The organism is Caballeronia glathei (assembly GCF_000698595.1).
GTDB lineage: Bacteria > Pseudomonadota > Gammaproteobacteria > Burkholderiales > Burkholderiaceae > Caballeronia > Caballeronia glathei.
In genome coordinates, this window is record NZ_JFHC01000036.1 from 1 (window position 1) to 57671 (window position 57671).

Annotated in this window: 51 protein-coding genes and 1 pseudogene (1 of these 52 running past the window's edge); 25 read left to right on the top strand and 27 right to left on the bottom strand. The window is 66.2% G+C overall.

Annotation, left to right across the window (positions count from 1 at the left end; translation table 11 throughout):
- The 7 genes from BG61_RS21610 to BG61_RS21640 all read right to left on the bottom strand — a co-directional run.
- The coding region (locus tag BG61_RS21610; protein ID WP_479389495.1) for a P-type ATPase actuator domain-containing protein at nt 1–489 on the bottom strand (489 nt) is incomplete at its 3' end.
- 48 nt (nt 490–537) lie between these two features.
- Nucleotides 538–2343, bottom strand: a complete 1806-nt coding sequence (kdpA, locus tag BG61_RS21615) for a potassium-transporting ATPase subunit KdpA (RefSeq protein ID WP_035939919.1) — start codon at nt 2341–2343, stop codon at nt 538–540.
- Nucleotides 2340–2432 carry a K(+)-transporting ATPase subunit F gene (kdpF, locus tag BG61_RS21620; RefSeq protein ID WP_035939917.1) on the bottom strand — a complete coding sequence of 31 codons (93 nt, stop codon included), beginning with the start codon at nt 2430–2432 and terminating at the stop codon, nt 2340–2342. Before kdpF ends, kdpA begins: the two co-directional genes overlap by 4 nt.
- Entirely contained in the window at nt 2429–2617 is a 189-nt protein-coding gene (locus BG61_RS45010; RefSeq protein ID WP_035939915.1) for a hypothetical protein, read from the bottom strand. The genes kdpF and BG61_RS45010 overlap by 4 nt, the downstream gene beginning before the upstream one ends.
- A 209-nt stretch (nt 2618–2826) precedes the next feature.
- On the bottom strand, nt 2827–3801 hold the full coding sequence (locus BG61_RS21630; protein ID WP_035939913.1) for a quinone oxidoreductase family protein: 975 nt from the start codon (nt 3799–3801) through the stop codon (nt 2827–2829).
- A gap of 98 nt (nt 3802–3899) precedes the next feature.
- The gene (locus BG61_RS21635) at nt 3900–4295 is read right to left on the bottom strand and encodes a methylglyoxal synthase (RefSeq protein WP_035939912.1); all 396 of its coding nucleotides are present in this window, start codon (nt 4293–4295) and stop codon (nt 3900–3902) included.
- Between the two features lie 47 nt (nt 4296–4342).
- Nucleotides 4343–5122, bottom strand: coding sequence for an SDR family oxidoreductase (locus BG61_RS21640; protein ID WP_035939910.1), 780 nt, complete (start codon nt 5120–5122; stop codon nt 4343–4345).
- 306 nt (nt 5123–5428) lie between these two features.
- Between BG61_RS21640 and upp the strand changes: the two genes are divergently transcribed.
- The 9 genes from upp to rng all read left to right on the top strand — a co-directional run bounded on the left by upp (nt 5429) and on the right by rng (nt 13829).
- On the top strand, nt 5429–6082 hold the full coding sequence (gene upp / locus BG61_RS21645) for a uracil phosphoribosyltransferase (protein ID WP_035939909.1): 654 nt from the start codon (nt 5429–5431) through the stop codon (nt 6080–6082).
- A 501-nt stretch (nt 6083–6583) separates the two neighbouring features.
- Entirely contained in the window at nt 6584–7312 is a 729-nt protein-coding gene (locus BG61_RS21655) for a YebC/PmpR family DNA-binding transcriptional regulator (RefSeq protein WP_035939906.1), read from the top strand.
- Nucleotides 7313–7616: 304 nt separating this feature from the next.
- A complete protein-coding gene (gene purD / locus BG61_RS21660) occupies nt 7617–8906 on the top strand; it encodes a phosphoribosylamine--glycine ligase (RefSeq protein WP_035939904.1) in 1290 nt (429 codons plus the stop codon).
- 115 nt (nt 8907–9021) lie between these two features.
- Nucleotides 9022–9957 (top strand): oxygen-dependent coproporphyrinogen oxidase, encoded by a 936-nt coding sequence (gene hemF, locus BG61_RS21665; protein ID WP_035939902.1) that lies wholly within the window; start codon nt 9022–9024, stop codon nt 9955–9957.
- 34 nt (nt 9958–9991) lie between these two features.
- Nucleotides 9992–10684 carry a nicotinate-nucleotide adenylyltransferase gene (locus BG61_RS21670; protein ID WP_051672703.1) on the top strand — a complete coding sequence of 231 codons (693 nt, stop codon included), beginning with the start codon at nt 9992–9994 and terminating at the stop codon, nt 10682–10684.
- Between the two features lie 2 nt (nt 10685–10686).
- The gene (rsfS, locus tag BG61_RS21675) at nt 10687–11133 is read left to right on the top strand and encodes a ribosome silencing factor (RefSeq protein ID WP_035939901.1); all 447 of its coding nucleotides are present in this window, start codon (nt 10687–10689) and stop codon (nt 11131–11133) included.
- A 54-nt stretch (nt 11134–11187) separates the two neighbouring features.
- Complete coding sequence (gene rlmH / locus BG61_RS21680; protein WP_035939899.1) at nt 11188–11658, top strand: 23S rRNA (pseudouridine(1915)-N(3))-methyltransferase RlmH; 471 nt, start codon at nt 11188–11190, stop codon at nt 11656–11658.
- Between the two features lie 54 nt (nt 11659–11712).
- Nucleotides 11713–12351 carry a Maf family protein gene (locus BG61_RS21685; RefSeq protein ID WP_035939898.1) on the top strand — a complete coding sequence of 213 codons (639 nt, stop codon included), beginning with the start codon at nt 11713–11715 and terminating at the stop codon, nt 12349–12351.
- Between the two features lie 8 nt (nt 12352–12359).
- On the top strand, nt 12360–13829 hold the full coding sequence (gene rng, locus BG61_RS21690; protein WP_035939896.1) for a ribonuclease G: 1470 nt from the start codon (nt 12360–12362) through the stop codon (nt 13827–13829).
- 37 nt (nt 13830–13866) lie between these two features.
- Here the strand turns inward: rng and msbA are convergent, their stop codons facing one another.
- Nucleotides 13867–15585, bottom strand: coding sequence for a lipid A export permease/ATP-binding protein MsbA (msbA, locus tag BG61_RS21695; protein WP_174479735.1), 1719 nt, complete (start codon nt 15583–15585; stop codon nt 13867–13869).
- Nucleotides 15586–15760: 175 nt separating this feature from the next.
- Nucleotides 15761–17023, bottom strand: a complete 1263-nt coding sequence (locus BG61_RS21700; protein ID WP_232256438.1) for an O-antigen ligase family protein — start codon at nt 17021–17023, stop codon at nt 15761–15763.
- A 171-nt stretch (nt 17024–17194) separates the two neighbouring features.
- Here BG61_RS21700 and BG61_RS21705 point away from each other — a divergent pair, with 171 nt between their 5' ends.
- Both BG61_RS21705 and BG61_RS21710 read left to right on the top strand, forming a co-directional pair.
- Nucleotides 17195–18190, top strand: coding sequence for a glycosyltransferase family 2 protein (locus BG61_RS21705; RefSeq protein ID WP_035939893.1), 996 nt, complete (start codon nt 17195–17197; stop codon nt 18188–18190).
- A gap of 88 nt (nt 18191–18278) precedes the next feature.
- Complete coding sequence (locus BG61_RS21710) at nt 18279–19040, top strand: glycosyltransferase family 2 protein (RefSeq protein WP_035939892.1); 762 nt, start codon at nt 18279–18281, stop codon at nt 19038–19040.
- A 31-nt stretch (nt 19041–19071) separates the two neighbouring features.
- On the opposite strand, the gene BG61_RS21715 is transcribed toward BG61_RS21710, so the two are convergent.
- Nucleotides 19072–20142, bottom strand: coding sequence for a glycosyltransferase family 4 protein (locus BG61_RS21715; RefSeq protein WP_035939890.1), 1071 nt, complete (start codon nt 20140–20142; stop codon nt 19072–19074).
- Entirely contained in the window at nt 20142–23696 is a 3555-nt protein-coding gene (gene dnaE, locus BG61_RS21720; protein WP_174479736.1) for a DNA polymerase III subunit alpha, read from the bottom strand. The genes BG61_RS21715 and dnaE overlap by 1 nt, the downstream gene beginning before the upstream one ends.
- Nucleotides 23697–23935: 239 nt before the next feature.
- On the opposite strand from dnaE, the gene BG61_RS21725 reads away from it, so the two are divergent.
- Both BG61_RS21725 and gluQRS read left to right on the top strand, forming a co-directional pair.
- Nucleotides 23936–24811, top strand: a complete 876-nt coding sequence (locus tag BG61_RS21725; RefSeq protein WP_035939887.1) for a sulfurtransferase — start codon at nt 23936–23938, stop codon at nt 24809–24811.
- Between the two features lie 19 nt (nt 24812–24830).
- Entirely contained in the window at nt 24831–25751 is a 921-nt protein-coding gene (gene gluQRS, locus BG61_RS21730) for a tRNA glutamyl-Q(34) synthetase GluQRS (protein ID WP_035939885.1), read from the top strand.
- Nucleotides 25752–25817: 66 nt separating this feature from the next.
- On the opposite strand, the gene BG61_RS21735 is transcribed toward gluQRS, so the two are convergent.
- The 6 genes from BG61_RS21735 to purT all read right to left on the bottom strand — a co-directional run bounded on the left by BG61_RS21735 (nt 25818) and on the right by purT (nt 33114).
- Nucleotides 25818–27347, bottom strand: a complete 1530-nt coding sequence (locus BG61_RS21735) for a DEAD/DEAH box helicase (RefSeq protein ID WP_035939931.1) — start codon at nt 27345–27347, stop codon at nt 25818–25820.
- A gap of 453 nt (nt 27348–27800) precedes the next feature.
- Nucleotides 27801–29246 (bottom strand): aldehyde dehydrogenase family protein, encoded by a 1446-nt coding sequence (locus BG61_RS21740; RefSeq protein ID WP_035939884.1) that lies wholly within the window; start codon nt 29244–29246, stop codon nt 27801–27803.
- Nucleotides 29247–29292: 46 nt separating this feature from the next.
- Complete coding sequence (locus BG61_RS21745) at nt 29293–30945, bottom strand: acetolactate synthase large subunit (RefSeq protein ID WP_035939881.1); 1653 nt, start codon at nt 30943–30945, stop codon at nt 29293–29295.
- Between the two features lie 203 nt (nt 30946–31148).
- Entirely contained in the window at nt 31149–31505 is a 357-nt protein-coding gene (locus BG61_RS21750; protein ID WP_035939879.1) for an MliC family protein, read from the bottom strand.
- A gap of 88 nt (nt 31506–31593) precedes the next feature.
- Nucleotides 31594–31785: a DUF6726 family protein gene (locus BG61_RS21755; protein ID WP_035939878.1), complete on the bottom strand. Its 192-nt coding sequence runs from the start codon at nt 31783–31785 to the stop codon at nt 31594–31596.
- 30 nt (nt 31786–31815) lie between these two features.
- Nucleotides 31816–33114 carry a formate-dependent phosphoribosylglycinamide formyltransferase gene (gene purT / locus BG61_RS21760; RefSeq protein WP_267908598.1) on the bottom strand — a complete coding sequence of 433 codons (1299 nt, stop codon included), beginning with the start codon at nt 33112–33114 and terminating at the stop codon, nt 31816–31818.
- Nucleotides 33115–33338: 224 nt separating this feature from the next.
- On the opposite strand from purT, the gene BG61_RS21765 reads away from it, so the two are divergent.
- Nucleotides 33339–33950, top strand: a complete 612-nt coding sequence (locus BG61_RS21765) for an META domain-containing protein (protein ID WP_081868147.1) — start codon at nt 33339–33341, stop codon at nt 33948–33950.
- Nucleotides 33951–34081: 131 nt separating this feature from the next.
- On the top strand, nt 34082–37945 hold the full coding sequence (locus BG61_RS21770; RefSeq protein WP_035939876.1) for a DNA translocase FtsK: 3864 nt from the start codon (nt 34082–34084) through the stop codon (nt 37943–37945).
- Between the two features lie 13 nt (nt 37946–37958).
- Here the strand turns inward: BG61_RS21770 and BG61_RS21775 are convergent, their stop codons facing one another.
- From BG61_RS21775 to BG61_RS21780, 3 genes and pseudogenes are all read right to left on the bottom strand, one after another.
- The gene (locus BG61_RS21775; protein WP_035939874.1) at nt 37959–39023 is read right to left on the bottom strand and encodes a transporter; all 1065 of its coding nucleotides are present in this window, start codon (nt 39021–39023) and stop codon (nt 37959–37961) included.
- Between the two features lie 165 nt (nt 39024–39188).
- A pseudogene (locus BG61_RS45015) lies at nt 39189–39362 on the bottom strand (antimicrobial peptide resistance and lipid A acylation PagP); the annotation flags it as partial.
- Between the two features lie 15 nt (nt 39363–39377).
- Entirely contained in the window at nt 39378–40652 is a 1275-nt protein-coding gene (locus tag BG61_RS21780; protein WP_035939872.1) for a lactonase family protein, read from the bottom strand.
- 176 nt (nt 40653–40828) lie between these two features.
- On the opposite strand from BG61_RS21780, the gene BG61_RS40220 reads away from it, so the two are divergent.
- Nucleotides 40829–40981, top strand: coding sequence for a DUF3096 domain-containing protein (locus BG61_RS40220; RefSeq protein ID WP_075584203.1), 153 nt, complete (start codon nt 40829–40831; stop codon nt 40979–40981).
- A gap of 172 nt (nt 40982–41153) precedes the next feature.
- Here BG61_RS40220 and BG61_RS21785 read toward each other — a convergent pair whose 3' ends face one another.
- Nucleotides 41154–41402, bottom strand: a complete 249-nt coding sequence (locus BG61_RS21785) for a hypothetical protein (RefSeq protein ID WP_035939871.1) — start codon at nt 41400–41402, stop codon at nt 41154–41156.
- A 496-nt stretch (nt 41403–41898) separates the two neighbouring features.
- Between BG61_RS21785 and BG61_RS21790 the strand changes: the two genes are divergently transcribed.
- Both BG61_RS21790 and BG61_RS21795 read left to right on the top strand, forming a co-directional pair.
- Nucleotides 41899–43764, top strand: coding sequence for a glycoside hydrolase family 15 protein (locus BG61_RS21790; protein WP_035939869.1), 1866 nt, complete (start codon nt 41899–41901; stop codon nt 43762–43764).
- A 342-nt stretch (nt 43765–44106) separates the two neighbouring features.
- Nucleotides 44107–45378, top strand: coding sequence for a polyhydroxyalkanoate depolymerase (locus tag BG61_RS21795; protein WP_035939868.1), 1272 nt, complete (start codon nt 44107–44109; stop codon nt 45376–45378).
- Between the two features lie 65 nt (nt 45379–45443).
- On the opposite strand, the gene BG61_RS21800 is transcribed toward BG61_RS21795, so the two are convergent.
- Entirely contained in the window at nt 45444–46076 is a 633-nt protein-coding gene (locus BG61_RS21800; protein ID WP_035939866.1) for a TetR/AcrR family transcriptional regulator, read from the bottom strand.
- 326 nt (nt 46077–46402) lie between these two features.
- Here BG61_RS21800 and rsxB point away from each other — a divergent pair, with 326 nt between their 5' ends.
- From rsxB to BG61_RS21815, 3 genes are read left to right on the top strand one after another with little or no spacing between them, the layout of a single operon-like run.
- A complete protein-coding gene (gene rsxB, locus BG61_RS21805) occupies nt 46403–47299 on the top strand; it encodes an electron transport complex subunit RsxB (RefSeq protein ID WP_035939927.1) in 897 nt (298 codons plus the stop codon).
- A gap of 13 nt (nt 47300–47312) precedes the next feature.
- Nucleotides 47313–47957 (top strand): endonuclease III, encoded by a 645-nt coding sequence (gene nth / locus BG61_RS21810; RefSeq protein WP_035939864.1) that lies wholly within the window; start codon nt 47313–47315, stop codon nt 47955–47957.
- 56 nt (nt 47958–48013) lie between these two features.
- On the top strand, nt 48014–48445 hold the full coding sequence (locus BG61_RS21815; RefSeq protein ID WP_035939861.1) for a DUF1841 family protein: 432 nt from the start codon (nt 48014–48016) through the stop codon (nt 48443–48445).
- A gap of 117 nt (nt 48446–48562) precedes the next feature.
- On the opposite strand, the gene BG61_RS21820 is transcribed toward BG61_RS21815, so the two are convergent.
- Nucleotides 48563–48940, bottom strand: coding sequence for a c-type cytochrome (locus tag BG61_RS21820; RefSeq protein ID WP_035939859.1), 378 nt, complete (start codon nt 48938–48940; stop codon nt 48563–48565).
- A 98-nt stretch (nt 48941–49038) separates the two neighbouring features.
- Entirely contained in the window at nt 49039–49404 is a 366-nt protein-coding gene (locus BG61_RS21825; RefSeq protein ID WP_035939858.1) for a c-type cytochrome, read from the bottom strand.
- A 391-nt stretch (nt 49405–49795) separates the two neighbouring features.
- On the opposite strand from BG61_RS21825, the gene BG61_RS21830 reads away from it, so the two are divergent.
- The 4 genes from BG61_RS21830 (at nt 49796) to tal (ending at nt 54516) form a co-directional block, all read left to right on the top strand.
- Nucleotides 49796–50638 (top strand): AAA family ATPase, encoded by an 843-nt coding sequence (locus tag BG61_RS21830; protein ID WP_035939857.1) that lies wholly within the window; start codon nt 49796–49798, stop codon nt 50636–50638.
- A gap of 127 nt (nt 50639–50765) precedes the next feature.
- Nucleotides 50766–51941: a vWA domain-containing protein gene (locus BG61_RS21835; RefSeq protein WP_035939856.1), complete on the top strand. Its 1176-nt coding sequence runs from the start codon at nt 50766–50768 to the stop codon at nt 51939–51941.
- A gap of 155 nt (nt 51942–52096) precedes the next feature.
- Nucleotides 52097–53305, top strand: coding sequence for a benzoate/H(+) symporter BenE family transporter (locus BG61_RS21840; RefSeq protein WP_035941945.1), 1209 nt, complete (start codon nt 52097–52099; stop codon nt 53303–53305).
- A gap of 257 nt (nt 53306–53562) precedes the next feature.
- A complete protein-coding gene (tal, locus tag BG61_RS21845; protein WP_035939967.1) occupies nt 53563–54516 on the top strand; it encodes a transaldolase in 954 nt (317 codons plus the stop codon).
- A gap of 139 nt (nt 54517–54655) precedes the next feature.
- Here the strand turns inward: tal and BG61_RS21850 are convergent, their stop codons facing one another.
- From BG61_RS21850 to BG61_RS21860, 3 genes are all read right to left on the bottom strand, one after another.
- A complete protein-coding gene (locus BG61_RS21850; protein ID WP_035939965.1) occupies nt 54656–55777 on the bottom strand; it encodes an FUSC family protein in 1122 nt (373 codons plus the stop codon).
- Between the two features lie 151 nt (nt 55778–55928).
- On the bottom strand, nt 55929–57479 hold the full coding sequence (gene mctP, locus BG61_RS21855; RefSeq protein ID WP_035939980.1) for a monocarboxylate uptake permease MctP: 1551 nt from the start codon (nt 57477–57479) through the stop codon (nt 55929–55931).
- Nucleotides 57479–57671, bottom strand: the 3' portion of a protein-coding gene (locus BG61_RS21860; protein WP_035939962.1) for a DUF3311 domain-containing protein. 56 nt of this gene lie beyond the right edge of the window; only the last 193 of its 249 coding nucleotides appear in the window; its start codon lies beyond the right edge, outside the window; its stop codon occupies nt 57479–57481. Before BG61_RS21860 ends, mctP begins: the two co-directional genes overlap by 1 nt.

Sequence of the window (57671 nt, forward strand, 5' to 3'; positions counted from 1 at the left end):
TTCGCCGGTGATCGCGGATTCGTCGACCGATGCGACGCCGTCGATCACCTCGCCGTCGGCGGGAATGGTGTCGCCGGTCTCGACCAGCACCACTTCGCCGCGGCGCAGGTCCGATGCGGACGTGATGCGGATCGGCGACTTCGGATGCGGCTCGTTGAGCTTCTTCGCCATCACGTCGCGCTTGGCCTGCCGCAGCGACGCGGCCTGCGCCTTCGAGCGCCCTTCCGCGAGCGCTTCGGCGAAGTTGGCGAACAGCACCGTGAACCACAGCCACAGCGCAACCGCGAGAATGAATCCCGCGGGCGCCTCGGCCTGGCCCGCGAGCGCCGCGATCCACAACACCGTGGTGAGGAGGCTGCCGATATACACGCAGAACATCACCGGGTTGCGGAACTGGTTGCGCGGCGTGAGCTTCCTGAAGGAATCGATGATCGCCGGGCGCACGAGCGCCGGATCGAACATCGAACGAGCTGCGGTATGTTCAGACATGGTATTTCCGAATTCTTCTCGAATGTTTCATGGTTGTCCGCACACCGTTCAATGCGCGGCGACCATCATCAGGTGCTCGACCACCGGTCCGAGCGCGAGCGCCGGCACGTAGGTCAGGGCGCCCACGAGCAGCACGGTGCCGAGCAGCAGCACGACGAAAAGCGGTCCGTGCGTCGGCAGCGTGCCGCCCGTCACGGCAAGGCGCTTCTTCGCCGCGAGCGAACCCGCGATGGCGAGCACCGGCACGATCGTCGCGAAGCGGCCGAACCACATCGCGATGCCGAGCAGCGAGTTGTAGAACGGCGTGTTCACCGAGAGTCCCCCGAACGCGCTGCCGTTGTTGTTCGCGGCCGAGCTGAACGCGTAGAGGATTTCGGAGAAGCCGTGCGGACCCGGATTGGCGATGCCCGCGAGGCCCGCCTCGGCAAGCACGCCGATCGACGCCCCCACGAGCACGAGCAGCGGCGTCAGCAGCACCACGATCGACACCATCTTCATTTCGTACGACTCGATCTTCTTGCCCACGTATTCCGGCGTGCGGCCGATCATCAGGCCGGCCACGAACACCGCGAGCATCGCGAACACCAGCATCCCGTACAGGCCCGAGCCGACGCCGCCGAAGATCACCTCGCCCAGCTGGATGAGCAGCATCGGGATGAGGCCGCCGAGCGGGGTGAGCGAGTCGTGCGCGTTGTCGACGGCGCCGCACGAAGCCGCGGTGGTCGCGACCGTGAAGATCCCCGACTGCGCGATGCCGAAGCGCGTCTCCTTGCCTTCCATGTTGCCGCCCGGCTGCAGCGCGTTCGCGCTCTGGTCCAGATGCAGCGAGGCGAACACCGGCGTGCCGGGCTGCTCGGCGCTGATTTCGCCGATGGTCGCCGCCGTGAACGCGATCGTCATCACGGCGAGCACGGCGATGCCCTGCCGCCTGTCGCCGATCATCCTGCCGAACACGAGACAGAGCGCGGCCGGAATGATCAGGATCGAGAAGACCTGCACGAAGTTGGAGAACGGCGTCGGGTTCTCGAACGGATGCGCCGAGTTGCCGTTGAAAAAGCCGCCGCCGTTGGTGCCGAGCATCTTGATCGCTTCCTGCGACGCGACCGGGCCCATTGCGATCGTCTGCTTCGTGACGGGCGTGTCGACCATCACCGGATCGCCCTTCGCGTCCTTCACCGGATTGCCCGATGCATCGACCTTCGGCGCCGAGTACGTCGTCGCCTGCAGCGTCGGCACGTCCTGGTACGCTTCGAAGTTCTGGATCACGCCCTGGCTCATGAAGACGCCCGCGACCACGATCGACATCGGAATGAGCACGTACATCGTCACGCGCGTGATGTCGACCCAGAAGTTGCCGATCGTCTTTGCGCTGTGACGCGCGAAGCCGCGCACGAGCGCGATCACGACGACGATGCCCGTCGCCGCCGACAGGAAGTTCTGCACCGTCAGGCCGAGCATCTGCGTGAGATAGCTCATCGTCTGCTCGCCCGAATAGTTCTGCCAGTTCGTGTTCGAGACGAAGCTCACGGCGGTGTTGAACGCGGAGTCGGGCGTGAGCGCGCCGAACTGCTGCGGATTGCCGGGCAGCCATTGCTGGATGCGCAGCATCACGTACAGGAACGCGAGGCCGAAAACGTTGAATGCGACCACTGCGATCGCATAGCCTTTCCAGCTCATCTCCTTCGCGGGATCGACACCCGCGAGCCGGTACAGCACACGCTCGACAGGGCCGAAGATACGCACGACGCGCGACGAGCCGTCCATCACGCGCGTGATGAAACCGGCGACGGGCACCGCCGCGGCCAGCAGCACGACGAGAAACACCGCCGTCTGCAAGGTGGTGTTCGCATTCATGCGATGTCCTCCGCGCGCAGCAACGCATAAACCAGATACCCGAAAAGCAGCACGGTCGCGGCACCCGATAACCACAGCATCCAGGTCATGAGCGATCCCCTTGCATCGTCTTCACACTCGCGGCGCTCCCCGCTGGCTGAGCCGCCATCCCTTGCGGAACCTGAACGCCGTGACTCGACACCTGCTTGATACGCGCAAGGCGGTCGCATCCGGCGATCAGCGCAAAGGTCAGCACGGCAAAGATCGCCAGTCCGCCGACATACAGCACGTCCATTTTTTTTCATCCTCATTGATTGCACTTCGGATAGGTGCAACGATAGGCGGCTTGGCGTAAAGGGCAGGTCAAAGGTGGACGGCCGGGTATAAAAATCGCGTAAACACGGCGACAGGCGACGACGGGCGGCAGCCTCCCGAAGCCGCGGCCTGTAAACGCAAAGAGGCGGCGCGATGCGCCGCCTCTTTGCGTTCAGCGGGGTCAGACTATTACGGCAGCAGGATGGTCGAGCCCGTCGTGCGGCGCCCTTCCAGATCGGCGTGTGCGAGCGCGGCATCGGCAAGCGCATAGCGCTGCCGCACGTTCGTCTTCACCTTGCCCGATGCGATCACCTCGAACAGCTCGGCGGCCATCGCGTCCAGATCGGAGCGTTTCGCGATATAGCTGAAAAGCGTCGGCCGGGTGAAATAGAGCGACCCGCGTCCGGCAAGCTCGGACGAATCGAGCGGCGGCAGCGGCCCCGACGAGTTGCCGAAGCTCACGAAAAGCCCGAGCGGCGAAAGGCAATCGAGCGACGCGGTATATGTGTCCTTGCCGATCGAATCGTAGACGACCGGCACGCCCGCGCCGTTCGTGATCTCGCGCACGCGCTTGGTGAAGTTCTCGCGCGTATAGATGATCGGATAGTCGCAGCCGTGCGCCTTCGCGAGCTCCGCCTTCTCGTCCGAGCCTACCGTGCCGATCACCGTCGCGCCGAGCGCCTTCGCCCACTGGCACGCGAGCATGCCGACCCCGCCCGCCGCGGCGTGGATGAGCACCGTGTCGCCCGCCTTCACGCGATAGGTCCGGCGCAGCAGGTATTGCGCGGTCAGCCCCTGCAGCATGATCGACGCCGCGTCCTCATAGCCGATCGGACCGGGAAGCGCGACGACGTAATCCGCCGACATCACGCGCTCCTGCGCGTACGCGCCCGGCGGCCGTGACGCGTACGCCACGCGGTCGCCCGGCTTGAACTGCGTGACGCCCTCGCCGACCGCCGTCACCTCGCCTGCCGCCTCCATGCCGAGGCCGCCGGGCAGCGGCATCGGATAGAGGCCGTTGCGAAAGTACACGTCGATGAAGTTCAGCCCCACCGCATGGTGCTTCACGCGAATCTCGCCGCGGCCCGGCTCGCCGGGCTCCACGTCGACCCATTTCATCACTTCCGGGCCGCCTGTCTTGTCGAATCGAATCGCCTTGGTCATGCTCGTCTGCTCCTTCGTTTGTTCCGCTCGTTTGTTCCGCTAGTCTGTTCTGCCCGCTTCCTGCGCGCGGTCGCGGGCGCGCTGGTCCGGCGCGGCGTTCACGCCGCCGCCGCGCGCGCGAGGCGCAGCCGAAGCTCGTCGAGAATCATCCGCGCCGTCGCGATATTGGTCGCGCACGGGACGTTGTGCACGTCGCAGGCCCGCACGAGCGCGTTGATGTCCGGCTCGTGCGGCTGCGGCGTCATCGGGTCGCGCAGGAAGATCACGACGTCCACGCGCCCCTCCGCCAGCTCCGCGCCGATCTGCAGGTCGCCGCCGTGCGGGCCCGAGAGCTTCCTCTCGACATCGAGCCCGTGTGCCGACGCGATGCGCGAGCCCGTCGTGCCCGTCGCGAGCAACTCGCACTGCGCGAGCGTATCGACGTACTCGCCCGCGAGCGCGACGATGTCGTCCTTTTTCATGTCATGCGCGATCAGTGCGACGCGTGTGCTCATGAGATGTGGCTCCTGTCGTTGTCGTTATGCGTGTTCAAGTGTGGGGCTCAGAAGGTTCCCGGATAAGCGCCGCCGTCGATGAGCCAGTTCTGCCCGGTGATGTAGCCCGCATGCACGCTGCACAGGAACGCGCAGGCGCGGCCGAACTCGTCCGGCGTGCCGAAGCGCCCCGCGGGCAGGCTCTTCGCGCGCTGCGCACGCGCTTCCGCAAGCGGGATGTTCTGCGCCTTCGCCTGCGCCTCGATCGTCACCGCGATGCGGTCCGTGTCGAAGGTGCCCGGCAGCAGGTTGTTGATCGTGACGCCCGTTGCCGCGACCCTGCGCGCCACGCCCGCGACGAATCCCGTCAAGCCCGAGCGCGCGCCGTTCGAAAGACCGAGCACGTCGATCGGCGCCTTCACCGACGAACTCGTGATGTTCACGATGCGCCCGAAGCCGCGCCCGATCATGCCGTCGATGGTGTGGCGGATCAGTTCGATCGGCGTGAGCATGTTGGCGTCGAGCGCCTTCACCCAGTCGTCGCGGGTGAATTCGCGGAAGTCGCCCGGCGGCGGGCCGCCCGCGTTGTTCACGAGAATGTCCGGCGCAGGGCAGGCGGCGAGCGCTGCGGCATGGCCCTCGGCCGTGGCGATGTCACAGGCCACGGCCTTCACGTCGACGCCGTACTTCGCGCGGATGTCGGCGGCGGCCGCCTCGAGCGTCTCCTGCGTGCGCGCGACGATCACGAGATTGACGCCCTCGGCGGCGAGCGCTTCGGCGCAGCCGCGCCCGAGTCCCTTGCTGGCGGCGCAGACGAGAGCCGTGCGCCCCGCGATTCCCATATCCATCGTTGCTCCTTACAGTTGCGTGCAGGGGTTGTGTACCGGATTGCATGTCGATACGTGCGGTCACCGACACCTTCCGCGCAATTCTAGAAGAATCGGGGCGCGGACGTTGGAGGCGCCGAACCGGGCAGCGATCGAATCCCGGTCATTGCAGAAGACATTTCGGTAAACTGGCGGCGTTGCACAGCCCGGCGCGCGAGGCCGCCCGTGTTCCCGCGTCACGCAAGCAGAACAGCGACGCGACGCGAGCGCCGCCCCGCCGGCCGGCGGCCGAATCACCCTCAAAGCCTGGCGCCCCGGGCGACTCCCATGAAACAGGACAGCCGTTTTCCGAATCTCTTCATCCTCAACCACCCGCTGATCCAGCACAAGCTGACCCATATGCGGGACAAGGACACCTCCACGCGCACTTTCCGCGAACTCCTGCGCGAGATCACGCTGCTCATGGGTTATGAAATCACCCGCAACCTGCCGCTCACGACCAAGCGCGTCGAGACGCCGCTCGTCGAAATCGACGCGCCGGTGATCGCCGGCAAGAAACTCGCCATCGTGCCGGTGCTGCGGGCGGGCATCGGGATGTCGGACGGGCTGCTCGACCTCGTTCCGTCGGCGCGGGTGGGCCATATCGGCGTGTATCGCGCAGAGGACCACCGGCCGGTGGAATATCTCGTGCGCCTGCCGCCGGACCTGGAGGAGCGCGTCTTCATCCTGTGCGATCCGATGGTCGCGACGGGCTATTCGGCGGTGCACGCCGTCGACGTGATGAAGCGGCGCAACGTGCATGGCGAGAACATCATCTTCGTCGCGCTCGTCGCGGCACCCGAAGGCGTGAAGGTGTTCGCCGACGCCCATCCGGACGTGAAGCTGTACGTGGCGTCGCTCGATTCGCATCTGAACGAGCATGCTTATATCGTGCCGGGCCTGGGCGACGCGGGCGATCGCCTGTTCGGCACGAAGAACTGACGCAGGCAGGGGCGCCCGTGCGGGCCCGGGCTTTGCCCCGCTCGCTGTAAGCAGATCGCAAAGCGGCGGCGAGGCGAGGCGCGCGTTGTCTGCGGCGGTCGGGGAACGGGCATACAACGAAAAAACAACGACCAGCGCCCGCCGTTGCGAACCCGCCGCGAACCGGCGTGGCCGCACACGACGGCCTGCGCGCTCGCCCGGCGCACCACCGCGCCACCTTTTGACGCGTGCCGCCATGATAAAATTTGAGTCTGCTCATTCGAGCGGCACATCCACTTGCGAAATCCTCGCGTATTTCGACGCTGCCGAGGCTACCGAGGTTTCGGACGCCTGCCGCGGGGCCATCGGGCCGCCGGCGCTCCGGCGCCGCTTTCGCGGCCCGGCGGACGCCACCCGGCTCGCGCGCGCCGGCATTCGCGCAGCACGCAAGTTCGCCGCCCGCGGGGCGGACACACTGACACATAGGCGCGCGACCCTTGTCGCGGGCGACGGAGAAAGGTAATGGCGGGTCATTCGAAATGGGCCAACATCAAGCATAAGAAAGCAGCGGCCGATGCGAAGCGCGGCAAGGTCTGGACGCGCCTCATCAAGGAAATCCAGGTCGCGGCCCGCATGGGCGGAGGCGACGCCGACACGAATCCGCGCCTGCGGCTCGCCGTCGACAAGGCGTACGACGCCAACATGCCGAAGGACAACATCAGCCGCGCGATCCAGCGCGGCACGGGTGGCGTGGACGGCGCGAACTACGAGGAAATCCGCTACGAGGGCTACGGCATCGGCGGCGCTGCGATCATCGTCGACACGATGACGGACAACCGCACTCGCACCGTCGCGGAAGTGCGCCACGCGTTCTCGAAGTTCGGCGGCAACATGGGCACGGACGGCTCGGTGTCGTTCATGTTCGATCACGTCGGGCAGTTCCTGTTCGCGCCCGGTACGCCGGAAGACAAGCTGATGGAAGCCGCACTCGAGGCGGGCGCGGAAGACGTCGTGACGAACGACGACGGCAGCGTCGAGGTGATCTGCGCGGCGAACGACTTCCAGAAGGTGAAGGACGCGCTGGAAGCCGCAGGCTTCAAGGCGGAGCTCGCCGAGGTGACGATGAAGCCGCAGACGGAAGTGGAATTCAGCGGCGACGACGCAGTGAAGATGCAGAAACTGCTCGACGCGCTGGAAAATCTCGACGACGTGCAGGAAGTCTATACGAACGCGGCGATCAACGACGCGTGAGGCTCATCAGGCGCGGCACGGCGCGTTGGAGGCCGGACATCACGTCGGCCCGGCGCGCGAATGGTACGGGATTCGCTTGCAGCATTGACCATTGACCGCCCCCGGGCTGCGTCGTATGAATGACTTCCGGAAGGTGCGTGACGCCGCAGACGCACCGCGCGGCGCACCTTCCAATTTGTCTGTACCACGTGTCTGTACAGCGGTCTCGGCACCGCCCGCAGCGCACCAGCGCCGCAAGAACTTCGCGGCAGGCATGCACCCGCTGCCCGCTGCCACTGTTTCTTTAAAGTATTCGGGGATTCAAATGAAGTTACTCGTCGTCGGTTCCGGCGGTCGCGAACATGCTCTCGCGTGGAAGCTCGCGCAGTCGCCGCGCGTCCAGATCGTCTACGTGGCGCCCGGCAACGGCGGCACCGCGCAGGACGAACGTCTGCAGAACATCGACATCACGGACCCCGCCGCACTCGCCGACTTCGTCGAGCGGGAGCACGTCGCGCTGACCGTCGTGGGGCCGGAAGCGCCGCTTGCCGCCGGTATCGTCAACCTGTTCCGCTCGCGCGGGCTCAGGATCTTTGGTCCGACGAAAGAGGCGGCGCAGCTGGAAAGCTCGAAGGACTTCGCGAAGGCGTTCATGAAACGCCACCAGATCCCGACCGCCGAGTACGAAACCTTCACCGACGCCGCCGCCGCCCACGCCTACCTCGACGCGAAAGGCGCGCCGATCGTCGTGAAGGCCGACGGGCTCGCGGCCGGCAAAGGCGTGGTCGTCGCGACGACGCTCGAGGAAGCGCACGCGGCGGTCGATTCGATGCTCGCCGACAACAAACTCGGCGACGCCGGCGCGCGTGTCGTGATCGAGGAATTCCTGGAAGGCGAGGAAGCCAGCTTTATCGTGATGGTGGACGGCAAGCACGTGCTCGCGCTCGCCTCGAGCCAGGACCACAAGCGCCTCTGCGACGGCGACCGCGGCCCGAACACGGGCGGCATGGGCGCCTACTCGCCCGCGCCGATCGTCACGCCCCAGCTGCACGCCCGCGTGATGCGCGAAATCATCCTGCCGACGGTGCGCGGCATGGAAAGCGAAGGCATCCGGTATACGGGTTTTCTCTATGCCGGCCTGATGATCGACGCGAACGGCAACCCGAAGACGCTCGAATTCAACTGCCGCATGGGCGACCCGGAGACGCAGCCGATCATGGCGCGCCTGAAGGGCGATTTCTCGAAAGTGGTCGAACTCGCGATCGCCGGGACGCTCGACGGCGCCGAGCTCGAATGGGACCGCCGCACGGCGCTCGGCGTCGTGCTGGCCGCGCACAACTATCCGGACACGCCGCGAAAAGGCGACCGGATCAACGGCATTCCGCCGGAAACCGACACCGCCGTGACCTTCCACGCCGCCACGACGCTCGCGGACGGCAAGCTGACCACCTCGGGCGGCCGGGTGCTGTGTGTCGTGGGATTGTCGGATTCCGTGCGCGGTGCGCAATCCGTGGTCTACGATACAGTCAATCAGATCTCCTTCGACGGCATGCAGTACCGTCGCGACATCGGCCATCGGGCGGTCAACCGCAAGCCGGCCGATCGCCACGGCTAGACCGGATACGACGGATCAGGCACGAACCGCGCTGCCGGACCTTCGCGTCCGGCAGCGCGTTTTTAAAAGGGACGCATGAATGCGCTCCCATCTTCATGGCCCAGCGCAGCAACCGATGACCGAATCGAGCCACGACGCGAATTACGACATAAACGCTGTCCGGACCTACCTGACGGGCCTGCAGGCGCAGATCGCCGAGACGCTCGGCGCCTTCGACGGCACCGCCTTCGCCACCGACGTCTGGCAGCGCGGACCGGGCGAGCGCCTGCGCGGCGGCGGCTGCACGCGGATTCTGGAAGGCGGCGGGTTTTTCGAGCGCGGCGGGATCGGTTTTTCCGACGTCGCCGGCGACGCGCTCCCGCCGTCCGCGAGCGCGAGCCGCCCGCAACTGGCGGGGCGCGGCTTCGAGGCGCTCGGCGTCTCGCTCGTGATGCATCCGGTGAATCCGCACTGCCCGACCGTGCACATGAACGTGCGTCTTCTGATCGCCACGAAGGAAGGCGAGGCGCCGCTCTTCTGGTTCGGCGGCGGCATGGATCTCACGCCCTATTACGGCTATGAGGACGACGCCCGGCATTTCCACCGCGTCTGCCGCGATGCGCTGGATCCGTTCGGCGCCGAGCTCTATCCGCGCTTCAAGATGTGGTGCGACGAGTATTTCCATCTGAAGCACCGCAACGAGCAGCGCGGCATCGGCGGAATCTTCTTCGACGATTTCTCCGAACCCGGCTTCGAGCGTTCGTTCGCGATGATGAAAAGCGTCGGCGACGGCTTTTTGAAGGCGTATCTGCCGATCATCGAGCGCCGCCGCGACACGCCGTACACGCAGGCCGAGCGCGATTTCCAGGGGTACCGGCGCGGCCGCTACGTGGAATTCAACCTCGTGTTCGACCGCGGCACGCACTTCGGGCTGCAAAGCGGCGGACGCACGGAATCGATCCTGATGTCGATGCCGCCCGTCGCCAACTGGCGCTATAACTGGAATCCCGCTCCCGGCACGCCGGAAGCGCGGCTCTACACCGATTTCCTGGTGCCGCGTGACTGGGTCTGAAGCGCATGCCAATCATCGGAAAAAGGATCGCTCCCTGAATTCGAACCTGCTTTGCGCGCGACGCGTCGGCCTGCTCGGCGGCACGTTCGATCCGATTCACGACGGACACCTCGCGCTCGCGCGGCGCTTCGCCGAGCTGCTGCAACTGACCGAGCTCGTGCTGCTGCCCGCCGGCCAGCCGTGGCAGAAGAGCGATGTGTCGGCGGCGCATCACCGGCTCGCGATGACCCGCGCCGCGGCTGCGTCGCTCGAACTCGAAGGCGTCACGGTAAGCGTCGCCACCGAGGAAATCGAGCACGACGGCCCGACCTACACGGTCGATACCCTCGCGCGCTGGCGCGAGCGCGAAGGCGCGGATGCGTCGCTCGCGCTCCTGATCGGCGCCGACCAGCTCGTGCGGCTCGACTCGTGGCGCGACTGGAAGCGCCTCTTCGACTACGCCCATCTCTGCGTGGAAACGCGGCCGGGCTTCGACGTCCTGACGGTGCCGGCCGCCGTCGCCGCGGAAATCGCCGCGCGCACCGCGCCGCCCTCCGTGCTGCAAACGACCCCCAACGGCAGCCTCCTCATCGACGAATTGCTTTTCGTCGACGTGTCGGCCACCGGCATCCGCGAGCAGATCCGCGCGACGCTGCTGGCCCAGGCGGCCGGCCGGACCGGCGCGAGGAGCCAGGTCCCGCCCGCCGTATGGGACTATATTGTTCAACATCACCTGTACCAACGGTAACTATGGAAATTCAAAAACTTCAGCGCGCGATCATCGATGGTCTCGAAGACGTCAAGGCGCAGGACATCAAGGTGTTCAACACGACCCACCTGACTGCCCTCTTCGACCGCGTGATCGTCGCGAGCGGCACCTCCAACCGCCAGACCAAGGCGCTTGCGAACAGCGTGCGCGAGAAGGTCAAGGAACAGGGCGGCGACATCGTGAGCACCGAGGGCGAGGAAATCGGCGAATGGGTGCTCGTGGATTGCGGCGACGCTGTCGTGCATATCCTCCAGCCCGCGCTGCGCCAGTACTACAACCTCGAAGAGGTCTGGGGCGACAAGCCCGTGCGCGTCAAGCTCCAGAACCAGAGCCCGTTCGGCGGCGCCCGCGCGAGCGAGCCGGCCCACGACGAGGACGAGGACCACGCGCGCGCCGCGAAGCCCGCGCGCAAGACGACGCGCCGCTGAGCGGTCCGCTTTGTCGCGTTTTGCCACGTATCGCCACGGTTCGCCGCTCGCGTCATGAAACTGCACATCCTTGCGGTCGGCCACAAGATGCCGGACTGGATCTCGACCGGCTTCGACCAGTACGCGAAACGCATGCCGCCGGAGCTGCGCATCGAGTTGCGCGAGATCAAGCCCGAGCAGCGCTCTTCCGGGCGCAACGCCGAGAGCGTGATGGCCGCGGAGCAGCAGCGGATCGAGGCGGCGCTGCCGAAGCACGCGCGCATGATCGCGCTCGATGAACGCGGCCGCGACTGGACCACGATGCAGCTTGCCGGCGCCCTGCCCGGCTGGCAGCAGGACGGGCGCGACGTCGCCTTCGTAATCGGCGGCGCCGATGGCCTCGCGCCCCAGTTGAAGGCGCGCGCCGAAGTGCTGCTGCGCGTGTCGAGCCTCACACTGCCGCACGGCATGGTCCGCGTGCTGCTTGCCGAACAGCTTTACCGCGCGTGGAGCATCACGCAGAATCATCCCTATCATCGCGCGTGAGGCCGGCCGTATCGAAAGCGGACACTCGACGCGCGCACTTCGAGACCGCTTCCGATGCCGACACGCACTTCGTCCACTTCTCCCCTTCACCCCTTCGTCTATCTTGCATCGCAGAGCCCGCGGCGGCGCGAGCTGCTGCAACAGCTCGGCGTGCGTTTCGAGCTGCTGCTGCCGCGTCCCGACGAAGACGCCGAAGCGCTCGAAGCCGAACTTCCCGGCGAAGCGCCGGACGCCTACGTGGTGCGCGTCTGCGCGCTGAAAGCGAAGGCCGCGCACGAACGGCGCGTGGCGGGCCACCATCCGGCCGCGCCGATCCTCGTCGCCGACACCACGGTCACCGTCGATGACGCCATCATGGGCAAACCCGCCGACGAAGCCGAAGCGGTCGCGATGCTCGAACGCCTTTGCGCGCGCGAGCATGAAGTGCTGACGGCGCTTGCCGTCGTCGATGCCGAAGGCGTCCTGCTGCCCACGGCGCTGTCCCGCTCGCGCGTGCGCTTCGCGGCCGTCGACCGTGCTGCATTGCAGCGTTACGCCGCCACCGGAGAGCCGCTCGGCAAGGCCGGCGCGTACGGCATTCAGGGACGCGCGGCTGCGTTCATCGAGCGGATCGAGGGGTCCTATTCGGGTATCATGGGTCTGCCCCTTTTCGAAACCGCAGCACTCTTGCGCGTGGCGCACGTCGACTTCTAAAACAGGCCATGAACGAAGAAATCCTGATCAACGTCACACCGCAGGAAACCCGCGTCGCGCTCGTTCAGCAAGTCGCCGTGCAGGAGCTTCACGTCGAGCGCACGCTCTCGCGCGGGCGGGTCGGCAACGTCTATCTGGGCAAGGTCGTGCGCGTGCTGCCAGGCATGCAGTCCGCGTTCATCGATATCGGGCTCGAGCGCGCCGCGTTCCTTCATGTCGCGGATATCTGGCATCCGCGCATCGCGGGCGAATCGCATTCGTCGGCGCCGCATACGCCGATCGAGAAGATCGTGTTCGAAGGGCAGGCGCTGATGGTGCAGGTGGTCAAGGACCCGATCGGCACCAAGGGCGCGCGGCTTTCCACGCAGGTGAGTATCGCCGGCCGCACGCTCGTGTATCTGCCGCAGGAACCACATATCGGGATTTCACAGAAGATCGAGAGCGAAGCCGAGCGCGAAGCGGTGCGCGCGCGACTGACCGCCGTGCTGCCCGCCGACGAGAAAGGCGGCTACATCGTGCGCACGATCGCCGAGGATGCCACGAGCGAGGAGCTCGCCGCCGATGTCGCGTATCTGCGCAAGACCTGGGCGACGATCGTGGCGCAAGCGCAGCGCGTGCCGCCCACCACGCTGCTCTATCAGGACCTGAATCTCGCGCAGCGCGTGCTGCGCGATTTCGTCAACGACGAAACCACGCGCATTCAGGTCGATTCGCGCGAGACGTACCAGATGCTCGCCGATTTCGCCGCCGAGTTCACGCCCGCGGTGGCCTCGCGGCTGCATCACTACACCGGCGAGCGGCCGCTTTTCGATCTGTACAACATCGAGGCGGAGATCCAGCGAGCGCTGTCGCGGCGCGTCGATCTGAAGTCGGGCGGCTACCTGATGATCGACCAGACCGAGGCAATGACGACGATCGACGTCAATACGGGCGGCTACGTGGGCGCCCGCAATTTCGACGACACCATCTTCAAGACCAATCTCGAAGCCGCGCATACCATCGCGCGGCAATTGCGGCTGCGCAATCTCGGCGGGATCATCATCATCGATTTCATCGACATGGAGAACGTCGAGCATCGCGATCAGGTGCTCGGCGAACTGAAGAAGGCGCTTTCACGCGACCGCACGCGGGTTACAGTCAACAGCTTCTCGCAACTCGGGCTCGTGGAAATGACGAGAAAGCGCACGCGCGAGTCGCTCGCGCACGTGCTGTGCGAACCGTGTCCGACGTGCGAGGGCAAGGGCCAGGTGAAAACGCCGCGCACCGTATGCTACGACGTGCTGCGCGAGATCATGCGCGAGTCGCGCCAGTTCAATCCGCGCGAGTTTCGCGTGGTGGCGTCGCAGCAGGTGATCGATCTCTTTCTCGAGGAAGAGTCGCAGCATCTCGCGATGCTGATGGATTTCATCGGCAAGCCAGTGTCGCTGCAGGTGGAGTCGAATCTGAGCCAGGAGCAGTACGACATCGTGCTGATGTAGGGCGAATGCCGCGCGCAAAACGCGCGGCGACGTTCCCTCAGGCCGCCTGCTGCTGATACTGAATGCGGTGCAGATGCGCGTACAGTCCGTCCTTCTGCAGCAGTTCCGCATGGCTGCCCTGCTCGGCGATCTTGCCGCCTTCCAGCACGAGAATGCGGTCCGCGCGTTCGATGGTCGAGAGCCTGTGCGCGATCACGAGCGTCGTGCGCCCCTTCATCAGCGTCTCCAGTGCCGACTGAACATGGCGCTCCGATTCGGAATCGAGCGCCGAGGTCGCTTCGTCGAGAATCAGGATCGGTGCGTTCTTGTAGATTGCCCGCGCGATCGCGAGACGCTGCCGCTGGCCGCCGGAGAGCCGCATGCCGTTGCCGCCTATCAGCGTATCCGCGCCATCAGGCATCGCGGCGATCACATCCTTCAGATTCGCCGCTTCCAGGGCGGCCATCACGCGCTCGCGGTCGGGCGTCTGTCCATAGGCGACATTGGCCGCGATCGTGTCGTTGAACAGCACGACATCCTGGCTCACCATGGCAAGCTGGTTGCGCAGGTCGTGCAGGTTGAACTCGGTAAGCGGCACGCCGTCGACGAGCACCTGCCCGCCCGTCGGATCGAAGAAGCGCGGCAGCAGGTTCACGAGGGTCGTCTTGCCGCTGCCCGAAGGCCCCGCGAGCGCGACCATCTCGCCCGGCGCCACCTTGAACGACACGCGATCGAGCGTCGGCTGCCCGGTCGCGCTGTAGCTGAACGACACGTCGCGAAACTCGACGTTGCCTTGTGCCCGATCGAGCCTGCGCCCGCCGCCCTCGGGTTCGGCGGGTTCGTCGATCAGGCCGAAGATCAGCTCGGCGGCCGTCATGCCGCGCTGCATCGGCTGGTTGATGTCGATCAGGTGCTTGAGCGGCGAAATCACGAGCAGCATCGACGTGACGAACGCGACGAACCCGCCCACCGTGGTCTGGTCGCTCGCCGACTGCACGACCGCGATCGTGATCACGATGGCGAGCGCGATCGACGCGAGAAACTGCGTGAGCGGCTGCGCGAGACCGCCCGAGACCTGCATGCGCATCGAATAGCCGCGCAGGCGGTTGCTCATCTCGTTGAAGCGGCCCATTTCGTAGGGCTCGCCGTTGTGCACCTTCACGACCTTGTAGCCGCCCACCGTCTCCTCGACGATGTACGACAGCTCGTTCGTGAGCATCTGGTGCTCGCGGTTCAGGCGCCGCAGACGCCGGTTGATCTTGGAGACGAGCCAGCCGATTCCGGGCAGGATCACGGCGACGATCAGCGTGAGGCGCCAGTTGAGGATGAAGAGATAGCCGAGCAGGAACACGACCGTCAGCGAATCGCGCACGAGCGTGACGACCACGGTGGAAAGCACCGAAAGGATCTGGTTGACCTCGAAGACGATCGCGTTGATCACCGTGCTCGCGGTCTCGCGCTGGAAAAACCCTGCGCTCGTATGGATCATGCGGTCGAACATCTTGAGACGCAGCTGCAGCAGGATCCTGTTCGACACATACGAGAGCAGATAGCCCGACGCATACTGCGCGGCGCCGCGCACGACCGAGAGCCCGATCACCGCGAGCGGCACGACCCACACGGCCTTGTCGCTGCCCTTCGTGCCGAAGCCGTGGTCGAGCAGCGGCTTGAGCAGCATCGGAATGCCGGCCTCGCTCGCGGCGACGAAACCCATGGCGATCAGGCCAAGGATCACGATGCCCATCAGCGGGCGGATGTAGGGCCAGAGGCGCTTCATCACGGCCGAGGGCGACGTGGTCTGCCCTGCTCCGATCGTCTTGCTCAAACCCGCTTTCTGATTCAAAAACGCACCTCGCTTCGCAATACAACAGTCGGGGACGCCGCGATCGTTCTCGCAGGCGCAAATCGGTTCGCACGCGCTCGCATGCCGGCCGCGGAGCGCGTCAAGCGCGTCAGGCGGCGGGAGGGGCGCTTCTGCCGTCCCGCGGCGCGCGGGCGTCCTGTGCAATGACGGCGAGCAGCACCGCCCAGAACAGCGCGATCAGCGAGGTGCTCATCACGACCGTGAATACGTCGATACTCAGGCCGAAGATGATAACCGAGCCGGATACCGCGATACCGCAATAGGCCGCAGTCGATACATCCCGGTTCGGCGACTTGCGATACCGCAGGAAGTAGGCGAGCGGCCCCGCGTACAGCAAACCGAGACAGACGACGCCGGCGGCGCCGAGTTCGGCGATCGTCGAGAAGAATTCGCTGTGCGCCCGCTGATTGACGACGAGCGGCGAAATCTCGCCGGCGTTCGCCAGTTGCTGCAGCGACGACTTGAGCTTGCCCTTGCCCACACCCAGCAGCGGATGCTCCTCGAACAGCTCGATCGACGCCTTCCAGAGCTGCAGACGCGCGCCGATCGAACTGTCGGCGGCGGCGCCATGCGAGAGCCGCGCGAAATCCGAGCGCGTCGCCATCATGCGCTCGCGCCCGTTGGGCGTGGCGAGCAGCGCGCCCATCGCGACCACGGCGACCGCGGCCGCGGCGAGCCAGTGCCGCCGGTGCCGGATCCAGCCGAAATTCAGCGAGCACAGCACGAGAAAGAGCGGAATCGCGAGCCACCCGCCGCGCGTGCCCGACAGATACGACGCATACGCCCCCGCGACCAGCCCGAGCACCTTGACGGCGATCGCGAGCCCCCTGTAGGCGGTGTCCCAGCGGATCGACATCACCGCCAGAAAGCCGAGCAAAAGCGCCGTGTTGCCGTAGGGAATCGGATTCGTATAGTCGTTGCCGATGCGCGCGGCCGCCGCCGCCGCGGTCGTGCTCACGTGAAGGCTCGTGTCGAGCGCCCAGAGCCCCGCGCCGATCGCGCCGATCGCGCAGCCCCAGCCGAGCGACTTCAGATACCGGATCGGCACGTGTGCGAGCAGGAGAAAGATCGGCAGGCTGAGCGCGAAACGCGACATGCCGTCGAATTCGCGGGGCAGGTAGTAGCCGTCGATGGCCTGCTGCGCCGGCAGCAGCACCACGAAACTCAGCATGCCGATCGCGTACAGCGGAAACGCCCGGACGAGCAGGCGCGGGTCCAGGCGGTATCGCTTCGTGAATGCAAGGATCAGTGCAAGAGCCAGTAATACGAAGAAACAGTAGCCGGTCCCTCCGCGCACGACCAGGGTGGTCGCCGGTGCCAGAAAAACCAGGCTGGCAATGAGAAAACGCAAGTTTTTATCCAAAATCGTCAACGTAAAGGGGAGAGCCCGGCCGGGTCCGTTCGCTTGTCCCAAAAACCCGCGCTATTATAGCCGCTGCCGCCCGGCGCACTCCGACCTCCGGCCCCGCGAGACGAGGGTTTCGAGCATGCGCCCGCCCGACCGACACCTCCCGGACAGGAAATGCCAGCACCGCATCACCGAGAGCAGGACCCTCCCCTCGCGAGCCTGATGCTTATCACGTTCAACCAGCAGCACAGCGTCGCCGCGGCCATCCGGGGCGCGCTGTCGCAGACCTGGTCGCCGCTCGAAATCATCATCTCCGACGACGCTTCGTCAGACGATACGTTCGCAGTCGCCGAGCAGTGCGTGCGCGACTACAACGGCCCGCACACCGTGCGGCTTTACCGCAACGAGACGAACCTCGGGATCAGCGCGCACCTGAGCGCGCTCGCCGCCCAGGCGTCGGGCGAACTGCTTTTTGTCGCCGCCGGCGACGACGTCTCGCTGCCCGAGCGCTGCGAGCACGTGATGAAGACGTGGATCGAAAGCGGCAAGCGCTACGACCTGATCGCGACCGACCTGCTCGATCTCGACGCCGAAGACAACGTGCACGGCGTGCTGCCGGTCACCGACCTCGCCGTGTATCACGGCTTCGACGACTGGTCGGCCAACCGGCCGCACGTGGTCGGCGCGGCGCACGCGTGGGCGGCAAGGCTTTTCACCCGGTTCGGCCCGATGGAACCGGGCATCTACGGCGAAGACCAGATCATGGTGTTTCGCGCGATCATGAGCGGCGGCGCCTTCACGCTGCGCGAGCCGCTCGTGCAGTACCGGCGCGGCGGGCTGTCGAGAAAGCGCCGCTGGCGCACGCCCGCCGACTACATCGCGCGCATCAAGCTCGCCAATATCAACGGCACGGGCGAAACCCGCCAGTTGCAGCGCGACGCCGACAAAGTCGGCGTGGGCGAGCCGATGCGCGCCCTGCTGGCAAAGAAGAAGGCGCGCGAGGAATACGTCGCCGCCGTGTTCGGCGAGCGCCCGCTCGTGCAAAAACTCGCGCTGCTGCTGGGCTCGGGCAACGTCAGCGCGGGTTTTCGCATTCGCATGTTCGTCTACGCGACGTGCCCGTGGCTCACGCGCCCGTTCTTCTTCGTCAAATGGCATCTTCGCGCCTGACGCGGCGCCCTCGCGCGTGCCCGCCCGTGTGCGCCGCCCTTGCCCGGGGGCGCGCGATCACGCCCTGCGGGAACATCCGCCTCGCTACATGAACCACCCTACACTCGGCATCGCCATCATCACCTACAACGCGGCCGCGCGGCTCGCCCAGTGCCTCTCGGCAGTGTCCTTCGCCGACGAGATCGTCGTGGTCGACGGCGGCAGCACCGATGCGACCGCAGGCATCGCCGAGGCGCATCGCGCGCGCGTGATCGAAGCGCGCGACTGGCCGGGCTTCGGCCCGCAGAAGAACCGCGCGCTCGATGCGCTCTCGACCGACTGGATCCTCTCCATCGACGCCGACGAGATCGTCACGCCGGAGCTGGCCGCCGCGATCCGCTCGGCGATCACGGACCCGCGCGCCGACGTCTATTCGGTCGATCGCCTGTCGAGCTTTTGCGGCGTGTGGGTGAAGCACAGCGGCTGGTATCCGGACTGGATCCCGCGTCTTTTCCGGCGCGGCACGGCGCGCTTCTCCGATGACCTCGTCCACGAGCGGCTCGTGCTCGCCACGTCGAAACCGGTGGCGAAACTCGAAGGGCGACTGATGCACTATTCGTACGAGGACTTCGAGGCCGTGCTGCGCAAGCTCGACGCCTATTCGACGGCGGGCGCGCAGCAACGCCACGCGGCGGGCAAGCGCGGCAGCTTCAGCATCGCGCTGTTGCGCGGGCTGTGGGCGTTCCTGCGGACGTATTTCCTGCGGCGCGGCTTTCTGGACGGCCGCACCGGTTTCATGATCGCGGTGTTCAACGCGCAGACCGTCTATTACCGGTTCCTGAAACTCGCGCACCTGAACGAGTTCCGCTGAGCGGTCGGGCGGCGGTCGCGTGTGAGCGGCGCTACCGGCGCTGCGCGATGCCCTGTGCGAGCGCGATCAACTCGCCCACGTGCGCGGCGATGCTGGCGTCGTAAAGGATCGCATCGGTTGACACGGGCGCGCGCGCGGTGCCCGTCTGGAGCGCTTCGCCCACGACGCGGCGCAGGTCCGCCGCGTCGCCGGGCTCGAACACGTGCTTCGCGTGCGCCGCGATGGCGTCGCAGCAGCCGATGCTCGCCGGAAAGATCACCGGCGTCCCGCACATCACGGACTCCACGCCGACGAGCCCGAACGGCTCGTAGCTCGACGCGAGAATCGTGAAATCGGCGGCACGGTAGCAATCCTCGATGTTCTTCGCGTAGCCGATATAGCGCACGTGCGGCGAGGACCTGTCAGGCGCCCGGCCGGCCACCGCGACCACGACGGGCAGGTTGCTGCCCGCGAGCGCCTCTTCGATCAGCGGCAGCCCTTTTCTCACATGGCTGCTCGACGGAAAAAGCAGCACGGTTTCATCGTCGGCAAAACCGAACTGCTTGCGCAGCCGGGCGCGGACCGACGCGTCCACCGGCGTGAAACGCGCGCCGTCCACTGGGGGATAGAGCACGCGGATCTTGTCGTCGTCGATGCCGTAGAGCGTGCGCAGTTCGTCGCGCATCAGCTTCGAGTGCGCGACGATCACCCGCGCGGCGCCGTACTGCCGCTGTTCGAGCGCGATCTGGCGGCGATCCGAGCGCTTTTCGCGACGGCCGGTCGCGTTGAGAAAGCCGATATGCGTGCCGCCGCAGATCGCGATTTCCGAGCCCTCCACGCGGTTGCAGCCGATCAGCACATCGACGTTCGCCTTGCGGCGTGCCCGCTTGAGCGCCCACGAAAACCAGGCGTCGCGGAACTTGCCTGGCAGAAACGACACGGGGATGCGGTACGGCTCGACGAGCTTCGCTTCCGGCAGCGCCGGATCGATCTTGCGCGCGAAAAACGCCGGCTTGCGGCTGCCGCTGAAACCGGCGTCGGCGAGGCCGCGCACGAGATCCATCGCGTAACGCTCTAGGCCGCCGCTCAGCTTGAGCGCGTTCGCGGAGATGCCGATTCTCATCAATAGACGATTTCGATGGCGCTGCCCGCAAATTCGCCGCGCAACGCCATGATGAGGTCGTCGGTGGGCTTCACGCGCCACGCGTCGCCGAGACGCACTTCGCCTTCGGCGTGCTCGCTGCGGTACACGATGCTCACGTTCAGCCCGTTCGGGATGTGCACCGGCTGGCGCTGCGGGCGGCCGCCGTCCCGGTTGTCGCCGCGCGGCGCGCGCACGGGAGCTGGCGCGGGCGCGGGCGCCTGCTCCTGCGGACCCGCGCAATGCGCTTCGAGCACGCGCTTCAGACGCAGGGCGTCGGCATTGCCGTTCATCTCGACCTTGACGCCTTGCGCGTAGCGGCTGCGCGCGCGTTCGAGATCCATCGCCGATTCCACGGTGAAGCGGATGCCGCCCGTGAACGCGTCGTTGCGCGCCTGCCCCTGCACGACGAGCAGCTCGTCTTCCTTGAAGAGCGCCTTGTTCGCCTCGAACTGCTCGTTGAAGACGGTCACTTCGCACTGGCCGGTGCCGTCGTCGAGATTGACGATCAGCATCTTGCCGCGCTGGGTCATCTGCGTGCGCATCATCGTGATCACGCCCGCGACCAGCTTGTCGCGCCCTTCCTTCAGCTCGCCGATCTTCTGCCGCACGAAGCGGCGCACTTCGGCCTTGTAGGCGTCGAAGAGATGCCCCGAGAGGTAGAAGCCGAGTGCGGTCTTTTCTTCCTGCAAACGCTTCTTGTCCGACCAGACCGGCTCGTCGACGAGCGCGTGGCCCTGTTGCGGCGCGTCGCCCATGTCGAAAAGACCCGCCTGCATCGCGTTGGCGGCGGCCTGGTCGGCGGCTTCCATCGCGAGCGGCACCGACGCGATCAGTTGCGCGCGGTTCTCGTGCAGCGAATCGAACGCGCCCGCGCGAATCAGCGCCTCGACCGTGCGGCGGTTCACCACGCGCCGATCGACGCGGTTGCAGAAATCGAACAGGTCGGTGAACGGCGCCTCCTCGCGGGCGCGCAGGATTTCCTCGATCGCGTTCTGGCCGCTGCCCTTCACGGCGCCGAGGCCGTAGCGGATCGTCTTCGAGCGAAGGCCGTCGCCTTGCGCGACCGGCTCGAACCGGTACGCCGACTCGTTGATGTTCGGCGGCAGCACCGACATGCCGTTGGCAAGGCAGTCCTCGAAGAGGATCTTCACCTTGTCCGTGTCGTCCATGGCGAGCGACATGTTGGCCGCCATGAATTCCGCCGGATGGTGCGCCTTGAGCCACGCGGTGTAGTACGCGAGCAGCGCGTAGGCCGCGGCGTGCGACTTGTTGAAGCCGTAGCCCGCGAACTTCTCCATCAGGTCGAAGATTTCGTCGGCTTTCCCGGCGGACAGCCCGTTTTTCGCCGCCCCCTGCCGGAACAGCTCGCGATGCTCCGCCATCTCCTCGGCTTTCTTCTTGCCCATCGCGCGACGCAGCAGGTCGGCGCCGCCGAGCGAGTAGCCGCCGATGATCTGCGCCATCTGCATCACCTGCTCCTGATAGACCATGATCCCGTAGGTCTCTTTCAGGACGGATTCGACGCGCGGGTCCGGATATTCGACGATCTCGCGCCCGTGCTTGCGTGCGCAGAAGCTCGGGATCAGGTCCATCGGGCCCGGCCGGTACAGCGCGACGAGCGCGATGATGTCCTCGAAGCGGTCCGGCTGCGCGTCCTTCAGCATGCCCTGCATGCCGCGGCTTTCCAGCTGGAATACGGCGACGGTGTTCGCTTTCTTGAGAATCGAGAACGACGCCGGGTCGTCGAGCGGAACCTGCGCGAGGTTCCAGTTTTCCTTCGACGGATCGAGCCGGCGGATATAGCGCTCGGCCCAGTCGAGAATGGTGAGCGTGGTCAGGCCCAGAAAGTCGAACTTCACCAGCCCGACGGCTTCCACGTCGTCCTTGTCGTACTGGCTCACGACGCCGCCGTCTTCGCCCTGCGTATAGAGCGGGCAGAAATCGGTGAGCTTGCCGGGCGCAATCAGCACCCCGCCCGCGTGCATGCCGACGTTGCGCGTGAGGCCTTCGACGCGCTGCGCGAGTTCGAGGAGCTGATGCACTTCGTCTTCGGTGTCGAAGCGCTCCTGCAGCGCCGGCTCTTCCTTCATCGCGTCCGCGATGGTGACGTGCTTACCCGGCTTGAACGGGATCAGCTTCGCGATGCCGTCGGTGAACATATAGCCGAGGTCGAGCACGCGGCCGATGTCGCGCACCGCCGCCTTCGCCGCCATCGTGCCGAACGTGGCGATCTGCGAGACGGCGTTCGCGCCGTACTTCTGCTTCACGTACTGGATGACGCGGTCGCGCCCTTCCTGGCAAAAGTCGATGTCGAAGTCGGGCATCGACACGCGTTCCGGATTCAGGAAGCGCTCGAACAGCAGGTTGTAGCGCAGCGGATCCAGATCGGTGATGCCGAGCGCGTAGGCGACGAGCGACCCGGCGCCCGAGCCCCGCCCCGGGCCGACAGGCACGCCGTTGTTCTTCGCCCACATGATGAAGTCCGCGACGATCAGGAAGTAGCCGGGAAAGCCCATCTTGATGATCGTGCCGCACTCGAAATCGAGCCGCGCGTAGTACGTTTCGCGCTGCTTCTCGCGCTCCGCCTCGTCGGGATAGAGCTGCGCAAGCCGCACTTCGAGCCCTTCCTTCGACAGCTGCACGAGATAGTCGTCGAGCGACATGCCGTCGGGTGTCGGAAAGAGCGGCAGCTTCGGCTTGCCGAGTTCGAGCGTCAGATTGCAGCGTTTCGCGATCTCGACGGTGTTCGCGATCGCCGACGGAATGTCCGCGAAAAGCGCGCACATCTCGTCCTGCGTGCGGAAATACTGATCCGTCGTGAAGCGCTTCTGACGGCGCGGATTCGCGAGAATGTCGCCTTCCGAGATGCACACGCGCGCTTCGTGCGCGGTGAAATCGTCGGCGGTCATGTACTGCAGCGGATGCGTCGCCACCACCGGCAGCTTCAGCTTCGCCGCGAGCGCCACCGCCTGCTGCACGTACGTCTCGGCGCCCGGCTGCCCGGCGCGCTGCAACTCGATGTAGAACGCGTTTGGAAAGAGCTTCGCCCACCGTTGCGCGTGGCGCTCGGCAGCCTGGTCGTTGCCGGCGGCGAACGCCATGCCGACGTCGCCCTGCTGCGCGCCGGAAATCGCGAGCAGCCCCTGCGCGAGGCCGCTTTCGAGCCATTCGAACTCGACTTCGGCGCGCCCGCGATACTGGTTCGTCAGCCACGCGCGGCTCAGCAATTCGCAGAGGTTGAGATAGCCGGTCTTGTCCCTGACGAGCAGGACGAGCCGCGAGGGCTTGTCTCGATCGGCCGGATTCGTGATCCAGACATCGCACCCGGCAATGGGTTTGACCCCTTTGCTGCGCGCCTCCTTGTAGAAGCGCACGAGACCGAACGCGTTGCCGAGGTCGGTGAGCGCGAGCGCGCCCTGACCGTCCGCGGCAGCGGCCTTGACGACGTCGTCCAGACGCACGATGCCGTCGGCAATCGAGAATTCGGAGTGGACGCGGAGATGAACGAAGCGAGGATCTGACATGGGCGATATTGTACATGCGCCTCTTCGCGAAATTCTCGCGAACGCAGGCGTTGGCCGTTCGGACAAGGCCGCCTCGAGGCCCCTTCGGGGCGCCTTCTCGTCCTGAAAAAAAATCGGCGCGAAGCTGCGGCGAACTGACCGTCCGGCCGAGTCGGGGAAAAGCGCGGTTTGCGGGATAATACGGGTTTTGCACCACGCCGGACTTCGCGCAGCGCGCGGGTCCGGCCCGTTTTCAAAGCAACCCGATCATGAGCATCCTCAACCTCTCCGCCTACAAATTCGTGACCATCGACGACGGCGCCGCCTGGCGCCCGCTCGTCACCGACCGCTGCAACGCGCTCGGCCTGAAGGGCACGATCCTCCTGGCGCCGGAGGGCATCAACCTGTTTGTCGCGGGCAGGGTTGAAAATGTCCGCAAATTCATCGATTACGTTCGCCACGACGCGCTCTTCGAAGGCAAGTTCGCCGACCTGCAATTCAAGGAGAGCCTCTCCGGGAAGCAGCCGTTTCGCCGCATGCTGGTGAAGCTCAAGCGCGAAATCATCACGATGAAAAAGCCCGCGATCCGGCCGGAACTCGGCCGCGCGCCGTTCGTCGACGCCCCCACGCTCAAGGCGTGGCTCGATCGCGGCCATGACGACGAAGGCCGCCCCGTCGTCATGCTGGACACGCGCAACGCGTTCGAAGTCGATGTCGGCACGTTCGAGAACGCGCTCGATTACCGCATCACGAAATTCAGCGAGTTTCCCGAAGTGATCGAGCGGCATCGCGGCGACCTGGAAGGCAAGACGGTCGTGTCGTTCTGCACCGGCGGCATCCGCTGCGAAAAGGCGGCGATTCACATGAAGGATGTGGGCATCGACCACGTGTACCAGCTCGAAGGCGGCATCCTGAAATACTTCGAGGAAGTCGGCGGCGCGCATTACAGCGGCGAATGCTTCGTGTTCGACTACCGCACGGCGCTCAACCCGAATCTGGAACCGACCGCGACGTCGCAGTGCTTCGGCTGCCGGGCGGTGGTGTCGGTGGAGGACCAGAAGTCGGAGTTGTACGTGCCGGGCAAGACGTGTCCGGCGTGCCATCCGGAAGCCGCGCAAGCGCAGCCGACCTCCCAGGCAGCCTGACCGGCGGCACGGCGCACCGATGAGCTATCGCGGACGCTTCGCGCCCTCGCCCACCGGCCCGCTGCACATGGGCTCGCTCGTGAGCGCGCTCGCGAGCTGGCTCGATGCGCGCGCGCATGGCGGAACGTGGATCGTGCGGATCGAGGACGTCGACGGCCCGCGCACCGTGCCGGGCGCCGCCGAGGACATCCTCGCGACGCTCGCGCGCTTCGGCATGCACGCGGACGAGCCGCCCGTGTGGCAGAGCGGCCGCGAGAGCGCGTACGCCGAGGCGTTCGAGCGGCTCGTGGCCGCCGGTTTCGTCTATCCGTGCGCCTGCACGCGCCGCGAAATCGCCGATTCGCTCGTGAGCGCGCATGCGCGGCACGCGACGCTCGCCTACCCCGGCACGTGCCGCAACGGCCTGCACGGCCGGGCGCCGCGGGCGTGGCGGCTGCGCGTACCGGACGGCGAGGCCGCGCGGGTGGATTTCACCGATCGCTGGCAGGGCGCCCAGTCGCAGGATCTCGCAACCGAAGTCGGCGATTTCGTGCTCAGGCGCTCGGATGGACAATGGGCGTATCAGCTGGCGGTCGTCGTCGACGATGCCGACGCCCGCATCACGCATGTCGTGCGTGGCGCCGACCTGCTCGATTCGACCGCGCGGCAGATCTACCTGCAGCGCTGCCTCGGCGTGTCGACACCGGCCTATCTGCACGTGCCCGTGGTGACGAACCAGGACGGCGAGAAGCTCAGCAAGCAGACCGGCGCGACCGCGCTGGATCTCGACCGTCCCGTCGCAACGCTCGCGGCGGCTGCGCGGCATCTGGGCATCGAAGCGGGGGAAATTCGGGGCGAAATGCGGGGCGAAATGCGCAGTGAACCGCGAGAAGAACCGCGCTCGCTCGATGCGTTCTACGCGGCAGCGACCGCCGAGTGGGCGAAGCGTTTCGTGCCCTGAACGGACCGCACGAACAAAAAAGCGGCATTTCTGCCGCTTTTTTCATCACCTCGCGTTGACGACGCCTTACGACGACGTCGATTTCCTCGGCATCCCGAGCCCGCCCAGCAACGCAGCGAGCGGCTGCTTGGGCGCGCTCTTGCGCTCGTGCTCGACGGCTTCGTCGTGGCGCTTGACCGACGACGGCGACGGCTCGTACGGCTTCAGGAAAAACTCGTCGACCGGCTGCTGGCGTGCGTGCGAGCGCTCGAACGACGTCGCGCGCCGGCGGCCACCCGATTCTTCGCGCTCGCGCCCATGGCGATGCTCGCCGCGCTCAGGCCGCCCCGGGCGCTCGTCGCGTTCGCGCCGGCCGCCGCCGGTTTCGCGCCGTGCGGGCGTCGTGACAGTCAGCGTCTCCACTTCGAGCGGACGCTTGATCAGCTTTTCGATATCGGCGAGCTGCTTCTTCTCGTTCGCGCTGCAAAGCGACAGCGCATCGCCCGACGCACCCGCGCGGCCCGTGCGGCCGATGCGGTGCACGTAATCCTCTGCGTTGAACGGCAGATCGAAATTGATCACGGCCGGTAATTCCACGATGTCGAGCCCGCGCGCCGCGACGTCGGTGGCGACGAGCGCCTCGATTTCGCCGCGCTTGAAGGCGTCGAGCGCCTGCATCCGCTCGCCTTGTGTGCGGTCGCCGTGAATCGCGGTCGCGATGATGCCGTCGCGCTCCAGCACGCGCGAAAGCCGGCTCGCGCCGATCTTGCTGTTGCAGAACACGATCACCTGCTTGAGGCCGCGCTCGCGGATCAGTTGCGCGACCGCGCCCGACTTGTCGCTTTCATGCACTTCGAACACGATCTGGCGCACGTTCGTGGCCGTGGAATTGCTGCGCGCGACCTCGATCGTCTGCGGATTGCGCAGATAGGTTGCCGCGAGCTTCTTGATTTCGCCCGAGAACGTGGCCGAAAAGAGCAGCGTCTGGCGCTCCTTCGGCAGCAGGTTCAGGATGCGCTGCAAATCCGGCAGGAAGCCCATGTCGAGCATGCGGTCGGCTTCGTCGAGCACGAGCATCTGCACCTGGCCGAGGTTGAGCGTCTTTTGCTGCACGTGATCGAGCAGCCGCCCCGGCGTCGCGATCAGGATCTCGACGCCGCGCCTGAGCGCCTCGGACTGCGGGTTCATGTCGACGCCGCCGAACACCACCGTGCTGCGCAGCGGCGTGTGCTTCGAGTAGGCCTGCACGTTCGCGGCGACCTGGTCGGCGAGTTCGCGCGTCGGCGTGAGGATCAGCGCGCGCACCGGGTGGCGTGCGGGCGATGCGCTCGTGTTGGCCGACGGCAGCAGGCGCTGGATGATCGGCAGCGAGAAGCTCGCGGTCTTGCCGGTGCCGGTCTGCGCCGCGCCCATGACGTCGCGGCCGGCCAGCACCACGGGGATCGCCTGCGCCTGAATGGGCGTGGGAATCGTGTAGCCGGATTCGGTCACTGCCTTCAGGATGTCGGCGGACAAGCCGAACTGGTCGAACGTGGGCGCGGCTGCTGCGCTCGCGTGGTCGGCGCGGGTGACTTCGGCAGCAGCGGCGGACGTGTTCGTGACGACGGAATCGGACATGGTGACTAGGTGGCTTTCGCTAAAAATGCGCGTGAAGCGGCGAATACGCGTGAATTCGTTCGACTGCGCGGCGTATGACCGGTGGATATCGAGCTGTTCAGGGGCGCCGCCGGTGGTGCTCATCTGCGGCAGCGCCGCCAATGCCCATGCGCCAGCGGCGCCGTTCCTGCTGTTGCCCCGGAGTCTTCCTGGATGGGACTCACTGCCTGGGTTCCTGCCCTGCTTGCTTGCTGCGCTCCGTTCCGGTTAGGAGCGGGTTTTCCTGCCCGCACCGGGCATCTGCGCGGGCGCACCGTGGCGTACAGGGCGGCAGCGCTTTGCTGGACCCGGCTGGCGGCAAGCTCGAACGCCGAAAGCCGGCCATTGTAGCACTGAGTCCGTGACAGCTCCGGCGTCCGGCCGAAAGCTCCGGGACCGCCGCCGCGGCGTGAGCCAGCGCCGCCCCGAGCGTTCTCACCCCTTTTTCGGCACGTCGCGCACGACCATCAATCGCAGCTCCGTCATGTCCTCGATCGCGTAGCGGATGCCCTCCCGGCCGAGCCCCGAGTCCTTCACGCCGCCGTAGGGCATGTTGTCGACGCGAAATGAGGGCACGTCGTTGATCACCACGCCGCCCACTTCGAGCGCGTCCCACGCGCGGTTCGTATGCGCGAGGCTGTCGGTGAAGACGCCGGCCTGCAGGCCGAAATCGCTGTCGTTGACGATTTCCATCGCCTTCTCGAAATCGGTGAATTTTTCGAGAATCGCGACGGGCCCGAACGCTTCCTTGCGATAGAGATCCTGGTCGCGCTTCACGTTTTCGAGCAGCGTCGCCTCGAACATCGCGCCGTCCACACCGCCGCCCGCCACGATCTTCGCGCCGCCCGCAACCGCCGCGTCCATCCACCCGGCAAGCCGTTTCGCCTCCGATTCCGAGATCATCGGCCCGACGAACGTCTTTTCGTCCTTCGGATCACCCATCTTCAGCGACTTCGTCTTCGCGATCAGCTTCTCGCGCAGTGCGTCGTAGACATCGGCGTGCGCGAGAATCCGCTGCACGCCGATGCAGCTTTGCCCCGACTGATAGAACGCGCCGAACGCCAGCCGGTCGACGACGTAATCGAGCTGCCCGGCCTGATCGCGATCCACGACCGCCGCCGCGTTGCCGCCGAGCTCCAGAATCACCTTCTTCTTGCCCGCCTTCTTCTTGAGCTCCCAGCCGACGGCCGGCGACCCCGTGAACGAAAGCAGGCGAAAGCGCTCGTCGGTGGTGAAGAGGTCGGCGCCGTCGCGATGCGCGGGCAGGATCGAGAACGCGCCCTTCGGCAGATCGGTCTCCGCGAGAATCTCGCCCATGATGAGCGCGCCGACGGGCGTGCGGCTCGCGGGCTTGAGCACGAACGGGCAGCCGGCCGCGATGGCCGGCGCGACCTTGTGCGCGGTCAGGTTGAGCGGAAAATTGAACGGCGAGATGAACGAGCACGGCCCGATCGGCACACGCTTGTAGTAGCCGTGGTAGCCCGCGGCGCGCGGCGCGATTTCGAGATTGATCATGCCGCCGTCGATGCGCACCGACTCTTCGGCCGCGACCTTGAACGTGTCGATGAGACGCGTGACCTCGCCTTTCGAATCGTTGATCGGCTTGCCCGCCTCGATGCAGAGCGCCATCGCGAGTTCGTCGAAGCGCTCGCGAAAGCGCTTCACGCAGTGCTCGAGCACCGCCTGCCGCTTGTACGGCGCGAATTCGCGCAGCGCGGCCTGCGCGTTCACCGCGTGGCCGATGGCGGTGTCGATCGCCTGCGCGTCAGCCATCGCGACGCGGGTCGCGACTTCGCCGCTGAACTTGTCGGTGACTTCGAGATCGGTGTTCGCCGCGACCGGCTCGTTGGCGAGGTAATACGGATAAGTCTTCTGCAACATGACGGGTTCTCCTTCGTTCGAGCGAGGCTCCTGCGCTCGCGGTCGCTCACAGTTGCGCGGCGAGCCGCTTGATCTCGCGATTGAGCACGCGCTCGTTGTCCGAGTAGTCGATGGGCACGTCGACGAGATGCACGCCCGGGCTCGCGTAGCATTCGCGCAGAAGCGGCGCGAATGCCTCCGCCGACTCCACCCGGTGCCCGGTCGCGCCGTAACTCTGCGCATACGCGACGAAATCGGGGTTGTTCAGCGTCATCCCGTAATCCGGAAAATTCATGTTCTCCTGCTTCCAGCGGATCATGCCGAACGCGTCGTCGCGCAGCACCAGCACGACGAGGTCGAGCTTCAGGCGCACCGCCGTCTCCAGTTCCTGCGAATTCATCATGAAACCGCCGTCGCCGCACACGGCCATCACCTTGCGGCCCGGATGGACGATCTTCGTTGCTATAGCAGACGGCAGGCCAGCCCCCATCGACGCGAGCGCGTTGTCGAGCAGGAGTGAATTCGGCTCGTGCGCGCGGTAGTAGCGCGCGAACCAGATCTTGTACATGCCGTTGTCGAGACAAATGATGCCGTCCACCGGCGTCGTGTCGTAGACGTCCTTCACCACGCGCACCGGGTAGAGCGGAAAGCGCGCGTCGTTCTGGCCCTTCGCGAGCTGCGCGTCGAAGTGCTGCTTGATCTCCTTGAAACGCGCGAAATCCCAGTGCTCCTGGCGCTCGCGCAGCGCTTCCTTCATCTGCCAGACGGCGTTCGCGATGTCGCCGACCACCTCGATCTGCGGAAAATACACCGGATCGACCTGCGCGCCGAGGAAGTTCACGTGAATCACGGTCTTGTCGCCGGCATCGCCGCCGCGCATGAAAAACGGCGGCTTCTCGATCACGTCGTGACCGACGTTGATGATGCAGTCGGCGTGGTCGATCGCGCGATGCACGAAATCGCCGTCCGAGAGCGTCGCGTTGCCGAGCCACATCGGATGCGACTCGTCGATCACGCCCTTGCCCATCTGCGTCGTGAAAAACGGAATGCCGATCTGGTCGACGAATTCGCGCAGCATCGTGCAGGTCGTCTTGCGATTGCCGCCCGCGCCGATCATGAGGAGCGGGTGCCGCGCGAGCGTGATCGCCTCGACCGCGCGCGCGATCGCCTTCTCTTCCGCGACCGGGCGGCGGCTGTAGCTTTTCGGGATGGGCTTGCCGTCGCCTTCCTCGTGCGCGACGTCCTCGGGCAATTCGAGGTGCACGGCGCCGGGGCGCTCTTCTTCCGCGCGCCGGAACGCCTCGCGCACCGACGCCGGGATGTTGCCGATCGACACCATCGAACGCGTGTATTTCGTGAGCGGCTCCATCATCCGCACGACATCGACGATCTGGAAGCTGCCCTGCTTGCTCGACTTGATCGGCTTCTGGCCGGTGATCATCAGCATGGGCATGCCGCCGAGCTGCGCGTAGGCAGCGGCCGTGACGAAGTTGGTCGCGCCCGGGCCGAGCGTCGCGAGGCAGACGCCGGTCTTGCCGGTCAGGCGCCCGTACGTGGCGGCCATGAAGCCGGCCGCCTGCTCGTGGCGTGTCAGCACGAGGCGGATTTTCGAGCGGCGCAGCGATTCGAGAAGGTCGAGATTTTCTTCGCCGGGAATGCCGAACACGTATTCGACTTGTTCGGCTTCGAGGGCCTTGACAAACAGATCCGATGCTTTCATGGACGGTCTCGGTTGACAGTCTGGCACGGCATGGCCTCGTCCGGCGGACGGCCACGGACTGGGATCGGGCGGCGCGGCGGCGCGTGTTGAACCGCGCATTGAACATTACTCCGGATGGCGCGCGCCTGCAGCATCAAAGGACGCGCCGCGCGCAAAGCAAAACGCCCGCGGGCGCGGGCGTTTCCAGGCGGCTTTGCGCGCGCTTACCTTGCGCGGGCCTTGCAGCCGGCAAGCATCGGCGGCGCGCCCGAATCGGCCATTCCGTTCGAGAGGGTTCCTTCCGGACCCTTGGTCCACCACGTGTACCGGTCGGCGACATAGCGCGCGCCCGACCCCGACATCACGTTCACGAACAGGAGCTTTTTGCCTTCGACCGGCAACAGCGCAAAGCTCTGGCCGTTCTTCGTGTTGACATAGCGCACCGTCACGCTCTTGCCGTCCTGGCAGTCGTAGGCAGTGGTCTGCGCGGTGGCCTGCTGGATCTGCGGCACGGTCAGCGCCTTCGCGCACACGGCCTGGGCGCCCGCGAATGCGGCAAGCGCCGCCAGAACTTTCTTCATCGTTCGCTTCGTTTGTTTCGTTTGTTTCGACACCGTACTCCCCCGTGCGTCGGGATCATGGTCTTGCGCAGCCGCGCGCGCCCGGTGCTCAGGGATCGATCACCTCGGCGCACGCATCGGTCGGCACGGCGGCCACATGGCCCACCACCGGCACGATCTTGAGCCCCGCCGACGCCACCCGGCACGGCGCGGCCGCGAGCCCGCAGCCACTCAGGACCAGCGCGGACGCACAAAGCGCCGCAAGCGTACAAAATTTCACGTTACCGCTCCTCGCTGGCATGACGGAACGCTTCGTTCCGTCATGCCGTGATCATCGGGTCGACACCGGCCTCACCTTCGCCGCCGCCAGCTTCGCGCGCTCGCGCGCTTCGCCGGTGTCGCGCCCGGTCGCGAGCGCGACGCCCATGCGGCGCTTCCTGAAGCTCTCCGGCTTGCCGAAGAGGCGCAGGTCGGAATCGGGCACGGCGAGCGCTTCCGCCACGCCCTCGAACGCGATGCCCGCTTCGTCGAGACCGCCGTAGATCACCGCCGACGCCCCCGGCGCGCGCAGCGACGTGTCCACCGGCAGCCCGAGGATCGCCCGCGCGTGCAGGTCGAATTCCGAGAAACGCTGCGTGGCGAGCGTGACGAGGCCCGTGTCGTGCGGGCGCGGGCTGACTTCGGAGAACCAGACCTCGTCGCCGCGAACGAACAGTTCCACGCCGAAGAGACCCCGGCCGCCGAGCGCCGCCGTCACTTTCGCCGCGACCTCGCGCGCCTTCTCGAGCGCGGCCGCGCTCATTGGCTGCGGCTGCCACGATTCGACGTAGTCGCCGTCCACCTGCACGTGTCCGATCGGGTCGCAGAAGTGCGTTCGCGTCTCGCCCGTCAGCGGGTCCGCAGCGCGCACGGTCAGTTGCGTGATCTCGTACTCGAAGTCGATGAACCCTTCGACGATCACCCGCCCGTGGTTCACGCGCCCGCCCGCCATCGCGTGGTTCCACGCGGGTTCGATGTCCGCTTCGCTCCGGAGCACGGACTGCCCCTTGCCCGAGGACGACATCACCGGCTTCACGACGCACGGAAATCCGATCGATCCGATCGCCGCGCGCATCTCGTCGAGCGACTGCGCGAACGCGTACGGCGACGTCGGCAGGCCGAGCGTTTCGGCCGCGAGCCGGCGGATGCCTTCGCGATTCATCGTGAGCTGCGTGGCGCGCGCGGTCGGAATGACGACGGCGAGGCCGGCCGTTTCGATGTCGGCGAGCGCGTCGGTGGCGATCGCCTCGATCTCCGGCACGATGAGGTGCGGCTGCTCCTTTTCGACGAGCGCGCGCAACGCGGCGCCGTCGGTCATGTCGATCACGTGCGCGCGGTGCGCGACCTGATGGCCGGGCGCGTCGGCATAGCGGTCGACGGCGATCACCTCGACGCCCAGCCGCTGCAGCGCGATGATCACTTCCTTGCCGAGCTCGCCCGCGCCGAGCAGCATCACGCGCGTGGCGTGCGCCGACAGCGGCGTGCCGATGCGGTGCACGCCGCCGGACTCGATGCCCGGTCTGCCAGCGCTTTCGCCAGCACGTTGGCCTTCGCGTTGGCCGTCGCTTCGGCCATGATTCGCGGTCTGCATGAATGCTCCAGAAATTGGTCCTGACAGGCTGGCGATGTTAACACGCGATGCCGCGCGCAACAGATCGTCCGATCGGCCTGTCCGCACCGCCTCTCGACAGGGCGCGGCCCGCGGCGCGGACGGCATGCGCGGCACGGTGCCAGGCACCTTGTTGCATATCGACGCTGGACAAATCGCAGGACGAGTGCGATACCCTTACGGTTTAGCCAGCCCGAGGATTTTCGATGCACACGCCATTTTCCCGCACGCAGCCTGAGCATTCCTCCCCGCGTTCCCCGCATGTCATTCGGGGCGCGAAAGCCGCATCAGCTGCGTCGCGCGGCGCGTGCCGTCCGCTCTTTTCCGCCGCGCGCTTCGCCGCGCTTCTTTGCGCCTGCGCGCTCGCCGCCTGCACGATGCCGACCCATCCCGACTCCGCCGCCCCGCCGGCCGACCCGTACAATCCCGCCGCCACGCAGCTTCTCGACGACACGCAGTGGGAACTCACGCGCTGGGCCGACGCGGGCGGCCAGCTGCGCACGATCCCGCACGGCGACAACGGCCAGCCGATCACGCTCGACTTCTCGACCACGGGCGGCCAGCGCCGCGTAAGCGGCTTTTCGGGATGCAACCGCTATATGGGCACGTACGACCTGAAGGACGGCAAGCTCTCGTTCGGCCCGCTCGCCGGCACGCGCATGGCCTGCATGGGGAGCGCGGGCGCCGCGCTCGAGCAGCCGTACCTGAACGGGCTGCAACACATCGCGAAAAGCGGCGTGCAGATGACGCCCCCGCAGCAACTGCAAATGACGCTCGACGACGGCCAGGTGCTGATGTTCACGCGTCGCGGAAAATGAGTACGTGAGAAGGCGGCGCGGCCTCGCGCGGCGCCGCCCGTCGACACGCCTCGTTCACGAAGACACGCCGCATCAGCGGTTAAACTCGACGGTCAGGTCTTCGCCGCTTCCATCATTCGTTGGTTCCTAGCATGCATACGGTAGTTCTCGGCTGGTTCGGTGGGTCAGTCGTCTGGTTTCTTCCCCTCTTGTGGCGACTCGTCCGATCGATGCTTCCGGACGGCGCTGGCCTGCGCGGCCCGGGCACGATCCGTCTGTGGCTCGGCTTCATCTGCGTGCTGCTCGCGAGTTCGACGCTGGAAGGCACGCTCGTCGGCTCGTTCGAGGCAGGCGCCGGCGTGAATCGCTGCGGCCATGCGCTCGCGGCGGCGTTGGGCGTCCTCGCGGGTACGGCGAGCGCGGCCCTGATCGCGCTCGCCGTGCTGCTCGTCAGCCTGCCGTGGCTGTGCGATTTCCAGTGGCGCACGGTCATCGCGTGGGCGAACTCGGCATTCGGCCTCGGGCTCAAACCGCAATGGCTCGCCGCACGCGAAAAAACGCCGCGCGCACCGCGCGAAAAGTCGACGCGGGCGTCGCGCAAGAAGCCGTCGCGCACGCAAGGCGCGCACACCGATGCCGGATACCGGTCGACCGGATTCGCCGGATCGGCGTCGCATGACGCACCCGCGCTCGGCCTGCCGCCGGCGACGAACCGCGAAGGCGGCCGATACCAGCGCCCGACCGTCTGGCGCCCGCCCGCCATCCGGCGCAGCGAGGCGGCCCGGACGCCGGGTTCCGCAACCGCACCGGACGGGGCCTACGCCGAGCGGAACGAGAAACCTCGTCAGCCCGCGCAGCGACACCCGACGCCGGTCGAGCCGGTCGCGCCCGCCGGCTGGCTCGGGGGCGCGCAGGCAGGCGCGCGGTCCGCCGACCCGCTGGCGGGTTCCGCCCGGCGCGATGGCATGCGTCAGGCCGCGGACGCGGCTTCGGGCAGTACGCCACGTGCGCCGTTCACTCCGGGTTCAGGCGCCGTGGCGCGCGCGGCTGGCGCCGGCCCCGGCGCGTCGTCACAAGGCACCACGAGCAACGGGCGTGCGCCGCAACGTGAAGGCGCATCGCCCCAATCTGCTGCGAACGCATCACGGGGCATGCAGGTGCCGCGAGCGTCCGTGGAACGCAGGCCGGCGCCGCCGGCGACGCCGCGCCACGGAGCGCCCAGCCACGGAGCGCCCGCTGCGGGCACGCCGGCCATCGATCAGGTGCCGGTGTTCTCGCGTCCCGCCGAACCGCCGGGCCCGCCTCCCGCACCGGAAACCATCCAGGCGACGCTGCGTTCGATCGAAGAAAACGCCGCGCTCTGGACGTCGCTCGCAGGCGCGAGCCTCGCGCGCCGTCACGAGTCGCAGGATGCGCAGGCCGATGCGAAGGCGAACGGCAGCACGGCCGCCACGCGCGCCGCGCCGCCAATGGCGAACGGCGCGCCGGACCATGCGGTGCCATCGAAGCCCGGCACGGCGCGCGATTCCGCTTCGGGCGGATCGCCAGATCCGAGTGGCCGCGTGCAGGCGCAGCCGTTCCACGCCGGAGAGGGTCCGCTGTCCGCCGCCGCGCTCGGGGAAACGGTCGCGGCAGGCGGGGCAGCGTCGCCCGCCGCGGACATCGGCGTCACGCCGCGCGAAGTCGAGGCGTCGCCGACGATTCCGGCCGCGCGAGCCGACGACAAAACCGCTTCGCCGGCCAGCGTCAGCGGAGAAGCGCGCAACCGATTCGAAGCGCCGCCGGGAAATCCGGGTGCCGACTCCGCCGGCGGCGTCGCGCTGCCTGCCAGCGATATCGACGAACCGCGTCCGGACGCAGGAACATCATCGGCCACGCCGCCATGGAGCAGCGCGGACGCTGACGCGCCGGTCAGCGCGCATGAAGACGAGCGCATCTCTGCTGCCAGCGCGCCGGAGCTTGCCGACGGCGCTTCGCTCGATCCAGCCGGCGCAGTCGAACGCCCGGCGCAGGCCGGCACGCCCATCGCGAATGCGGCAGCGACGCCTTCTCCCGTTGCGGCGCCGCCGCCCGCCGAAGCCCCGCCATGGATCGCCGAAGCCTCGACGGGTGCGCCCGCCGGCGTGCATCCACAAGCCGGGTACACGCCGCATGCGGACCTCGACACCCGCTACCGTGCGGCGTCCCCGCTGCAACTCGTGAACGACGCCCCGCAAGAACCCGAACCCGAGGATTCCGCCCCGGACGATGAAGACGAATACGCCGCGTCCAACGTCGTGCGCTTTCCCGGCCCGGCGCCGGTGACGGCGCCTGCCGCGCTGCCATCGCCGGCGTATCTGGCGCCGGTCGTTGCTCCGTCGGCGCAACCGGGCGCCGCGCCCGTCGCATACCCGCCGCAAGCGCCAGCCGCCCCGCCCTCCCCCGCCGGATCGGCCAGCTTCGACGGATCGGTTGAATCCGCCGGAACGACCGAGCCGCGCGCGCCCGTGCGCGGCTTCGTGCCGACCGAGTTCGAGTTCCATGCGCCCGCGGCATCGGCGGTCGAATTGCCTGGGCTCGACCTGCTCGCGCCCGCCTCCGACGAAGTCGAACCCGTCTCGGAGGAACGGCTCGCCGAAACGGGCCAGCTGATCGAGCAGCGTCTGCAGGAATTCAAGGTGCCGGTGACGGTGGTCGGCGCGTCGGCGGGGCCGGTCATCACGCGCTTCGAGGTGGAACCGGCGCTCGGCGTGCGCGGCAGCCAGATCGTCGGCCTGATGAAGGACCTGTCGCGCGGGCTCGGCCTGACGTCGATCCGCGTCGTCGAGACGATTCCCGGCAAGACCTGCATGGGCCTCGAATTGCCCAACGCGAAGCGCCAGATCATCCGGCTTTCGGAAATCCTCGAAGACGACGTCTATCGCAACTCGAAGTCGAATCTGACGATCGCGATGGGCAAGGACATCATCGGCAACCCGGTCGTGACCGATCTGGCGCGCGCGCCGCACATGCTGGTTGCGGGCACGACGGGCTCGGGCAAGTCGGTCGCGATCAACGCGATGATCCTGTCGCTGCTCTACAAGGCGAAGCCGGAGGACGTGCGCCTCATCATGATCGATCCGAAGATGCTGGAACTCTCGGTCTACGAGGGCATTCCGCATCTGCTGGCACCGGTCGTCACCGACATGAAGCTCGCCGCCAACGCGCTCAACTGGTGTGTCGGCGAAATGGAGAAGCGCTACCGGCTGATGTCGGCGGTCGGCGTGCGCAATCTGCAGGGCTTCAACCAGAAGGTGCGCAACGCCGAGGCCGCCGGCAAAAAGCTCACGAATCCGTTCTCGCTCACGCCGGACGCACCGGAGCCGCTCTCGACGCTGCCGCTGATCGTGGTGATCATCGACGAACTGGCGGACCTGATGATGGTCGCGGGCAAGCAGATCGAGCAGCTGATCGCGCGGCTCGCGCAAAAGGCGCGCGCCGCCGGCATCCACCTGATTCTCGCGACGCAGCGGCCGTCAGTGGACGTGATCACGGGCCTCATCAAGGCGAACATTCCGACGCGGGTGGCGTTTCAGGTGTCGTCGAAGATCGACTCGCGCACGATTCTCGACCAGATGGGCGCCGAGTCGCTGCTCGGTGCGGGCGACATGCTGTTCCTGCCGCCCGGCACCGGCTATCCGCAGCGGGTGCACGGCGCGTTCGTCGCCGACGACGAGGTGCATACCGTGGTCGAGTATCTGAAGCAGTTCGGCGAGCCGGAGTACGAGGAAGGCATCCTGTCGGGGCCGGCGTCGGAGGGTGCGTCGCAGGACCTCTTCGGCGACGCCCCGGACGCGGAAGCCGATCCGCTCTACGACGAGGCCGTGTCGTTCGTGCTGCGCACGCGGCGGGCGTCGATTTCGTCCGTGCAGCGGCAGTTGCGCATCGGCTATAACCGCGCCGCGCGGCTCGTCGAGCAGATGGAGACGGCGGGCCTCGTCTCGCCGATGGGCAACAACGGCAACCGCGAGGTGCTGGCGCCGGGGCCGGCGGAATAGCGGGCGGGCCGCGCTACCAGAGCCTCAGCCTGCGCAGCAGGAATATCGTGATGGCGGCGCACGCCGCCATCACCCCGAGCACGATCCAGAACGAGTAGTGCTCGTGCGTCCCCGGCAGCCCGGCGACGTTCATCCCGAAAATGCCCGACACGAGCGTCGCCGGCATCAGCAACGCCGACATGATCGCGAGCCACAGCAGCTTGCGGTTGATGTCCTCCGAAAGGAGCGCGGCGATCTCGTCCTGCAGCAGCTTGGCGCGCTCGTAAAGCGCTTCGAGTCCGGCGCCGAGCCCGTTGAGCACCTGAATCGCCTGGATCAGCGCTTCCATCGAACGCGGCTCGGCCCATTCCAGCCGCCTCGTGACCAGTTGCGTGAGCGCGTTGCGCTCCGGATCGATGAAGCGCTTCACCTCGACGAGCCGCCGCCGCACTTCGCCCAGCTCGGCGCGCCAGTTCGAATGGCGGCCGTCGATCACGCCCTCCTCCACGTCGTCGAGCCGGTCGCCGAGTTCGTCGATGCGGTCCGCGAAGGTCTCGTTCAAGGCCCGGATCAGGCCCGCGAAGAGATCGACGGTGTCGCGGAACATCGCGCCTTCTAGCACCGCGTGCCTCAGGCGGTCGGTCGACTGCAGCGGCTGCGCGCGCACCGTGATCATGCGGTGCCGGTCGACGTAAAAGCGCAGCGCGCCCGTCGCGCGGCGCGACGCCCGCGCGTCGGGGTCCGCGTCCTTGGTGCCCGCGGGCGACACCGCGACGCGCTCCAGATCCGCCACCACGCCGTACATGAAATTCGCGCCCATGTGCACGCGCGGGCGCTTGTCCTCGCCGTTCAGGAACTCGCGCGCCACGTCGGGCATCGACGTGACGCCGGTCAGCCAGTTCTCGACGGTGTCGTCGTTGGCGCTCAGATGCAGCCACGTGGGGCCTTCGCCCGCGATCGACGCGCGCGCTTCGTCCCACGACAGCCGCAGCGCTTCGGCGCCGGCAAAGCGAAACGCGCTGATGAAGCCCGGCGGAACCGGTTCGTTGCGTTCGGCCGGCGCGCGTCTCGCGGCCGTTTCGGTAGGGGTCGTGTTCAACGTTTCACTTCCTTGATGCTCTGCAGGTGGGCCGGAACGCCTAGCGCCACCGGAAAAATGCGACATCGCGCGGGTGCACTCCCGGCAGGCGCGGCGATTGCCGTCGCCATGACGGATGCCTCGCGGTACGGCACCGAAGCGACCGGCGGTGCACAACGGAACCGGCACGGCGTGCGCGATATCCTCGTGCGCCGTGACGCCGGCGGAAAACCCGCCACTGGCCTGGACCCGTGACCGTTGCCGGGCGTAGCCGCAGATCGGCTCGACGTGCCCGTGCGAGCCGGACAAGGCTAACGCGGACAGGATATCCTCATTGCCTTTCGAATCGGTCCAGTGCTTTCCCGCGCCGCATGCTCAGGAGGGCGCCACCAGCTTGAAATCCACCGGCGAGCCGATTTCAAGACGTTTCGGGTCGGATGCGAGTTCGCCCGTCTCCGGATTGCGGCGGAAGAAATAGACGCTGTCGCTGTCCTGATTGCCGACGATGAGCCAGTGCCCGCCCGGCTCGATGGTGAATTCGCGCGGCGTCCTGCCAAGCGTCGGCTGCCGGCCGATGAGGGTCAGGCGGCCATTCGACGGATCGACGGCGTAGATCACGATCTCGTTCGCATCGCCGCGGTTGGTCGCATAGACGAAGCGGCCGTCCGGCGACAGATGGATCGCCCCGCCGCCGACCTTGCCCTTGAAGCCGGGCGCCGTCATCGGCAGGCTCTGGACCTGTTTCAGCCTGCCGTGCGCGTAATCGAACACGACGACCGACGCGTTCATCTCGGTGGTGAGGTAGGCGTGCGTGCCGCTTGCATCGAAGATCAGGTGGCGCGGGCCGGAACCCGGCGCGACGGGCGTATAGCGCGTCTCGGTCGGGCCGAGCAGGCCCCGGCTGCCGTCGGGTGTGTAGCGGTACACGTAGAGCTTGTCCACGCCGAGATCCTGCGCGAAGAGGTAGCGGCCGTCGGGCGAGAAGACCGTGGAATGCACGTGCGAGTTGTCCTGCCGTCCTTTCACCGGGCCGCCGCCTTCGTGATGGACCGACAGCACGGAGCGGCCCAGCTGGCCGCCTGCGTCGAGCGCAAACATGGCGAAGCTGCCGCCCGGCCTGGCCGCGACCGAGTAGTTGGCCGCGACGAGATAGTGCCCGTCCGGCGAAAGCGCGAGATAGCACGGATCATTGCCCGCGGTCGACACCCTGTTCAGGAAGCTCAGCTGTCCGCTCTGGCGATCGAAGCGAAACGCGCTCACGCCGCCGCGCTTCGATGCGGGGCCCTTGTCGCCGGGCAGTTCGTTGACGGCATACACGTACTGGCTGTCGCGGCTGACCACGAGATACGACGGGTTCACCGCCTGGGCCGACGCAAGGCGCGTCAACTCGCCGTTGCGCGTGTCGAAGCGGTACACGTAGATGCCTTCGCTCTTGCCGCTTCCCGTATAGGTGCCGATGAGCAGATCGTAGACGCCGTCGGCGGACGGCGCGCCCGGCGTTCCCTGCGCGAGCGCGTGCGCCGTGGCGAACGCGAGCATCAGCGCGAATCCTCTTGCCCACGCAAGCGGCCTGAAAACGCGCCCGCGCCATGAGGGGCGCGCGCCGGGACGCGGCCTGCCGGCGCAAGCGCCCGTATGGCTCTGATGCATGTGACCTCCTGATCGTCGGATTGCAGCTTTTTCGAGTTATGTTGCCGCATGGCGGCAGCGGAAGCCGGCCGGGCATGCGAGCGCGCAAGTTTCGGTCCCGCAGGGCACGAAACTTGCACAATGAGGCAGTCTCGCCAAAATCGAACCAGACAACTCGAACCAACAAAGGAGTCGCGATGAACATTCACCTGAGCCTGGGCCCGCTGGTTTCACTCATCGCCGGGATTCTGATTCTGATCATGCCGCGGCTGCTCAACTTCATCGTGGCGATCTACCTGATCGTGATCGGACTGATCGGCTTGTTCGGCGTCGGCGCCTCGCATTTCTGAAGCCTCGATCGACCGTGCTCATCACCCCGCTCACGCCCCCATCTGACGCCGGTTTCGCGGCCGGGTTCCGGACAAGGCGCGCATGAAGGCGGGACGCGCAAACGAAAACAGCCGCGCGCCCGAAGGCGCGCGGCTGCGGCAATGCGATCGGATGTCCGGAGCGGGTGCCGGATCAGCCGTTGGCGAGCTGGTCGAGACGCAGGCGCCCTTGCAGCGACAGTCCGCCGACGGCGATCCCGCCGACGCCGTAGCTGTAGCGCGTGAAACAGGCGCGTTCGGTCAGAAAGGCCGCGGCGGTTTCCATGGCGTTGCGGGAGAGCCCGAGATGCCGGTAGTCGAGCGGAAGCAGCGAGTCGGCGTCGGAGACGCGGCTCGCTGCGGAAAGTATCGCAATGCAATCGGCTTTTGACGGATTGAGCATGAGTTTCTGTTCCTCGAAAACGCTACGCTAGAGACGGTTTGTCCAAACGACGATTTGAAGACCAGCAACGCGCAGCCGCGGCGGTAAGCCGGCTCGTGCGCGGTAAATGCACGGTAGTGCGGGTAATGCGCGAAAAGGGAAGCAGATTTGACGCGGCGCGGAGCGCGCGAGAGACGCGCGCAAAGAATCCGGTGCCAATCTTCATTTTAATCAGCTGTCTATTTTTTTTCCAAGGCCTTTATGCAGGTTTCGGCGTCGGCCGGCACGCGTTTCTTGCCTCGGCGTGCTGCCGTATCGGGTGCCGATTGCTGCCGAGGTCGAACTATTGCGGCAAAATTCGGTTCGAACAGCGTTTAGTCCTTATCGGCCATGGATCAGCGGCCCGTCCGCGGTTCGCCGGCACGCATCGCGGTCAACGGCCGCGCGCGCCGGTGCACCACCGACCAACCCGCGACGCAGCGCCAGGCGTCGCCCGCACGAGAGCTTTCATTCGCCTATGCCAGCCCTGATTGAAGACTACGCGATGGTCGGCGACGGCCACACCGCGGCCCTGATCGCCCGCGACGGCTCGGTCGACTGGCTCTGCTGGCCGCGCTTCGACTCCGGCGCGTGTTTCGCCGCGCTCCTCGGCACGCCCGAGCACGGCCGCTGGCTGATCGCGCCGGATCTCCCGCCCGGCGCGGAGCCGCCCGCCATCAGGCGCCGCTATCGCGACGACACGCTGATCCTCGAGACCGACTTCGAAACGCCCGACGGCGCCGTGACGATCGTCGACTTCATGCCCGCGCGCAACGGCCACTCGGAGCTCGTGCGCATCGTGATCGGCCGGCGCGGCACGGTGCCGATGAAGATGGAACTGGTGCTGCGCTTCGATTACGGATCGTCGATACCGTGGGTCAGCCGGCTGCCCGACGACAGCGGCATCAAGGCGGTCGTCGGCCCGGATCTGGCGGTGCTGCGCACGCCCGTCGAACTCGTTGGCGAGAACATGAAGACCGTGGCGAACTTCACCGTCGGCGCCGGCGAGCGCGTGCCCTTCTGCCTCTGCTATTCGCAGTCGCATCTGCGCCTGCCGCACGCGCAGGACCCGCATACACAGCTCGCGCGCACCGAGAATCACTGGCGCGACTGGTCCGCGCAGAGCGATCTCTGCGGCAAGTGGGCGCGGCCGATCCGCCGCTCGCTGATCACGCTCAAGGCGCTCGCCTACGAGCCGACGGGCGGGATCGTCGCCGCGCCGACCACGTCGCTGCCCGAGCAGCTCGGCGGCACGCGCAACTGGGACTACCGCTACTGCTGGCTGCGCGACGCGACGATCACGCTGCTCGCGATGATGCGCGGCGGCTACTACGACGAAGCGCGCGCCTGGCGGGACTGGCTCGGGCGCGTGATGGCGGGCTCTCCCGAGCAGGTGCAGATCATGTACGGCATCGCGGGCGAGCGGCGCCTGCCCGAGTGGGAGGTCGAGTGGCTGCCGGGGTACGAGGGCGCGTCGCCGGTGCGCATCGGGAACGGCGCGGTGAACCAGCTGCAGCTCGACGTCTACGGCGAGGTGATGAACGCGCTGCATCTTGCGCGCGTGGGCGGCCTGCAGTGCGACGAAACCGCCTGGTCGATCCAGTGCGCGATGCTCAAGCATCTGGAGACCATCTGGCAAAAACCCGACGAAGGGATCTGGGAAGTGCGTGGCGGCAGCCAACACTTCACGTTCTCCAAAGTGATGGCGTGGGTCGCCTTCGACCGCGCGATCCGGTCCGCCGAAAAATTCGATCTTCCGGCCCCGCTCGATCACTGGCGCGCCATGCGCGCGCTGATTCACGCCGACGTCTGCGAAAAAAGCTGGAATGCTTCGATGAACTCGTTTGTGCAGACGTATTACGGCGATTCACTCGATGCAAGCCTTCTCCTCATTCCTCTGCTAGGCTTCCTGCCGCCGACCGATCCGCGTGTGACCGGCACCGTACATGCAATCGAAACGAATCTGACCCATGATGGCCTCGTGAAGCGCTATCACACGACGGAAGTGGACGACGGCCTGCCCCCCGGGGAAGGCACGTTTCTGGCTTGTAGCTTCTGGCTCGTCGACAATCTGGCGCTCCAGGGGCGCTTTTCCGAGGCGCACGCGATGTTCGAGCGGCTCCTCGGGCTTGCGAACGACGTGGGTCTTTTGTCGGAGGAATACGACACGGTGGCAAAGCGCCTTGTCGGGAATTTTCCACAGGCGTTTACGCACGTTGCGCTCGTGCACACCGGCATGAACCTGATGCGGCACGAGCAGGAAATGGCCCGCGCGACCGGCCAGCCATCGAGCGGAGGCAACAGCATCGATGAAGCAGGCGCGACCGTGGCAAGCGAATCGTAAATTCATGTTTCCATTGTGCAAATTGTCGCTTGAAGACGGGATTGTTGCGTTGCACAATAGCGCTTTGTTGGCTATGATCAAGGAAGCAATTCCTACCGGTCGTCCGGCTGTAAGCTTGCTGAAGGTAATTTTTGCTCCCTTCGGTGCTCAAGCGGAAAGCGGTCGGGTCGTTAACCAGGCAGTACGTACTTGGAGCAGCGCAGCGAGCGAGCATCACACGCGACGCCACCGCGGCAGTAAGCGGCACGGCGGCACGCGCTAGACCATTGACTGCCGTAAGAGGCTAATCGCCGGGCGCAATACCGCGACAAACGGGCGTCACCGGATTTACACGGGGCAAACATGCTCTATCAATTTCACGAATTCCAGCGGGCGATGCTGTACCCGCTGACCGCATGGGCCCAGGCCGCATCGAAGTCGTTTCTGAATCCGGCCAGCCCGCTCGCCTACGTGCCGGGCTCCAGCCGCTTCGCGGCGGGCTATGAACTGCTTTACCGGCTTGGCAAGGATTACGAAAAGCCCGAGTTCGAGATTCATCAGATCGTAAAGGACGGCCACAAGATCCCGATCGTCGAGCAGACGGACATCGAGAAACCCTTCTGCCGCCTCCTGCGCTTCAAGCGCTACGCCGACGACAGTTCGGCCGTCAAGAACCTGAAGGACGAGCCGGTCGTGCTGGTCTGCGCCCCGCTCTCCGGTCACCATTCCACGCTGCTGCGCGACACGGTGCGCACGCTCCTGCAGGACCACAAGGTCTACATCACCGACTGGATCGATGCGCGCATGGTGCCGTTCGAAGATGGCGCGTTCCATCTGGACGACTACGTCGAGTACATCCAGGAATTCATCCGCTTTATCGGCGCGAAGGACCTGCACGTGATTTCGGTCTGCCAGCCGACCGTGCCGGTGCTCGCCGCGATCTCGCTGATGGCGACCCGCGGCGAAGACACGCCCCGCACGATGACGATGATGGGCGGCCCGATCGACGCGCGCCGCAGCCCGACCTCGGTCAATTCGCTTGCGAACGAGCACTCGTACGAGTGGTTCGAGAACAACGTTATTTACACGGTGCCGGCAAATTATCCAGGCGTCGGCCGCAAGGTCTACCCGGGGTTCCTGCAGCACGCCGGCTTCGTCGCGATGAATCCGGAGCGTCACCTCACCGCGCACTGGGACTTCTATCAGAACCTGCTGCGCGGCGACGACGACGACGCCGAGCAGCATCGCCGCTTCTATGACGAATACAACGCGGTGCTCGACATGGCCGCCGAGTACTACCTGGAAACCATCCGCATCGTGTTCCAGGAATTCCGTCTTGCCGAGGGCACGTGGGACGTGAACGGCGAGCGCGTGCGCCCGCAGGACATCAAGGGCACGGCGCTCTTCACGATCGAAGGCGAGCTGGACGACATTTCCGGCAGCGGCCAGACGCGCGCCGCGCATGACCTCTGCACCGGCATCCCGGCAAAGAACAAGCGCCACTTCACGGCGGAAAAGGCCGGCCACTACGGGATTTTCTCGGGCCGCCGCTGGCGCACGATGGTCTATCCGCAGCTGCGCGAGTTCATCCTCGAGCACGACAAGGCCCCGAAGAAGGAACCGGTGCCCGCATGACGAAAAAGGCACGCCGCGCCTGCCGGGCGCGACGTGCCTCGTTCGTCATGCGATATTTCAAATGCTCAGCGCCGCATCAGATAAGCCAGCAGCAATTCCGTATTCATCCGCACCATTTCGTCGCGCGGCCCTGTCTGACTGAAGTCGAGTCCGAAAGTCGCCTCCAGCGTAAAACGATTCGAGACGATGTAATACCCGAGGCCCGATAAGGTCACATAAAACTTCAGCGGGTCCACGTCGTTTCGAAACAATCCCGCCTTCGTACCGCGTTCGAGAATGCTTGCAAGCGTTGCAACAACCGGTGAAATCAGTTCGCGAATTCGCGTCGATCCCTTGATATATCTCGCCTCATGCAAGTTTTCGTTATTTATCAGGCGTAGCAACTCCGGGTGATCGCGATAATAATCCCAGACGAAATGCGCGAGCCGCGTCATCGCTTCGACGGGCGCCACCCCGTCGAGGTCGAGCGAGCGTTCGGCTTCCACCAGTGCGCCAAAAGCGTGCTCCAGCACGGCGGTGAACAACTGCTCCTTACTCCCGAAGTAGTAATACAGCATTCGTTCGTTGGTTTCAGCACGGCGGGCAATCTGGTCGACGCGAGCGCCAAACAGACCACCGGCCGCGAATTCATCCGCGGCGGCTAGCAAAATGCGGCGGCGGGTGCCTTCAGGATCTCTTTTGATTTTCGGCTGATTCATGGTGGCATGAGTCGAGAGCCGCGTTATCCGGATAGCGTCACGCGGCCCGGTCGATGGGTACATGACGTGAACGGGCGCGCCAAGGTTATTGGGGTACACCGTCCTGCGGTCAATCGGAAAAGCGCTTCGATTATGCGCACATCGATTGGCTATTGGCAATTGGGATTGACTGCGAATTGGGCGATAATGGCGCCTTTAGACGAGCGCGTGAGCATAAACACGCGCCTCTCCCCGCAGCGTCGCATTCCGGGCGCGTCGACTGGCATCGATGCACCTCGTCCGCACGTGTCGACGAAGACCCGCTGCCTTGTCCCCTAGCCGTGAACGTGATCGCAACCCATCCGAAGTCGCTCGCAGACCGCATCGAGGATCTGCTGCCCCAGACGCAATGCACCAAGTGCGGATATCCCGCGTGCCGGCCGTACGCCGAAGCCATTGCGTCGGGCGACGCGAACTACAATCAGTGCCCGCCCGGCGGCGTCGAAGGCGTCGCGCGGCTCGCGGCGCTGCTCGGCAAGCCCGTGATCGCGCTCAATCCCGACAACGGCGTGGAGCGGCCGCGCCCGCTCGCGGTGATCGACGAGAACGTGTGCATCGGCTGCACGCTGTGCATGCAGGCGTGCCCGGTCGACGCGATCGTCGGCGCGGCCAAGCAGATGCATACGATCATTCCCGCGCTTTGCACCGGCTGCGACCTGTGCGTGCCGCCCTGCCCGGTCGACTGCATCGCGATGATTCCGGTCACCGGCGAGAAGACGGGCTGGGACGCGTGGAGCCAGCAGGAAGCGGACGCGGCGCGCGAACGGCACGACCGGCGGCTCGCGCGCCTCGAACGCGAGCGCGAAGCCGCGGAAGCACGTGCAGCGGCGCGACAGGCGGCGCGCCCCGGGCAAGCGGCATCGGACGAGGCGCAGGCTTCGGTGGCTTCGGCTGACGCGTCCGCCGAAGCCACTGAATCCGCTGAAGCTGCCGAAGCTGCCGAAGCTGCCGAAGCTGCCGAAGCTGCCGAAGCGAAAAAGCGCGCGATCATCCAGGCTGCGCTCGAACGCGCCCGCAAGAAAAAGGAAGAGCTTGCGAAGGCGGGCACGGGCCCGAGGAACACCGAAAGCGTGAGCGCCGACGTGCAGGCCCAGATCGACGCGGCCGAAGAGCGCCGCCGGCGCCTCGGCCTGACGGACGAGCCGCGTGCGGCCAACCCGCAAAACGACTCCACCGACCTTTGACCTCCCGCGTCCGATGAATGCCAAAAAGCGCCGCGCGATCTTCGAGACGCTGCAAAGCCTCAACCCGCATCCGACGACCGAGCTCGAATACACATCGCCGTTCGAACTGCTGATCGCGGTGCTGCTGTCCGCGCAGGCCACCGACGTATCGGTGAACAAGGCGATGCGCCGGATGTTTCCCGTCGCCAATACGCCGGCCAAGGTGTTCGCGCTCGGCGAGGAAGGCGTGGCAGGCTACATCAAGACCATCGGCCTCTATCGCACGAAGGCGAAGAACGTCGTTGCGACCTGCCGGATTCTCATCGACCAGTACGGCGGCGAGGTGCCCGACGACCGCGAGGCGCTGGAAGCGCTGCCGGGCGTCGGACGCAAGACGGCGAACGTGATCCTGAACACGGCGTTCGGCCATCCGACCATCGCCGTCGATACGCATATCTTTCGCGTTGCGAACCGCACAGGGCTTGCGCCCGGCAAGGACGTGCGGGCCGTGGAAGCGGCGCTGGAGAAAGCCGTCCCCGACGAATTCAGGCACGACGCGCATCACTGGCTGATTCTGCACGGACGATATGTCTGCAAGGCGCGCACGCCGGAGTGCTGGCATTGCGCGATCGAGCCGCTCTGCGAATACCGGCCCAAGACGCCGCCGCCCGTCCTCTGAGCGCACAATGCCCGCGCGCCTTAAAATGGCGCTCTGACACCCCTGACACACGACGCATGTTCAATCCCAGCCGCGACGAAGTCCGTCAATTCTTCACCGACACCTGGCGCAAGCAGCGCGCGGGCGAAATCCTGACGCCGCTGGAAAGCATCGCCGCGGACTGGATCGGCGAGCATCCGGAGTATCAGCAGGAACTCGCCGACCCGGAATCGAAGGCCGCCGACTATTCGCCCGAGCGCGGGCAGACCAATCCTTTTCTGCACCTGTCGATGCATCTCGCGATCAGCGAGCAACTGTCGATCGACCAGCCTCCCGGCATCCGCCGCGCGCACGAAAGGCTCGTGGCACGGCTCGGTTCCACCCACGACGCCCAGCACGCGATCATGGAGTGCCTCGGGCAGATCATCTGGGACGCGCAGCGCAACAACGTGCCGCCCGACACCGACGCGTACCTCGCGCTGATCGAGCGGCGCGCTTCGCGCGACTAAGCGTTCGCGCGTCATATCGCGCTTCGCCGGCTCCCGAAACGACAACACCCCGCGCATGCGGGGTGTTGTCGTTTGGGCGGCGATGCTCGCCTGCCCGAAAGGTAACGGCCGGGACGCTTACTTCTTCAGCACGAGCGCGCCGTTGAGCGACTGGATATACGCCGCGAGGTCCTTCAGGTCGCTTTGCGACAGGTTCTGCAACTGCGCGGCCATGATCGCGTTGTTGCGGCCGAAGTTCGGGTTGCCGTTGCCCATCTGATACTGGCGCATCGCCCAGTAGACGTAGCTCGCATGCTGGCCCGCGAGCTTCGGATATTCCCCGCTCACCGGATTGTTGAGGTTCGGGCCGTGGCAGGCCACGCAGTTGTGGCTGTCGGAGAGCGCCTTGCCGTTGGCGATGTCGGCCGCCTGCGCCGCATTGGACGCCGCCATGCCGATCAGCGCGGCCGCGCACGCTGCCTTGAACGTTGTGTGGAGTGCCTGAGAGGGCTTCATGAATTCTCCTATCCCGCGAAATTTGATTGCCGAGTGACTCGCGCGTAATACGCGAACTGCTGCGCCGAACTGCGTCCGATGACGCTCGAGCGTGCGGGTCACTTGTCGGGATTGTTCTTCGAAGAGGGGGTTTGCGCGGCGTAGTACGCAGCGATGTCGGCGATGTCCTGGTCGGTCAGCGTCGTGGCGATGGCGCGCATCGTGTCGAAGTGGCGGTCGCCCTTCTTGTACGCGTGCAGCGCGTTCTCGAGGTACTTGGCGTTCTGGCCGCCGAGCATCGGAACCTCGTACACCTCGGGGTAGGCCGTCCGGTAGCCCGGAATGCCGTGGCAGCCGATACACATCGCAACCTTGCCCTCGGCCGCCTTGGCGTTGCCGACGACCTGGGCCGACGCCTGGGTCGCGAAGCCGGCAAGCCCCGACAGCGCTGCAATCACGGCACATTTGCCGACGAAATTGTTCATAGCTTCTCTAACCTAGCATGAGGGGAAATCCGGCACGCCTGATGGCCGACCCAGAGGCCGCGGCCCGCGCCGAGTTCATCACAACCTTCTCGGGACTGTTTCTTGTCTCTAGCCACGCAGGCCAAAAAAATCGCGCTAATTGTACCGCGCGACCTACCCTCCGTCCACCGCGCGCCCCGCGCAGCAAAGCCGCGGCAGGCGCGGCCCGTTGCGAATGTCACCAGGCTGCGACAATCTGTCCAATCGACAAAACGTCCGGATTGCGAGTTGCACCGATGCTTCGCGCCCTGATCGAGCGGCGGCACCGCGGCTCACACGATACCCGCCGGGTGTCAATGACAAAAGTCCTTCTGACTTATACTGGAATTTTTTCTCGACCGGACCGTTCGCCATGCGTTTCGAAGGCTCATCGCAATACGTCGCAACCGACGACCTCAAGCTCGCGGTCAACGCCGCGATGACGCTCCAGCGCCCGCTGCTCATCAAGGGCGAGCCCGGCACCGGCAAGACGATGCTCGCGGAGGAAGTGGCCGCCGCGCTCGGCATGCCGCTCCTGCAATGGCACATCAAGTCGACGACCAAGGCCCAGCAGGGCCTCTACGAATACGACGCGGTGTCGCGCCTGCGCGACTCGCAACTCGGCGACGAGCGCGTGAAGGAGATCCGCAACTACATCGTGAAGGGCGTGCTGTGGCAGGCATTCGAGTCCGATGAGCAGACCGTGCTGCTCATCGACGAAATCGACAAGGCCGACATCGAATTCCCGAACGACCTGCTGCGCGAGCTCGACCGCATGGAGTTCTACGTCTACGAGACGCACGAACTCGTCACCGCGAAGCGGCGCCCGCTCGTCATCATCACGTCGAACAACGAGAAGGAGCTGCCCGACGCGTTCCTGCGCCGCTGCTTCTTCCACTACATCAAGTTTCCCGAGCCCGCGACGATGAAGGAAATCGTCGAGGTGCACTTTCCGGGCATCAAGCAGGAACTGCTCGCCGCGGCAATGCAGAGCTTCTTCGAGCTGCGCAACGTGTCGGGGCTGAAAAAGAAGCCGTCCACGTCCGAGCTGCTCGACTGGCTGAAGCTGCTGCTCGCCGAGGACATCCCGCCCGAAGCATTGCGCTCGTCCGACCAGAAGCAGATCGTGCCGCCGCTGCACGGCGCGCTCCTCAAGAACGAGCAGGACCTGAATCTCTTCGAGCGGCTGCTCTTCATGAACCGCAACAACCGTTGACCGTTCCCGGGAACGGCCGGCCGCGTGAGCGCATCGGAGATACCGGCGCAAAACACCGGCCAAACTACCGGCCCGAAAGCTGGCGCGGTTCGCCCGGCAAGCCAGCCCGACTCTGGAGTCCGCCCCCATGCTGATCGATTTCTTCTACTCGTTGCGCGGCGCGAAGCTGCCGGTGTCCGTCAAGGAATACCTGACGCTCATCGAGGCGCTCAAGGCGCAGGTGATCGCGCCCTCGCTCGACGAGTTCTACTTTCTCGCGCGCATGACGCTCGTCAAGGACGAGAAGTACTTCGACAAGTTCGATCAGGCGTTCGGCGCGTATTTCCACGGCGTGACGAAGCTCGACGAAGCAGCGTTCGACGTGCCGCTCGACTGGCTGAAAAAGCGGCTGGAACGCGACTTCACGCCCGAGGAAAAGCGGCAGATCGAAGCGCTCGGCGGCCTCGACAAGCTGATGGAGCGCCTGAAGGAACTCTTCGAAGAACAGAAGGAGCGCCACGAAGGCGGCAGCAAATGGATCGGCACGGGCGGCACGTCGCCGTTCGGGCACGGCGGCTACAACCCGCAAGGCATCCGCATCGGCGGGGACTCGTCGGGCAACCGCACGGCGGTGAAGGTATGGGAGGAGCGCGCGTATCGCGATTACGACGACCAGGTCGAGATCGGCACGCGCAACATCAAGGTCGCGTTGCGGCGGCTGCGCCGCTTCGCCCGCGAAGGCGCGGCCGAGGAGCTCGATCTGCCCGACACGATCCGCAGCACGGCGGCGAATGCCGGCTGGCTCGACCTGAAGATGGTGCCCGAGCGCCACAACAACGTGAAGGTGCTGATGCTGCTGGATGTCGGCGGATCGATGGACGATCACATCAAGCGCGTCGAGGAACTCTTCTCGGCGGCGAAGGCCGAGTTCAAGCATCTCGAGTTCTTCTACTTTCACAACTGCGTCTACGACTATCTGTGGAAGAACAACCGGCGCCGCCATGGCGAGCGCACGCCCACCTTCGACGTGCTGCACAAGTTCACGCCGGACTACAAGCTGATCTTCGTCGGCGACGCGACGATGAGCCCCTACGAAGTGCTGCAGCCGGGCGGATCGGTGGAATACAACAACGCGGAAGCGGGCGCGGTGTGGCTAAGGCGCCTCGCCGACCAGTTTCCGCGCCACGCGTGGCTCAACCCGGAGCCGGAGCGGCTGTGGGAGTACCGCCAGTCGATCTCGGTGATCCGGCAGGTGCTCGGCAACCGGATGTACGGCCTCACGCTGGCCGGGCTCGAAAGCGCAATGCGGGCGCTCTCGAAGTGAGGAAGTGAGCGGCAGGCGGGCGCGCCGGCGTTGCGACAGCGTGGTGCGAGCGGGTAACATCGCGCTTCGGCGCTCGCGGCCTGCAACCTGTCGCGCCGTACCGTACCGCCCGCCCGGCTCCCTCGCCCCACTTCAGCCCTCCCGCCGCCTTGCGCATGAACCCGCCGTCGAATCCCCCCGCCCTCGCCCCACAACCCCTGCGCCCGCTCGCCGACACCTCCGCGTCCGCCGTCGTCGCGGGTTTCGTCGCGATGATGACGGGCTACACGAGTTCGCTCGTGCTGATGTTCCAGGCGGGACGCGCCGCGCATCTCACCGACGCGCAGATCTCCTCGTGGATCTGGGCGCTTTCCATCGGCATGGCGATCTGCACGATCGGCCTGTCGCTGCGCTATCGCGCGCCGGTCGTGATCGCCTGGTCGACGCCGGGCGCCGCGCTGCTCGTCACGTCGCTGCCGAACGTGCCGTATGCCGAGGCGATCGGCGCGTTCGTCGTGTGCGCGGCCCTGCTGACCGCGGTGGGCATGACCGGCTGGTTCGATGCGCTGATGCACCGGGTGCCGGCTGGCATCGCCTCGGCGCTGCTCGCGGGCATCCTGTTCGAGATCGGCATCGAAATCTTTCGCGCGGCGCAGTACCAGACCACGCTCGTGCTCGCGATGTTCTTCACCTACCTCGTCGGCAAGCGGCTCGTGCCGCGTTACGCGATTCCCGCTACGCTCGCGGCCGGGATTTCGGTCGCGGGCGTCCTCGGGCTCCTCGATTTCAGCCGCTTTCACGTCGCGCTCGCGCATCCGGTCTTCACGATGCCCGCTTTTTCGCTGACGGCAACGATCAGCATCGGCATTCCGCTTTTTGTCGTCGCGATGGCGTCGCAGAACGTGCCGGGCATCGCCGTGCTGAGGGCGGACGGCTACACCACGCCATCGTCGCCGCTCATTTCGACGACCGGCCTCGCGTCGCTCGTGCTCGCGCCGTTCGGCTCGCACGGACTGAACCTCGCGGCGATCACGGCGGCGATCTGCACCGGCCGCGAAGCCCACGACGACCGAAGCAAGCGCTACATGGCCGCGGTCTGGTGCGGCATCTTCTACCTGCTCGCCGGCGTGTTCGGGGCAACGATCGCCGCGCTGTTCGCTGCGTTTCCGAAGGCGCTGGTCGTGTCGGTGGCGGCGCTCGCGCTTTTCGGCTCGATCATGAGCGGCCTCGCCAATGCGATGCACGACGCGCGCCAGCGCGAGGCGGCGCTCGTCACGTTCATGGTGACGGCGTCGGGACTGACGCTTTTTTCGGTCGGGCCGGCATTCTGGGGACTGGTCGCGGGCATCGTCACGCAGGTCGTGCTGAACGGGCGCCGCGCCTGACGATCCGGCCCGCCAGGCGCGCCCCGGAAACCGGTTTTTGCGCCTGGCACCCAATCTTCACACGATGAACGCGCCCCGCGCGCAGCGGTCGAATCCGGGCCACCGCCGGTGGTATCGCCGCGAACGGCGCGCGCAGGCATAGAATGGCAGTGAGGGGCGAGCCGCCGGTGCAGTGAACGACGGGCGGGCGGCGTCGCGAATGTGTTCAACGCGGGCATCCGCATCTTTGACAAGGCGCGCAGCGCCTACGACTCGACATGACAACCGCTCTCGACCAGCTCAAGCAATACACCACGGTCGTCGCCGATACGGGCGACTTCCAGCAATTCGTGCAATTCAAGCCGCGGGACGCGACGACCAACCCGTCGCTGATCCTGAAGGCCGTGCAGAAGGCCGAATACAAGCCGCTCCTGGAAAAGACGGTGAAGGCGAACGCCGGCAAGCCGATGAGCCAGATCATCGACCACCTGCTGATCGCGTTCGGCACCGAAATCCTGAAGATCATTCCGGGGCGGGTGTCGACCGAAGTGGACGCGCGCCTCTCGTTCGACACGAAGGGTTCGATCGCGAAGGGCCACGAACTCATCAAGCTGTACGAAGACGCGGGCATCAAGCGCGAGCGCGTGCTGATCAAGCTCGCGTCCACCTGGGAAGGCGTGCGCGCCGCGGAAGTGCTGCAAAAGGACGGCATCAACTGCAACATGACGCTGCTCTTCTCGCTGCCGCAGGCCGTCGCGTGCGCCGAAGCGGGCGCGAAGCTGATCTCGCCGTTCGTCGGACGGATCTACGACTGGTACAAGAAGTCGGCCGGCGCCGAGTGGGACGAAGTGAAAAATGGCGGCGCGAACGATCCGGGCGTGCAGTCGGTGCGCAAGATCTACGCGTACTACAAGAAGTTCGGCCACAACACCGAGGTGATGGGCGCGAGCTTTCGCACGGTCGGCCAGATCACGGAACTCGCCGGCTGCGACCTGCTCACCATCAGCCCCGACCTGCTGAAGAAGCTGGCGGACAGCAACGACAAGGTGGAGCGCAAGCTCTCGCCGGAACTGGTCGCAAACGAACCGATCCAGAAGATCGCCGTCGACGAGCCGACGTTCCGCTTCCTCGTCAACGACGATGCGATGGCCACCGAGAAGCTCGCGGAAGGCATCCGCACGTTCGCCGCCGACGCGGTCAAGCTCGAAAAAGTGATCGCCGCGCTGCAGTAAGCGCCGCGGGCATTGCGCCTCTCGGACGGGCTCCGGTGCTTCAGCGCACCGGAGCCCGTTTTCATTGGGTCTTCGCATGACCTGGCCGGCCGGGCCGGAGCTTTGCCGGCTCCTGGTTACCTGCCTCGCCGCAACGCCGTCACCGGAAGAACGGCTGGGCGCCCTCGATGTTCCACATCCGCTCGATTTCGATGAGGCGCAGGCGCAGCCGGTCGACCTGTTCCGCGAGCCGCATCGCGAGCCAGTGCATGCCCTGCGCGCCCTGCACGTCCTGCACGTCTTCCAAGCCGGCTTCGGATGGCTCCGCCAGGGTGCCCGGCCGCGCCGCCTGCGCCTTCGTCACGGCATGCAGCAGGCCGACGCGCCCGAAGCGCAACGCCCGCGCCATCAGAAGCAGGGTATGGCGCACCGCCCGCTCCTCGTCGCTGCACTTCACCGCGCGAAGCGCCGCGCTCTCGGCGCCGGATTGCGCGAGCAACTCGAGCGCCGACAGCACCGAGCGATGCAGCCGCTGGATCTCCTCGAGCAGCGCGAGGGGCACGTCGATTTCCTTCGCGACCGAATCCATCAGCGAACGCGACTGCACGAGGCGCTGGCTCAACACGAGAAAACGCTTCGTGACTTCGTCCGCGGGCTTCGGACGGCCTTCCAGCAGCGCGCCATAGATCCGCGCACAGTCGCGCAGATTGTCGGCGAGACGATAGCGCCACGAGTACGTCGCGTACTGCGGCAACACGAACGAAAACGCGAGCGCGATCACGATGCCGATCAGCACGTTCGCCGTGCGCCACAGGCCGACGTCGATCGGCAGGTCGCCGTGGCCCGACACGATCATCATCGTGATCGCCGTGAGGAGCGCGACATAGGCCGGCTTGCCGATCGCGTGGTAGGCGCAGCCGCCGGCAATCACCGACATCAGGACGAACGTCAGCGTCAGCGAGCCGGTGACCCCCTGCAGGAGGATCAGCGCGAGCCCGAAGCCCGCGCCGAGCATCGTCCCGAGCGCGCGCTCGGCCGACTTCTTGCGGATATTGCCGAAGTGCTGCAGCCCGCCGATCACGACGAGCACCGTCACCGAAGCCCATACGCCGTGCGGAATGTCAATGCCGGACGTGAGGCCGATCGATGCAAGCATGGCGAGCCCCACGCGGATCGCATGAAGCAGCCGCGCGTGCCGGTAGCGAAAGTACGGCGAGCCGAGCACGTGCAGCACGCGTCTCGCGTGGCTGCGGCGGGGAAGCGGCGAATCGGTCGAAGACATGGGAAAGCCCCGGCGTCGATTAAGGTCTGCCTGCAAGATACGAGCCCGCAAAAGGCGCGCGCGCAAGACAAAACGCCCGCAACTTCCGTTACGGGCGTTTTACCAGCTTTTGCCGCGGCTGGTGCATCGTTCGCGTCAGTCGATCGGCCGATCAGCCTTCGGCGACGTCGAGATAGTCTTCCGGCCGTGTGCGGTCGCCGGAATGCTGCAGCCCCATCACCTTCACCGCCACGCTGACGACGATCGCCACCACCAGATTCACGATCAGCGCCCAGACCGCCGCGTAACCCGGGATCGCGTAGCCGAACAGCTTGATCGTGAAGATCGAGCCCGCCAGTTTCAGCGATATCGCCATCCACGTTCCGACGCCGATGCCCACCGCCCAGCCGATCAGCAGGCCGCGATGATCGAGCATGCGTGTGTAGAGCCCGAGCACGAGCGCGGGCAGCGTCTGGATGATCCAGATTCCGCCGAGCAGTTGCAGCTGGATCGCGTAGGTGAGCGGCAGCGCGAGAATGAACGCCACCGCGCCGACCTTCACCAGCAGCGACACCAGCTTCGCGACGTTCGTCTCCTGCTCCGGTGTCATCGAGCGGTTCACGAACTCGCGGTGGACGTTGCGCGTGTAGAGGTTCGCCGCCGCGATCGACATGATCGCCGCCGGCACCAGCGCGCCGATGCCGATCGCCGCGAATGCCACGCCCACGAACCACGACGGGAAGTAGTGCAGGAACAGCGCCGGCACCGCGAAATTCGGCCCGAACGCCTTGAAGTACGGAGCGAACTGCGGCATGTCCTTCACGCCCGAGGCGAGCGCCATGTACCCGAGCAGCGCGAGCAGGCCGAGCACCAGCGAATAGGCGGGCAGGAGCGCCATGTTGCGGCGGATCGTGTTGCCCGAATTCGACGACAGGATGGCCGTGACCGAGTGGGGATACAGGAAGAGCGCGAGCGCCGAGCCCACCGCGAGCGTCGCGTAGGCGCTGTAGCCGTTGAGGCTCGCGGCGTCGGGCGCCTTAAGGAGCAGCTTCGCCGGCGGCACCGTGCCGAAGATCTGGCCGAAACCGCCCAACTGCGCCGGAATCACGATGATCGCCGCGATGATCGTCACGTAGATGAGCACGTCCTTCACGACCGCGATCATCGCCGGGGCGCGCAGGCCCGAGGTATACGTGTAGGCCGCGAGAATCGCAAACGCGATGATGAGCGGCAGGTCGCCGATCAGGCCCTTCGTATCGAAACCGAGCGCGCCGATCACCACTTCGATGCCCACCAGTTGCAGCGCGATGTACGGCATCGTCGCGACGATGCCCGTCACCGCGACCGCCAGCGCGAGCATGCGGCTGTTGTAGCGCGCGTGAACGAAGTCGGCGGCGGTCACGTAGCCGTGGCGCTTCGCGATGCTCCAGAGCTTCGGAAACACGACGAACGCGAACGGATAGATCAGGATCGTGTACGGCAGCGCGAAGAAGCCGGTCGCGCCCGCGCCGAAGACGAGCGCCGGGACCGCGATGAACGTATAGGCCGTGTAGAGATCGCCGCCGAGCAGGAACCACGTGACGATCGTGCCGAAGCGCCGGCCGCCGAGGCCCCATTCGTCGAGTTGAGCGAGATCGCCCTTGCGCCAGTGAGCGGCGACGAAGCCGAGAATCGTCACGCCCACGAAGAACAGGACGAAGACGAAGGTGGCGGTGGAGTTCATCATCGCGCGTCCCCCTGTTTGCGGGCCGTCGGAACAGCTTTCGTCTTCACGTAGACGATGGCGGTAAGCACCGCGCTGATCAGCACCCAGAGCAACTGGTACCAGTAGAAAAACGGAAAGCCCCAGAGCACCGGTTCGATCTTGTTATAGAACGGCACCCACAGGACGCCGATACAGGGCAAAACCAGCAGC

Bases quoted from the DNA above. Each gene is read 5' to 3' on its own strand.
- mctP (WP_035939980.1), bottom strand. From the start codon at position 57,479: ATGAACTCCACCGCCACCTTCGTCTTCGTCCTGTTCTTCGTGGGCGTG.
- nth (WP_035939864.1), top strand. From the start codon at position 47,313: ATGAATGCCAAAAAGCGCCGCGCGATCTTCGAGACGCTGCAAAGCCTC.
- BG61_RS21705 (WP_035939893.1), top strand. From the start codon at position 17,195: ATGCCAGCACCGCATCACCGAGAGCAGGACCCTCCCCTCGCGAGCCTG.
- BG61_RS21840 (WP_035941945.1), top strand. From the start codon at position 52,097: ATGAACCCGCCGTCGAATCCCCCCGCCCTCGCCCCACAACCCCTGCGC.
- purT (WP_267908598.1), bottom strand. From the start codon at position 33,114: ATGCAGACCGCGAATCATGGCCGAAGCGACGGCCAACGCGAAGGCCAA.
- BG61_RS21850 (WP_035939965.1), bottom strand. From the start codon at position 55,777: ATGTCTTCGACCGATTCGCCGCTTCCCCGCCGCAGCCACGCGAGACGC.
- BG61_RS21835 (WP_035939856.1), top strand. From the start codon at position 50,766: ATGCTGATCGATTTCTTCTACTCGTTGCGCGGCGCGAAGCTGCCGGTG.
- tal (WP_035939967.1), top strand. From the start codon at position 53,563: ATGACAACCGCTCTCGACCAGCTCAAGCAATACACCACGGTCGTCGCC.
- BG61_RS21635 (WP_035939912.1), bottom strand. From the start codon at position 4,295: ATGAGCACACGCGTCGCACTGATCGCGCATGACATGAAAAAGGACGAC.
- BG61_RS21770 (WP_035939876.1), top strand. From the start codon at position 34,082: ATGCATACGGTAGTTCTCGGCTGGTTCGGTGGGTCAGTCGTCTGGTTT.
- BG61_RS21825 (WP_035939858.1), bottom strand. From the start codon at position 49,404: ATGAACAATTTCGTCGGCAAATGTGCCGTGATTGCAGCGCTGTCGGGG.
- BG61_RS21830 (WP_035939857.1), top strand. From the start codon at position 49,796: ATGCGTTTCGAAGGCTCATCGCAATACGTCGCAACCGACGACCTCAAG.
- BG61_RS21725 (WP_035939887.1), top strand. From the start codon at position 23,936: ATGAGCATCCTCAACCTCTCCGCCTACAAATTCGTGACCATCGACGAC.
- BG61_RS21715 (WP_035939890.1), bottom strand. From the start codon at position 20,142: ATGAGAATCGGCATCTCCGCGAACGCGCTCAAGCTGAGCGGCGGCCTA.
- BG61_RS21735 (WP_035939931.1), bottom strand. From the start codon at position 27,347: ATGTCCGATTCCGTCGTCACGAACACGTCCGCCGCTGCTGCCGAAGTC.
- rng (WP_035939896.1), top strand. From the start codon at position 12,360: ATGAACGAAGAAATCCTGATCAACGTCACACCGCAGGAAACCCGCGTC.
- rlmH (WP_035939899.1), top strand. From the start codon at position 11,188: ATGAAACTGCACATCCTTGCGGTCGGCCACAAGATGCCGGACTGGATC.
- BG61_RS21685 (WP_035939898.1), top strand. From the start codon at position 11,713: ATGCCGACACGCACTTCGTCCACTTCTCCCCTTCACCCCTTCGTCTAT.
- BG61_RS21785 (WP_035939871.1), bottom strand. From the start codon at position 41,402: ATGCTCAATCCGTCAAAAGCCGATTGCATTGCGATACTTTCCGCAGCG.
- BG61_RS21765 (WP_081868147.1), top strand. From the start codon at position 33,339: ATGCACACGCCATTTTCCCGCACGCAGCCTGAGCATTCCTCCCCGCGT.
- BG61_RS21710 (WP_035939892.1), top strand. From the start codon at position 18,279: ATGAACCACCCTACACTCGGCATCGCCATCATCACCTACAACGCGGCC.
- BG61_RS21630 (WP_035939913.1), bottom strand. From the start codon at position 3,801: ATGACCAAGGCGATTCGATTCGACAAGACAGGCGGCCCGGAAGTGATG.
- BG61_RS21820 (WP_035939859.1), bottom strand. From the start codon at position 48,940: ATGAAGCCCTCTCAGGCACTCCACACAACGTTCAAGGCAGCGTGCGCG.
- BG61_RS21755 (WP_035939878.1), bottom strand. From the start codon at position 31,785: ATGCCAGCGAGGAGCGGTAACGTGAAATTTTGTACGCTTGCGGCGCTT.
- BG61_RS40220 (WP_075584203.1), top strand. From the start codon at position 40,829: ATGAACATTCACCTGAGCCTGGGCCCGCTGGTTTCACTCATCGCCGGG.
- BG61_RS45010 (WP_035939915.1), bottom strand. From the start codon at position 2,617: ATGGACGTGCTGTATGTCGGCGGACTGGCGATCTTTGCCGTGCTGACC.
- BG61_RS21795 (WP_035939868.1), top strand. From the start codon at position 44,107: ATGCTCTATCAATTTCACGAATTCCAGCGGGCGATGCTGTACCCGCTG.
- BG61_RS21780 (WP_035939872.1), bottom strand. From the start codon at position 40,652: ATGCATCAGAGCCATACGGGCGCTTGCGCCGGCAGGCCGCGTCCCGGC.
- BG61_RS21745 (WP_035939881.1), bottom strand. From the start codon at position 30,945: ATGAAAGCATCGGATCTGTTTGTCAAGGCCCTCGAAGCCGAACAAGTC.
- rsfS (WP_035939901.1), top strand. From the start codon at position 10,687: ATGGAAATTCAAAAACTTCAGCGCGCGATCATCGATGGTCTCGAAGAC.
- BG61_RS21790 (WP_035939869.1), top strand. From the start codon at position 41,899: ATGCCAGCCCTGATTGAAGACTACGCGATGGTCGGCGACGGCCACACC.
- hemF (WP_035939902.1), top strand. From the start codon at position 9,022: ATGACCGAATCGAGCCACGACGCGAATTACGACATAAACGCTGTCCGG.
- kdpA (WP_035939919.1), bottom strand. From the start codon at position 2,343: ATGAATGCGAACACCACCTTGCAGACGGCGGTGTTTCTCGTCGTGCTG.
- BG61_RS21815 (WP_035939861.1), top strand. From the start codon at position 48,014: ATGTTCAATCCCAGCCGCGACGAAGTCCGTCAATTCTTCACCGACACC.
- BG61_RS21800 (WP_035939866.1), bottom strand. From the start codon at position 46,076: ATGAATCAGCCGAAAATCAAAAGAGATCCTGAAGGCACCCGCCGCCGC.
- gluQRS (WP_035939885.1), top strand. From the start codon at position 24,831: ATGAGCTATCGCGGACGCTTCGCGCCCTCGCCCACCGGCCCGCTGCAC.
- kdpF (WP_035939917.1), bottom strand. From the start codon at position 2,432: ATGACCTGGATGCTGTGGTTATCGGGTGCCGCGACCGTGCTGCTTTTC.
- purD (WP_035939904.1), top strand. From the start codon at position 7,617: ATGAAGTTACTCGTCGTCGGTTCCGGCGGTCGCGAACATGCTCTCGCG.
- msbA (WP_174479735.1), bottom strand. From the start codon at position 15,585: ATGAAGCGCCTCTGGCCCTACATCCGCCCGCTGATGGGCATCGTGATC.
- BG61_RS21740 (WP_035939884.1), bottom strand. From the start codon at position 29,246: ATGTTGCAGAAGACTTATCCGTATTACCTCGCCAACGAGCCGGTCGCG.
- BG61_RS21640 (WP_035939910.1), bottom strand. From the start codon at position 5,122: ATGGATATGGGAATCGCGGGGCGCACGGCTCTCGTCTGCGCCGCCAGC.
- BG61_RS21655 (WP_035939906.1), top strand. From the start codon at position 6,584: ATGGCGGGTCATTCGAAATGGGCCAACATCAAGCATAAGAAAGCAGCG.
- BG61_RS21750 (WP_035939879.1), bottom strand. From the start codon at position 31,505: ATGAAGAAAGTTCTGGCGGCGCTTGCCGCATTCGCGGGCGCCCAGGCC.
- upp (WP_035939909.1), top strand. From the start codon at position 5,429: ATGAAACAGGACAGCCGTTTTCCGAATCTCTTCATCCTCAACCACCCG.